Genomic DNA, 56,691 nt, shown 5'->3' on the forward strand with positions numbered 1-56,691 from the left:
TTGCCTAACTCGCTCCAGCTCAACAGGGGGACTGCCCGATGAACCCAGCCCAATTGCACGCCGACAGCATCGTTATCGACGGCCTGATCATTGCCAAATGGAACCGCGAACTGTTCGAGGACATGCGCAAAGGTGGCCTCACTGCTGCCAACTGCACGGTCTCGGTGTGGGAAGGTTTCCAGGCCACGGTGAATAACATAGTCGCCAGCCAGAAACTGATTCGCGACAACAGCGATCTGGTCAGCCTGGTGCGCACTACCGCCGACATCCATAAGGCCAAGGCCGAGGGCAAGACTGGCATCCTCTTTGGTTTCCAGAATGCCCATGCCTTTGAGGACCAGCTCGGCTATGTCGAGGTGTTCAAACAGCTCGGCGTCGGCGTGGTGCAGCTCTGCTACAACACCCAAAACCTGGTCGGCACCGGCTGTTACGAGCGCGACGGCGGCCTGTCCGGCTTCGGTCGCGAGATAGTCGCCGAGATGAACCGGGTCGGCATCATGTGCGACCTGTCCCACGTCGGTTCCAAGACCAGCGAAGAAGTCATTCTCGAATCGAACAAGCCAGTCTGCTATTCACACTGCCTGCCGTCCGGTTTGAAGGAACACCCGCGCAACAAGTCCGATGCCGAGCTGAAGTTTATCGCCGACCACGGCGGCTTCGTCGGCGTGACCATGTTCGCGCCGTTTCTGGCCAAGGGCATCGACTCGACCATCGACGACTACGCCGAGGCCATCGAGTACGTGATGAACCTGGTCGGCGAAGACGCCATCGGCATTGGCACCGACTTCACCCAGGGCCACGGCCAGGACTTTTTCGAGTGGCTGACCCACGACAAGGGCTACGCCCGCCGCCTGACCAGCTTCGGCAAGATCATCAACCCGCTGGGCATCCGCACCGTCGGCGAGTTCCCCAACCTCACCGAAACCCTGCTCAAACGCGGCCATCCAGAGCGGGTGGTGCGCAAGATCATGGGCGAGAACTGGGTGAATGTTTTGAAAGACGTCTGGGGCGAATAAGCCCGCCAGCCATACCCGATCAATGTAGGAGCGGATTTAGCGACCCACATGGATGTGGGAAATGCGGTGAGCCGTATGGAACGGCTGCCGCCCGCGACAGCTTCGCGGATAAATCCGCTCCTACGTTTTAAAACAAGTTTTTGGAGTCACAACACATGGCCACCCACGCACCCGAAATGCCTATTCAGGTCGACGACGAAACCGGCGTCTGGACCACCGATGCCTTGCCGATGCTCTATGTGCCGCGGCATTTCTTCGTCAACAACCACATCGGTATCGAAGAGGTGCTGGGGGCCGAGGCTTACGCGGAGATTCTCTATAAGGCCGGCTACAAGTCCGCCTGGCACTGGTGCGAGAAGGAAGCCGAGTGTCATGGCCTGCAAGGCGTGGCGGTGTTCGAGCACTATATGAAGCGCCTGTCGCAACGCGGCTGGGGGCTGTTCGAGATCGAGGCGATTGACCTGGATAAAGGCACCGCCAGCGTGCGCCTCAAGCACTCGGCCTTTGTCTATGTGTACGGCAAGTGCGGGCGCAAGGTCGATTACATGTTCACCGGCTGGTTCGCCGGCGCCATGGACCAGATTCTTAAGGCCCAAGGCAGCCCGCTGCGCACCGTGGCCGAGCAGGTCTATGGCGGTTCCGAAGCGGGACATGACGATGGCCTGTTTGTGGTCAAACCACTCTAAAAACAATTTCAACCGTGATCGAAAACGTAGCGAGCGAAGGGTAGGCCAGGCGGAGGCAGAAGCGAAAAGCGGAGTTTACTGGTGTAAATGAGCATTTTCGCTTCTGCCTCCAACGCCGCATAACCGAGCGCAGTAGTTTTCAGAGGATGCCACCATGGCTTTTGAAGCAATGTTCCAGCCGATCAAGCTCGGCAAAGTAACCATCCGCAATCGCGTGCTGAGCACCGCCCACGCCGAGGTGTATGCCACCGATGGCGGCATGACCACCGAGCGCTATATCCAGTATTACGAAGAGAAGGCCAAGGGCGGCATCGGTCTGGCGATTTGCGGCGGCTCCTCGGTGGTGGCCATCGACAGCCCGCAGCAGTGGTGGAGCTCGGTCAATTTATCGACCGACCGCATCATTCCGCACTTCCAGAACCTGGCCGACGCCATGCATAAGCACGGCGCCAAGATCATGATTCAGATTACCCACATGGGCCGCCGTTCGCGCTGGGATGGCTTTCACTGGCCAACCCTGATGTCGCCGTCCGGCATCCGCGAACCGGTGCACCGTGCCACCTGCAAAACCATCGAGCCGGAAGAAATCTGGCGGGTGATTGGCAACTACGCCAGCGCCGCGCTGCGGGCCAAACTCGGCGGCCTGGATGGCATCGAACTGTCGGCGGTGCACCAGCACATGATCGACCAGTTCTGGAGCCCGCGGGTCAATAAACGTACCGACGAGTGGGGCGGCAGCTTCGAGGGGCGGATGAAATTCGGCCTGGAAGTGCTGAAAGCCGTGCGCGAGAAAGTCGGCGCGGATTTTTGCGTTGGCATGCGCATTTGCGGCGACGAGTTCCACCCAGACGGCCTGTCCCATGACGACATGAAGCAGATCGCCAAGTATTACGACGACACCGGCATGCTCGATTTTATCGGCGTGGTGGGTTCGGGTTGCGACACCCACAACACCTTGGCCAACGTCATCCCGAACATGAGTTATCCGCCGGAGCCGTTTCTGCATCTGGCCGCCGGCATCAAGGAAGTGGTCAAGGTACCGGTGCTGCACGCGCAGAACATCAAGGACCCGAACCAGGCTACGCGGATTCTCGAAGGCGGTTACGTCGACATGGTCGGCATGACCCGCGCGCACATCGCCGACCCGCACCTGATCGCCAAAATCAAGATGGGCCAGCTCGACCAGATCAAGCAGTGCGTCGGCGCCAACTACTGCATCGACCGCCAGTACCAAGGTTTGGACGTGCTGTGCATCCAGAACGCCGCCACTTCCCGTGAATACATGGGCCTGCCGCATATCATTGAAAAAACCACCGGTGTGAAGCGCAAGGTGGTCATCGTTGGCGGTGGCCCGGCCGGCATGGAGGCGGCGCGAGTGGCCGCCGAACGTGGCCATGACGTGACCCTGTTTGAGAAAAAAGACCAGCTCGGCGGGCAGATCACCTTGGCTGCCAAGGCGCCGCAACGCGATCAAATGGCCGGCATCACCCGCTGGTTCCAGCTGGAGCTGGCGCGCCTGAATGTCGACCTGCGCCTGGGCACAGGTGCGGATGCGGCGAGCATTCTCGACCTGCGCCCGGACATAGTGGTGCTGGCCAACGGCGGCCATCCGTTTATCGAGCAGAACGAACATTGGGGCGCGGCCGAAGGCCTGGTGGTCAGCAGTTGGGACGTGCTCGACGGCACAGTTCTGCCTGGCAAAAACGTACTGGTCTACGACACCATTTGTGAATTCACCGGCATGTCGGTGGCCGACTTTATCGCCGATAAAGGCGCCAAGGTCGAGATCGTCACCGACGACATCAAGCCGGGCGTGGCCATCGGCGGCACCAGCTTCCCGACCTACTACCGGAGCATGTACCCGAAAGAAGTGATCATGACCGGCGACCTGATGCTGGAGAAGGTCTACCGCGAAGGCGACAACCTGGTGGCCGTGCTGGAGAACGAATACACCGGCGCCAAAGAGGAGCGGGTGGTCGATCAGGTGGTGATCGAGAACGGCGTGCGCCCCGACGAAACCCTCTACTACGGGCTTAAAGAAGGCTCGCGCAACAAGGGCCAGATCGACGTCGAGGCGCTGTTCGCGATCCAGCCGCAGCCCTGTTTGAGCGAAGCGGGCGACGGTTATCTGTTGTTCCGCATCGGCGACTGCGTGGCTCAGCGCAATACCCACGCGGCCATCTATGACGCCTTGCGCTTGTGCAAGGATTTTTGAGCCAGCCGCCAAACTGTGGACGGGGCGTAGGGTGGGTTAGCCGCGCAGCGGCGTAACCCACCAAGCGGACTTCCAGGCGGACATTGGTGTCCCCTATATCGATGGTGGGTTACGCCTACGGCTAACCCACCCTACGTGGTTATACGGTCCCTCCAAGGAGACCTGATGATGTTGAGCACCATCCTTCCCATCCTGCTGTTCACCGCACTCGGCCTGGCCGTGCTCGGTGCCGGCAAGCGCTTCTTGATGTGGCGTCGCGGCCGACCGGCTCAGGTCGATTGGGTCGGCGGTCTGCTGGCCATGCCGCGTCGTTATATGGTCGATTTGCACCATGTGGTGGCTCGCGATAAATACATCGCTAACACCCACGTCGCCACCGCTGGCGGCTTCGTCCTGGCCGCCGTGCTGGCGCTGCTGGTGCACGGTTTTGGTCTGCACAATCGCATCCTTGGTTTCGCCTTGCTGGCGGCCTGTGGGCTGATGTTTGGCGGGGCGCTGTTTGTCGCTAAACGCCGTCTCGACCCACCGTCTCGGTTGTCGAAAGGCCCATGGATGCGCCTGCCGAAAAGCCTGCTGCTGTTTTCGCTGAGCTTCTTTATCGCCACCTTGCCGGTGGCCGGGATTCTGCCGGAAGGCTTTGGTGGCTGGTTTTTCGCGCTGCTGCTTAGCGTTGGCGTGGCCTGGGGCGTGTCTGAGCTGTTCTTCGGCATGACCTGGGGCGGGCCGATGAAGCACGCCTTCGCCGGGGCTTTGCACCTGGCCTGGCACCGCCGTAGCGAGCGCTTCAATGGCGGCCGCTCCACCGGGCTAAAGGCCCTGAATCTGAATGATCCAAGCGTGCCACTAGGGGTGGAAAAACCCACGGATTTCACCTGGAACCAGTTGCTCGGTTTCGATGCCTGCGTGCAGTGCGGCAAGTGCGAAGCCGCTTGTCCGGCCTTCGCCGCCGGCCAACCGCTGAACCCGAAGAAGCTGATTCAAGACATGGTGGTCGGCTTGGCTGGCGGTACCGATGCGAATTTCGCCGGCAGCCCCTACCCATCCCTTGACGGCAGAGGTAAGCCAATCGGCGAACACGCCGGTGGCCCGCACCTGCCCATCGTCAATCTCAACGGCAAGGCCCTGGTGGATGCCGACACCCTCTGGTCGTGCACCACCTGCCGCGCCTGCGTCGAGGAGTGCCCGATGATGATCGAGCACGTCGATGCCATCGTCGACATGCGTCGCCATCTGACTCTGGAAAAAGGCGCCACGCCAAACAAAGGCGCGCAGGTGCTGGAAAACCTGATCGCCACCGACAACCCCGGCGGCTTCAATCCCGGCGGTCGGCTGAACTGGGCGGCGGATCTGAACTTGCCGCTAATGAGTGAGCAGAAGATTGTCGATGTGCTGTTCTGGGTCGGCGATGGCGCCTTCGATATGCGCAATCAGCGCACCTTGCGCGCCTTCGTCAAACTGCTGCGGGCGGCCAAGGTCGACTTCGCCGTGCTCGGGCTGGAGGAGCGCGACAGCGGTGACCTGGCCCGCCGCTTGGGCGATGAGGCGACCTTCCAGCTGCTGGCCGTTCGCAATATCGCCACGTTGGCCAAGTACCGTTTCAACAAGATCGTCAGCTGCGACCCGCACAGCTTTCATGTGCTGAAAAACGAATACGGCGAGCTGGGCGGCCACTATCAGGTGCAGCATCACAGCACCTACCTCGACGAGCTGATCAGCGCCAGACGACTCAATCTGGGTACGCACAAAGGCGGCTCGGTGACCTATCACGATCCCTGTTATCTGGGTCGCTACAACGGCGAATACGAGGCGCCGCGCGCGGTGCTCAAGGCCATCGGCATCGAGGTGAAAGAGATGGCGCGTTCCGGCTTCCGCTCTCGTTGCTGCGGCGGTGGTGGCGGGGCGCCGATAACCGACATTCCCGGCAAACAGCGGATTCCGGATATGCGCATGCTTGATATCAAAGAGACCGGCGCCGAGCTGGTAGCGGTCGGTTGCCCGCAGTGCACGGCGATGCTCGAAGGCGTGGTCGGTCCGCGGCCGGAGGTCAAGGATATTGCCGAGCTGGTGGTTGAGGCGCTGCTGGATACGCCCGCCGCCGCAAGCCCGCGCAAAGATCTGGAGGTGTCAGCATGAGCGACCTGATCCGCCGTGACCCGCGCGCCGAATGGATTGCCCGCAACCGCCTGCATCCACTGCACGCCAGTCTGCAACCGGTGCTGAATAGCTGGCTGGGCCCCAACGGCCTGCTGCGCAAGAATCCCCATGCCATCGGCTTTATTGGCCCCAACGGCATCAAACGTATCGACCGCAGCGGCGCCCAACAACTCGGCGCCGGCAAGCGGGCCAGCCAGGCGGTTGTCGAGCAGTTGCCGCTGCATGTGGTTGCTGATCCGGCGTTCTATATCTGCGTGGTGCCGGACCTGCCCGGCGGTCGCTTGAGCAGCCACGACCGCGATCTGTTCGGCCTGGCCCGGCAATTGGCTGGCAGCAGCGGTGCGGTACTGGCCGTGGTGTTTGCTGAGCACAAAGAAACCGCCTTTGATCTGGCTGGCGTCGATCGGCTGCTGCAGCTGACTGACGCGCAGTACCAGGGCTACGCCCCGCAGCAACAGCTCGCCGCCTTGGTAGCGCTGGAGCAGCAAGTGCAGCCGCGTCACTGGCTGCTGCCGGACAGTCGCAGTGGCGGTGGCGAGCTGGGTCGGCGCCTGGCCGCCAAGCTGGGCGAGCGTCCGGCGACCCGCGTCTGGCAGGTAACAGACAGCCAATGCATCGGCCGTGCCGGTGCCGGCCGCGAAGACCTGCTGCGGCCGTTGGCGCGGGTGATTCTGGCAGCCGTGGAGTGCGCCGAACCGGTCAGCGACACGCGCCATGCAGTGCTGCCGCTGCAGCTGGCGGTCAGCCTGTTGAATGCCCCAGCGCGGATTCAAGACCACGGCGCAGTGGCGGTCGATCCGGCGGCGATTCCCATGGCCGAGGCCGAATTTATTCTGTCCGGCGGTAACGGCGTGCAGGACTGGGACTTGTTCCACCGCGCCGCCCTGGCCATCGGCGCCACCGAAGGCGCCTCGCGGGTGGCGGTGGACGACGGCTTTATGCCGCGTGATCGGCAAGTCGGCGCCAGCGGCATCTGGGTCACGGCGCGGGTCTATCTGGCGGTCGGCATCTCCGGGGCCATCCAGCACCTGCAAGGTATTGGCGCCTGCGACAAGGTACTGGCGATCAACCTCGACCCGAGCTGCGACATGATCAAACGTGCCGACCTGGCGGTGATCGGCGACGGCGCGGCGATTTTACAAGCGCTGATCGAACGGATCGCGCAACACCGGGCGGGAGAACAACGCGATGCGGCCTGAAGCAATGAATGTCATAGCCCTGGTATCGGTCGGCGCCCATCCGACTTCCGGTCGCCCCCGGCGCGCCGAACAGGATGCCCGCGCGGTGGAGCTGGGCCTGCAACTGGCCGGCGAGCGCTTGCAGCTGCTGCACGCCGGCGATGCCCAGGCCGAAGCCTTGCGCGCCTACTTAGGCATGGGCCTGAGTGAATTAAAGGTGCTGCAGCAAGCGCCTGGCGCCGATGCCTTGCCGGCGCTGCTGGACTATTTGCGCGGCACCGACGCCCAGCTGGTGCTGACCGGCAGCCAGGCGGAAACCGGCGAAGGCTCCGGCATGCTGCCGTACCTGCTGGCCGAGCAACTGGGTTGGCCACTGGTGGTCGGCCTGGCGGCGGTGGAAAGCGTCGCGGGCGGTTATGCCCAGGTGCTGCAAGCCTTGCCGCGTGGCCAACGACGCCGTCTGCAAGTGCCGCTGCCGTTTCTCGCCTGCGTCGACAACGCCGCGCCAGCCGCCCGGCAAAGCGCCTTCGGCCCGGCCCGTCGCGGCCTGCTGAACGTCACCGAGGTCGAGCAAATAGATGATCAACTGCTGGCCGTCAGCCAACTGCAACCGGCCAAATCGCGGCCGAAACGGTTGAAGATCATCAAGGCCAAAACCGGGGCCGAACGCATGAAAGCCGCTACCGCCAAGGCTGTTGGTGGTGGCGGGCAAGTGTTGAGCGGGCTAAGCCCAGAGGAGAGCGCCGAGGCGATCTTTAAACTGTTGTTGGAGGAGGGGGTGGTGCGCTGATGCCTAGTAAGCATCGCGGATAAATCCGCTCCTACACGGCGCTGTTCAGCCCTTGCGGATAAATCCACCTACAGGCTGCGCTCGGCCTTTTGTAGGAGCGGATTTATCCGCGATAGGGCCTCGAAATCAACGCAGAGCTTAAAGCCAAATTGCATCCCATAACGGGTAATCGGCCAGTCGCTCAATCAAGCCAGCCCGCAATGGGTTGGCTAATACATAGCGTGCGATCTGTTGAATATCTTCTTCCTGACGTGCTGCTCGGTCGTGGAAACCTGCTTGCCACAGTGCCCCGCTAGTGCCTTGCGCACGGTTTATCGCCAAAGCGCTGCGTGCTTTAACGCGCTTCATCAGCTGCTCTAGGCTGGTATTGCCAAGTTGTATCAACCAGTGCAAATGATCCGGCATCACCACCCAGGCCAGAGAGGCAACCAGCTGTTGCTCATGGGCAGAACGCAGTTCATTAACGAGCAGGCGGCCTAGATGGAAGTCGTTAAACAATGGTTGTCGGTGGCGCGTCACTGTTGTTAGCAGGTAGATCCGTTCAGGTTCGCAGTAACGACCTTTGCGCAGGTTATGGCTATTAGAGGGCGAATTGGTGGGCATTCCATTGCTTCCACGGGTCTCAAGATGCTGAGGGTATAGCTGTGGTTTTGCGCAGGAGCGAGTTATTGGCGTTGTCGCTGGGAGATCGCGGATAAATCCGCTCCTACAGAGTTGCTCCGCAGATGAAATTGTTGCAGGTGCCGGGCTTGTGTAGGAGCGGATTCATCCGCGAAGCAGGCGAGGGTACGCTGACAATCCTGCAGGGCCGCTATCGTTGTTTTTCCCCATGTACATGGGGAAAAACCAGAGGCTATGGGGTCTACGCTTTGCAACGGCTAGCGGGTAGATAGCCTGAATTTAAGACTCTGATCCCCGGCCACGTCAGATGACCGGGGATCAGCAGCTAATCGCCGTCGCTTACTGACTCTTACTCAACCGCTCAGCCGCCGGCGTTTCGCCGAGGTTATCCAGCAGGGTTTGGCTGTACCAGTCGATAAAGTTGATTACGCCAAACTCGTAGGTCTTCGAGTATGGCCCCGGTTGGTAGGCGGTGGAGTTGATGCCGCGTTGGTTTTCCTCGCCCAGACGCAGGTCTTGGGCGTTGGTGGCGTCCCAGACTTGGCGCAGGCGGGCGATGTCGTAGTCAACGCCTTCGACGGCATCCTTGTGCACGATCCACTTGGTGGTGACCCTGGTTTCTTGCGCGCTGATTGGCCACACGGTGAAGACGATCACATGATCGCCCATGCAATGGTTCCACGAGTGCGGCAGGTGCAGGATGCGCATTGAGCCGAGGTCCGGGTTTTTAATTCGGCCCATCAGTTTGTTGCAACCTTGTTTGCCGTCCATGGTCATCGATACGGTGCCCTTGAGTAGCGGCATGCGCACGATGCGGTTGCGCAGGCCAAAGCCGGCGTGGGCGTAAGGGATATTCTCGGCGTCCCAGGCGGCGGCGGAAGCGGCCACGTGGTCTTTGAATGATTGGCTGGCGCGTGGGTCGGTGACGTCGTCCCATTCCAGCAAGGTGTTGAGCAACTCCGGGTGGGCACCGTTGCAGTGGTAGCACTCGCGGTTGTTTTCCAGCACCAGTTTCCAGTTGGCTTTTTCCACGAAGGTGGTTTGTACCGCCACCTTGGTGTTCTCCATGTCGTAGGGTTCCATGTAGTGCGCCAGGGTGGCGAGGAACTCATCGATGGCCGGCGGTTTTTCCGCCAGGGAGATGAAGATATAGCCGCCGGCGACTTTGACGTTGACCGGTTTTAGGCTGTAGTCGGCCAGATTGAAGTCGGCGCCCATTTCGCTGCCGGCAAACAATAGCCGACCGTCAATTTCGTAGGTCCACTGGTGATATGGACACACAAGCTTGGCCACCTTGCCCTTGTCGCTGGTACACAGACGCGAACCGCGATGGCGGCAGACGTTGTGGAAGGCGTGCACCACTCCTTCGGCGCCACGGATGACGATGATCGGGTTGTCGCCGATCTGCAGGGTCAGGTAGTTGCCCTTGGTCGGGATCTCGCAGGTCATGCCGGCGATCAACCATTCCTTGTGGAAGATCTCCTGCAGGTCGATCTGAAACAGCCGCTCGTCGTTGTAGAACGGCTGCGGCAGGGAGAAACTTGGATTGCGCTCGTGCAGCATGGTGGCGGTGGCCTTGCGGGCCGGTTCCAGCGGATCACCCAGGCTCAGGGTTACAGGCTTGTCCATCGGTAAGTCCTCATGGCTGGCAGCTTTGCTGGCAGCAAAAAAGTGGCGAATACGGTGTGCAGCGCAAGGCTTGTTTGGCGGCCTTTCAACTAACGGCGAAGGCTCTGGCGCCGATGCTGCTGGCCCCGAAGGACAGCATAAAAGTGTACGGCTCGGCTGATTTCGAGTGTGCGGTCGGGCGTGTTCGCGGCCTTATCCATGGGCGACATGGCCGCATCCATAGCCGACGCTGTAACACCGCCAGGCTGGGCGGGTCGCGATAAGCATGCCAATGTCGCTGGCAGATAAATGCACTCGGCAAAGCATGCGCAAAATCCATTCTAATAGGGCCGGTACATAGCTGTACGGAGAAAGCATTATGTCGACTAATTTCCTCAATCCGGTAAACACCCAAACCTGGGCCAATGGCCGACATTTGGTGCGCTGCGTCAAGGTGATCCAGGAAACCTGGGATGTGCGCACTTTCTGCTTCAATGCCGATCAGCCGATCATGTTTTTCTTCAAGCCTGGGCAGTTTGTCACCCTGGAGCTGGAGATCGACGGCGTGCCGATCATGCGTTCCTACACCATTTCCAGTTCACCTTCGGTGCCCTACAGTTTCTCGCTGACCATCAAGCGGGTGCCGGGCGGTAAGGTCTCCAACTGGCTGCACGACAATCTCAAGGAGGGCGACGAGCTGGCGGTGCATGGCCCGGCCGGGTTGTTCAACGCCATCGACTTCAGCAATGAAAAGGTCCTCTACCTCAGCGGTGGTGTGGGCATCACCCCGGTGATGTCGATGGCGCGCTGGTTCTTCGACACCAACGGTGCGGTGGACATGGTGTTTGTGCACAGCGCGCGCTCGCCCAAAGATGTGATCTACCATCGCGAGCTGGAGCACATGGCTTCGCGGATCAGCAATTTCAGCCTGCACATCATCTGCGAGAAGCATGGCTTGGGCGAGGCCTGGGCCGGCTATCGTGGCTATCTCAATCAGAAGATGCTTGAGCTGATCGCCCCGGATTTCCTCGAGCGGGAAATTTTCTGCTGCGGGCCGACGCCCTATATGCAGGCGGTCAAACGCCTGCTCGAAGCCAATGGCTTCGACATGCAGCGTTACCACGAAGAGTCCTTTGGTGCGACGCCCGCCGAAGACCGCGCCGATGCCATTGAACACGCCGAGCAGGCCGCCGATGCACCCGTGCTGGACGTCGCCGACCTGCACCAGGTGGAGTTCACCAGTACCGGTAAGAGCATTCGAGTGGCGCCTGGCGAGACAGTCCATGCGGCCGCCGCCAAGCTCGGTCTGCATATTCCCAAGGCCTGCGGCATGGGTATCTGCGGCACCTGCAAGGTGATGAAAACCGCCGGTGAGGTGAGCATGGAACACAACGGCGGGATCACCGACGAAGACGTCGCCGAGGGCTACATTCTGTCCTGCTGCAGCGTGCCCAAGGGCGACGTCAGTATCGATTACTGAGGCGCCTGGGCCTGCGTCGAGATCAGTTTTTCGGTGCTAGTGACGCCAGCCCAACCAAGGGCTGGCGATACCTTTACTGCTGTTGCGCGGCCGCCAGTTCGGCATCTTTTGCGGCGCTACGGACGAAGGCCGGACGGCTGGTGATGCGCTCGATATAGGCGTTGATCTCCGGCAGCGGCGGCACTAAACCGAATTGCGTTGTCCAGCTCAGCGCGTTGCCCCACAGCACATCGGCGGCGCTGAATGTCTCACCCAGCAGATAGGGACCTTTGCGCAGTTGCGCGACCAGGACTTCGAGCATGCTGTCAAAGTCGCCGTAGGGCGACATGGTCGCCGGCGCGGGCTCGCGCTTTTGCGCGCGATCAATCACCGCCGGCTCGAAGCTTGAGCCGTAATACACCAGCCAGCGCAGGTAAGGTCCACGCAGCGGATCGCCGATGGCCGGCGCCAGACCCGCCTGGGGAAACAGATCGGCCAGATAGATAAAAATCGCCCCCTGTTCGGTGATCAGCGCATCGCCGTGGGTGAGCGCCGGCACCTTGCCCAGTGGATTGATGGCCAGGTACGCGGCCTGACGCTGTTCGCCGGCCTGCATATTCATCACATGTAACTGGTAGGGCGCGCCAAGCTCGGTGAGCAAGGTCAGCGCCCCGCTGGAGCGGGTATTGGGGCAATGGTGCAGCGTTAGTAGTGGATTGCCAGGCATGTGGGTCACTCCTTGTGTGGTGTTTTGAGTCCAGCGTTTTGGCCTTAAGGCCAAAAACCTCAGGCCAAAACCATAGCAGAGTCACTCAGGCTTACTCACCGGCGCGGTCGTAGCCGGTGACTATTCGGCGCTACTCGACGAGCTTCATGCGCTTGTTGGTGAACACGCAGATGACCCCGGCTTTGTTGTACATAATCTGCTGGGTAAAGTCGCAATAGGCCGCGGCCACGCTGAGCGGTTCTTGCTCGTTGTTCCATTGTTCTGGCTTGAACCAGGCCAGTTGCCCGTCCTTGCAGCGTTCGGCTTGGGCATCGGTGTTGTAGGTGCACAGGTAGCTCTGGTCGAGTTCCGGCGCTTGGCCAAAGCAACCTGAGAGGGCCAGGGCGCTGGCGCCGATTAGCAGAAAACTGGCGACTTTTTGCATGCTTGCTCCGTGGCCTGAGGCAGGCCTGTGGTGATCAGATAGTGCGGTTATCGACCCTGTGCTGGTGTCGCAGTGCAGGCCAACTTAGCGGGTGTTGCCGGCAGAGTCGCAGACTGGATAAAGACCGCCGCAGCCGTGGCAAGTTCAGCCTTGCAGCACCAGACGAATATCCGCCGCCAGCTCGTGCACCCGTGCCACCTCGGTGTCCCAGGAGCACATAAAACGCGCACCACCGTCGCCGATAAAGGTGTAAAAGCGCCAGCCACGGGCGCGCAGGGCTTCGATGGCCGGTTCCGGCATTTGCAGGAACACGCCGTTGGCTTCCACCGGAAACATCAGGCTGAGCTGCGGGATGTCCGCGACCAACTCGGCCAATAGACGCGCACAGCTGTTGGCGTGATTGGCGTGCATGCGCCAGACGTCGTTTTGTAGCAGGCCGACCCAGGGGGCGGCGAGAAAGCGCATTTTCGAGGCCAGCTGGCCGGACTGCTTGCAGCGGTAGTCGAAGTCTTCGGCCAGTTTTTTGTTGAAGAACAAAATTGCCTCGCCGACCGCCATGCCGTTTTTGGTGCCGCCGAAACAGAGCACGTCGACACCGACCTTCCAAGTCAGTTCGGCCGGGCTGCAACCGAGAAAGGCGCAGGCATTGGCGAAACGTGCGCCGTCCATGTGCAGGTGCAGGCCCAATTCGCGGCAGGTGCTGCTAATCGCGCGCAGCTCTTCGGGGCGATACACGGTGCCGATTTCGCTGGCCTGGGTGAGGGTCACGACCCGCGGTTTGGGGTAGTGAATGTCCTGGCGCTTGCGGGCGATTTCACCGATGGCGGCGGGCGTTAGCTTGCCGTTTTCGGTGCGCGCGGTGAGCAGCTTGGAGCCGTTGGAGAAAAACTCCGGGGCGCCACATTCGTCGGTCTCGACGTGGGCCGTCTCCGAGCAAATCACGCTGTGGTAGCTCTGGCATAACGCCGACAGTGCTAGCGAGTTGGCGGCGGTGCCGTTGAAGACGAAGAATACTTCGCAGTCGGTCTCGAACAGCTGGCGGAAGTGATCGGCCGCGCGGGCGGTCCATTGATCGTCGCCATAGGCGCGCTCGTGGCCGTGATTGGCCTCGGCCATGGCGGCCCAGGCTTCTGGACAGATGCCGGAATAGTTGTCACTGGCGAATTGTTGGCTCTGATCGGTCATGCCGCGCTCCTGCTTATTTTTGGGGGCCTGGTGTATTGACTGCTGCCAACCAGGCGCGGACACCTACTCTACGACAGGATGGTTGCGTTGCGCGCGCTGTGCTGTACAAAAAACACTCAAGCGGCTGACGGCCCCGCAGGCGCTGGGCTGTGGCCTGGGCCGCACAGCTTATCCACAGCTCGCTGCACAGCTTCTGTGTTTAAGTGGTTGGCTATCTTATTGAAATTGCTCGAAAAGTGATCGCCACCCGGCAAGCTCCGGGGCTGCTGGGCTGTGGCCGATGCTGTACAGCTTATCCACAGAAGCATCCACGGGGTTTGGGGGTAAAGCGTGCGCCGCGCTGATTTTCTGTGGGTGGGACTTGGCCCATGTCGCAAACGCACTGCCCCGTGGCGCGCATAGGCATCTGACCCCGCGGCGCCAGTCTTACCATCGTTTGCAAAGGGCAACCCCCTGACCTACACGCTTGGCGCCACGGCGCCGCTGGGAGATTCGCGATGTTCAGCAAGCAAGACCAAATCCAGGGTTACGACGACGCGTTACTGGCGGCGATGAATGCCGAGGAAACCCGGCAAGAGCACCATATCGAGCTGATCGCTTCGGAAAACTATTGCAGCAAGCGGGTCATGCAGGCCCAGGGCAGCGGGCTGACCAACAAGTACGCCGAAGGTTATCCGGGCAAGCGTTACTACGGCGGTTGCGAGCATGTGGATGTGGTCGAGCAACTGGCCATCGACCGCGCCAAGCAACTGTTCGGCGCCGATTACGCCAACGTCCAGCCGCACTCAGGCAGCCAAGCCAACGCGGCGGTCTATCTGGCGCTGTTGCAAGCCGGCGATACTGTGCTGGGCATGAGCCTGGCCCACGGCGGCCATTTGACCCACGGCGCCAAAGTGAGTTTTTCCGGCAAGCTGTATAACGCCGTGCAGTACGGCATCGACAGCAAAACCGGTTTGATCGACTACGACGAAGTCGAGCGCCTGGCGGTTGAATGCCAGCCAAAGATGATCATTGCCGGCTTCTCGGCCTACTCCAAGACCTTGGATTTCCCACGTTTTCGCGCCATTGCCGACAAGGTCGGTGCCTATCTGTTTGTCGACATGGCCCACGTCGCCGGCCTAGTCGCGGCTGGCTTGTACCCCAACCCGCTGCCTTACGCCGACGTAGTCACCACCACCACCCACAAGACCCTGCGCGGTCCCCGTGGCGGCTTGATTCTGGCCAAGGCCAACCCAGATCTGGAGAAGAAGCTGCAATCGGCGGTGTTCCCCGGCGGTCAGGGCGGCCCGCTGATGCACGTGATCGCCGCCAAGGCGGTGTGCTTCAAGGAAGCTTTGGAGCCGGCCTTTAAGGTCTATCAGCAGCAGGTGATTGATAACGCCCAGGCGATGGCCAAGGTGTTTATCGAACGCGGCTACGACGTGGTGTCCGGCGGTACCGACAACCACCTGTTTCTGGTCAGCCTGATCCGCCAGGGCCTGACCGGCAAAGACGCCGACGCCGCCCTGGGGCGTGCCGGCATCACCGTCAACAAGAACGCCGTACCAAATGACCCGCAGTCGCCGTTCGTGACCTCCGGCCTGCGCATAGGCACCCCGGCGATTACCACGCGCGGCTTTAAAGTGGCGCAGAGCATCGAGCTGGCCGGCTGGATCTGCGACATCCTCGACCACCTCGGCGATGCCGATGTCGAGGCCATAGTCGCCCGCCAAGCGGCGGCGCTGTGCGCGGAATATCCGGTTTACCGCTGAGTTTCGATACGGTTCGTGGGGTGGGCCGAAGGCGCCACCAGCGTCCAGGCGCAGGGTGCCATCCGCCGCTGCGGTGGGTTACGCCGCTTCGCGGCTAACCCACCCTACGTTCTGCGCAAAGACAATTTTTACGTATCAGGAGTCCCACTGATGCAACATTATTCCGGCTTCGGCCTGTTCAAACACGCGCTTAGCCACAACGAAAACTGGCAGCGCATGTGGCGTAATCCCACGCCCAAGCCGGTGTATGACGTGGTGATTGTCGGCGGTGGCGGCCATGGTCTGGCCACCGCTTACTACCTGGCCAAGGTGCACGGCATCACCAATGTGGCGGTGGTCGAGAAGGGCTGGCTGGGCGGCGGGAATACCGCGCGCAACACCACCATCGTCCGTTCCAACTACCTGTGGGATGAGTCGGCGCAGATCTACGAGCACGCGATGAAGCTCTGGGAAGGGCTGTCGCAAGACATCAACTACAACGTCATGTACTCGCCGCGCGGGGTGTTCAACCTCGGCCACTCGCTGCAAGACATGCGCGACATCGAGCGGCGGGTCAGCGCCAACCGCCTGAACGGCATCGACGGCGAAGTGCTAAATGCCAAAGAAGTCGAGTCGATGATCCCCTACATGGATTGCTCGAAGAACACCCGTTACCCGGTGATGGGTGCGTCTTTGCAACGCCGTGGTGGGGTGGCCCGCCACGATGCGGTCGCCTGGGGCTATGCCCGCGCTGCCGATGCCCTGGGTGTGGACCTGATTCAACAAACCGAAGTGACCGGTTTCCGTAAGGAAAACGGCGTGGTGATTGGCGTCGAAACCAATCGCGGTTTTATCGGTGGCAAGCGCGTCGGCGTGGTCACCGCCGGTAACTCCGGACATATGGCGATGCTCGCCGGTTTCCGTCTGCCACTGGAATCCCATCCGTTGCAGGCACTGGTCTCCGAGCCGATCAAGCCGATCATCGACAGCGTGATTATGTCCAACGCCGTGCATGGCTATATCAGCCAGTCGGACAAAGGCGACCTGGTTATCGGTGCCGGTATCGACGGCTACAACGGTTACGGCCAGCGCGGTTCCTACCCGACTATCGAACACACCCTGCAAGCCATCGTCGAGTTGTTCCCGGTGCTGTCGCGGGTGCGGATGAACCGTCAGTGGGGCGGCATCGTCGACACCTCGCCGGACGCCTGCCCGATCATCAGCAAAACCCCGGTGCCGAATCTGTTCTTCAACTGCGGCTGGGGCACCGGTGGCTTCAAAGCCACGCCGGGTTCGGGGCATGTGTTTGCCGCCAGCCTCGCCACTGGCGAAATGCACGACCTGGCCAAGCCATTCTCCATGGACCGTTTCTATACCGGTGCCTTGATCGACGAGCACGGCGCCGCCGGCGTCGCCCACTAACAGAAGGAAAATTCAGCATGCTTAATATCTTCTGTCCCCATTGTGGCGAGTCGCGCTCCGAAGAGGAATTTCACGCCGCCGGCCAGGCGCATATCCCGCGCCCGCTCGACCCGAATGCCTGCACCGATCAGGAGTGGGGCGACTATCTGTTTTTTCGCGATAACCCACGGGGTTTGCACCACGAGCTGTGGATTCACGCCGCCGGTTGCCGCCAGTACTTCAATGCCACCCGCCATACGGTCAGTTACCAGATTCACGAGACCTACAAGATCGGCGAGCGGCCCAGCGTCACCGCCCCAGCCAAGAGCGCTGCCGTTAGCAATGCTGCCAGTGCAAGTCCAGTTGCAGGAGTTAAGGCATGAGCCAGATCAATCGTCTGTCCAGCGGTGGGCGGATCAACCGCAGCAAACCGCTGAGTTTTATCTTCAACGGCGAGCAGTATCAGGGCTTTGCCGGCGACTCGCTGGCGGCGGCCTTGCTGGCCAATGGCGTCGACATCATCGGCCGCAGCTTCAAGTACTCACGGCCCCGCGGCATAGTCGCGGCCGGCAGCGAAGAGCCGAACGCGGTGCTGCAGATCGGCTCCACTGAAGCCGCGCAGATCCCCAACGTGCGCGCCACCCAGCAGGCGCTGTACAGCGGCCTGGTGGCCACCAGCGTGAACGGTTGGCCCAGCGTCAATAACGACCTGATGGGCATTCTCGGCAAGGTCGGCGGCCAGATGATGGCGCCGGGGTTCTACTACAAGACCTTTATGTATCCACAGTCGATGTGGATGACTTACGAGAAATACATCCGCAAGGCCGCAGGTTTGGGTCGTGCGCCGAAAGAGCTGGACCCCGACAGCTACGACTACCTCAACCAGCACTGCGACGTGCTGGTGGTCGGCGGCGGTGCGGCCGGTTTGATCGCAGCGCTTGCTGCCGCCCGCAGCGGCGCCCGGGTGATTCTCGCCGATGAGCAGGAAGAGTTTGGCGGCACCTTGCTCGACAGCCGCGAAACCCTGGATGGCAAACCGGCCTCTGTATGGGTCGAGAAAGTCGTCGCCGAATTAGCCGCCATGGCTAACGTCACTCTGTTGCCACGGGCCACGGTGAACGGTTACCACGACCATAACTTCCTGACCATTCACGAACGGCGCACCGATCACCTGGCGGAACTGGCCCCGTCGCGGCATCTCGGTGAAGTGCGCCAGCGCATGCACCGCGTGCGCGCCAAGTATGTGGTGCTGGCCGCCGGCGCCCACGAGCGGCCGCTGGTGTACGGCAACAACGATGCGCCGGGCAATATGCTCGCCGGCGCGGTGTCGACCTACGTGCGCCGTTATGGCGTGGCACCGGGCAAACAGCTGGTGCTGTCGACCACCAACGATTACGCCTATCGGGTCGCATTGGACTGGCTCGAAGCCGGCCTGCAGGTGGTGGCCATCGCCGATGCCCGCAGCAATCCACGCGGCACCTGGGTCGAGTTGGCGCGGGCCAAAGGCATCCGTATTTTGACCTCCAGTGCAGTGATCGAAACCCGTGGCAGCAAGCGCGTCAGCGCGGCGCGGGTGGCGGCCATCGATCCGCTGGCGCATAAAGTGACCAGCCCCGGCGAATGGCTGGAGTGCGATCTGGTGGCGACTTCCGGTGGTTACAGCCCGGTGGTCCACCTGGCCTCGCATCTGGGCGGCAAGCCGACCTGGAACGCCGATATGCTCGGCTTCGTGCCCGGCGAAGGTTTCCAGCAGCGGGTCTGCACCGGCGCCATGAACGGCGTGCTGAGCCTCGACGCGGTGCTGGCCGATGGCTTGGCAGCCGGGATCAAGGCTGCCGCCGAGGCCGGCTTCAGCGCCTCGACATTGCCACTGCCACAAACCGAAGTGCTGGTCCAAGAAGCGAGCCTGGCGCTGTTTCAGGTGCCCCACGACAAGCCGACGGCGCGTGCGCCCAAGCAGTTTGTCGACCTGCAAAACGACGTTACCGCCGCCGGTATCGAGCTGGCCACCCGCGAGGGCTTCGAGTCGGTCGAGCACGTCAAACGCTACACCGCCCTGGGTTTTGGTACCGATCAAGGCAAGCTGGGCAATATCAACGGCCTGGCGATTGCCGCCCGCTCCTTAGGCATCAGCATCGCCGAGATGGGCACCACCATGTTCCGCCCCAACTACACGCCGGTGACCTTCGGCGCGGTGGGTGGGCGCAACTGCGGCGCGTTGTTTGAGCCGGTGCGTTACACCGCGCTGCACGCCTGGCACCTGAAAAATGCCGCCGAGTTTGAAGACGTCGGCCAATGGAAGCGCCCTTGGTACTTTCCGCAAAAGGGTGAAGACCTGCATGCCGCAGTAGGCCGCGAGTGCCAAGCAGTGCGCGACAGCGTCGGCCTGCTGGATGCTTCGACCCTGGGCAAAATCGACATTCAGGGCCCGGACGCCCGCGAGTTCCTCAACCGCATCTACAGCAATGCCTGGACCAAACTGGATGTGGGCAAGGCCCGCTACGGCCTGATGTGCAAAGAAGACGGCATGGTCTTCGACGACGGCGTGACCGCCTGTTTGGCCGACAACCACTTCCTGATGACCACCACCACCGGCGGCGCGGCGCGGGTCATGCAATGGCTGGAGATTTATCACCAGACCGAATGGCCAGACCTCAAGGTGTACTTCACCTCGGTCACCGACCATTGGGCGACCATGACCCTGTCCGGCCCCAACAGCCGCAAGCTGCTGGCGCAGGTGACGGATATCGATCTGGATAAGGAAGGCTTCCCCTTCATGACCTGGAAGGAAGGCCTGGTCGGCGGCGTGCCGGCGCGGGTGTTCCGCATCTCCTTTACCGGCGAGCTGAGCTACGAGGTCAACGTGCAGGCCGACTACGCCATGGGCGTGCTGGAGAAAATCGTCGAGGCCGGCAAACAGTACAACCTGACCCCCTACGGCACCGAGACCATGCACGTACTGCGGGCCGAGAAGGGCTTCATCATCGTCGGCCAAGACACTGACGGCTCCATGACCCCGGACGACCTGAACATGGGCTGGTGTGTCGGTCGCACCAAGCCGTTCTCCTGGATCGGCTGGCGCGGGATGAACCGGGAAGACTGCGTGCGCGACCAGCGCAAACAGTTGGTCGGGCTCAAGCCGGTCGACCCCAAGTTCGTGCTGCCGGAAGGCGCGCAACTGGTGTTCGACCGCCAGCAGCAGATCCCCATGGCCATGGTCGGCCACGTCACCTCCAGCTACTACAGCGCCAGTCTCGGTTACAGCTTCGCCTTGGCGCTGGTCAAAGGCGGCCTCAAGCGCATCGGTGAGAAGGTGTTCGCGCCGCTGGTGGACGGCCGAATGATGGAGGCGGAAATCGTCTCCTCGGTGTTCTTCGACCCCAAAGGCGAGCAGCAGAATATTTGAGTCACGCCGTCGCCGGCCTTGGGCTGGCGGACGGCGCAGAACCTTGACCGACTTAGAACAGGCACAACCATGAGCGCGATCAATCAGTACCTACAACGTCCCACCACCGCCCCCGCCGAGTCGCCGCTGCATCACGCCGGGCTCGATGAACTGGCCGGCAAAGGCAAGAAGAGCGCCGGCATCCGCTTGCGCGAGAAGAAACTGCTCGGCCATCTGACCCTGCGCGGCGATGGTCACGATGCGGCCTTTGCCGCCGGTGTAGAAAAAGCCACCGGGATGCCACTGCCTAGCGCGCTGCAACTGGTCAGTCAGGGCGACAGCTCACTGCAATGGCTAGGGCCGGATGAGTGGCTGCTGATAGTGCCGAGCGGTGAAGAGTTTGCCGCCGAACAACGGCTGCGGACTGCCCTCGAAGGCCAGCATATCCAGGTGGTCAACGTCAGCGGTGGCCAGACCATTCTTGAACTGAGCGGTGCCAAGGTTCGCGAGCTGCTGATGAAGTCCACCAGCTACGACGTGCACCCGAATAACTTCCCGGTCGGCAAAGCGGTCGGCACCGTGTTTGCCAAGTCGCAACTGGTGATCCGCCACACCGGCGAAGAGACCTGGGAGCTGTTGGTGCGCCGCAGCTTTAGCGACTACTTCTGGCTGTGGCTGCAAGACGCCAGCCGCGAGTACGGGCTGGCGGTGGAGGCTTAACAGCGGCCGGATGGCGATGCTTGTGTAGGAGCGGATTTATCCGCGAAAAGTCTCGAGAGCGAGATTAATCCTTGAGTCTTGCGCTGCTTCTTAGCTCGCATCGCGGATAAATCCGCTCCTACAGGTTTGCATGCGGTTTCGAGTTTTAGGTTTTTTTGTAGGAGCGGATTTATCCGCGAAAAGTCTCGAGGGCGAGATCAGGCCTTGAGTTTTGCGCTGCTTCTTCAATCGCATCGCGGATAAATCCGCTCCTACAAGGGTTGTATGCGGTTTCGAGTTTTAGGTTATTTGTAGGAGCGGATTTATCCGCGATAGGGCTGTGAGCCGCGCCGCAAGGCTCGGATGCGGAGAGCGCATCGCGGGCGGCAGCCGTTCCATACGGCTTGCCGCATTTCCCACCTCCATGTGGGTCGCTAAAGCCCCTCCTACAAGGTTGTGCATAGATTCGGTTTTCTGCGTTTGGCCAAGCCTGCGCGAGAAGCCACTTCAGGAGTCAACGCGATGAGTCGTACCCCCGATACCTGGATTCTCACCGCCGCGTGCCCCAGCGTGCTCGGCACCGTGGATGCGGTCACCCGTTACCTGTTCGAGCAGGGTTGCTACGTCACCGAACACCATTCGTTTGATGATCGCTTGTCGGGACTGTTCTTTATTCGGGTCGAATTTCGCCAGCCAGCGGATTTTGCCGAGCGCCAGTTCCGTGATGGCCTGGCCGAGCGGGTCGCAGGCTTTGCCATGGAGTTTGAACTGACTCCGCCGAACTACCGCAGCAAGGTGGTGATCATGGTCTCCAAGGCCGATCACTGCCTGAATGACTTGCTCTATCGCCAGCGCATCGGCCAGTTGCCGATGGACATAGTGGCGGTGGTGTCCAATCACCCCGATCTCGAACCGCTGGCCCGCTGGCACGATATTCCCTATCACCACTTCGCCCTCGACCCGAATGACAAGGCCGGGCAAGAGCGCAAGGTGCTGCAGGTGATCGAAGACAGCGGCGCCGAACTGGTGATCCTCGCCCGCTATATGCAAGTGCTGTCGCCGGAGCTGTGCCGCAAGCTGGATGGCCGCGCGATCAATATCCACCACTCGCTGCTGCCTGGCTTCAAGGGCGCCAAGCCTTACCACCAGGCCTATCAGAAGGGCGTCAAGCTGGTCGGCGCCACCGCCCACTACATCAATAACGACCTGGACGAAGGGCCGATCATCGCCCAGGCGGTGGAGACCGTGGACCACACCGACTACCCCGAAGACCTGATCGCCAAGGGCCGCGATATCGAGTGCCTGACCCTGGCCAAAGCCATCGGCTACCACCTCGAACGGCGGGTGTTTCTTAACGCCAACCGCACCGTGGTGCTTTAAGAGTCGCGGTTAATTGTAGGAGCGGATTTAGCGACCCACATGGATGTGGGAAATGCGGTGAGCCGTATGGAACGGCTGCTGCCCGCGATGGGTCTTGCGGGTGACGTTAAACCTTGAACGTTGCACGGCCGCTTAGGTTGCATCGCGGATAAATCCGCTCCTACAGGTTGCGCAATAACCTCCGGCGCGCGCTGCGCCGGTCACCAAAAAGAACACAGCTCCAGTGCAAATCCGCGTGGCCGTTGGCTGCGCCTTTGTCTTCACAACAAGAAAGGAGAGTTCGTTATGACTGGTAATCGTGGTGTGGTGTATCTCGGCGGTGGCAAGGTCGAAGTACAAAATATTCCCTTCCCGAAAATGCAGGACCCGCGCGGCAAACGTATCGAGCACGGGGTGATTCTGCGGGTGGTCTCCACCAATATCTGCGGCTCCGACCAGCACATGGTCCGTGGTCGCACCACCGCCCAGGCCGGCCTGGTGCTGGGCCATGAAATCACCGGTGAGGTGCTGGAAGCCGGGCGTGACGTGGAAAACTTGAAAGTCGGCGACCTGGTGTCGGTGCCGTTCAACGTCGCCTGCGGTCGCTGCCGTTCGTGCAAAGAGCAGAACACCGGCGTCTGCCTGACAGTTAACCCGGCGCGTGCCGGCGGTGCCTACGGTTATGTGGATATGGGCGACTGGATCGGCGGCCAGGCCGAATACGTGCTGGTGCCCTATGCCGATTTCAACCTGTTGAAGCTGCCAAACCGCGACGCGGCGATGGAGAAGATTCGCGACCTGACCTGCCTGTCGGACATTCTGCCCACCGGCTATCACGGCGCGGTAACCGCCGGGGTGGGGCCGGGCAGCACGGTGTATATCGCCGGAGCCGGTCCGGTTGGGCTGGCCGCCGCCGCGTCGGCGCGTTTGCTGGGAGCTGCGGTGGTGATCATCGGTGACGTCAATCCGCTGCGCCTGGTGCATGCCAAGGCCCAGGGTTTTGAGATTGCCGATTTGTCCTTGGACATCCCGCTGCACGAGCAGATTGCCGCGCTGCTGGGCGAGCCGGAAGTGGATTGCGCGGTCGATGCGGTGGGCTTCGAAGCCCGTGGTCATGGCCATGAAGGCGCGCAACATGAAGCCCCGGCGACCGTGCTCAACTCCTTGATGGGCGTGGTGCGGGTAGCCGGCAAGATCGGCATTCCGGGTCTCTATGTCACCGAAGATCCGGGCGCAGTGGACAAGGCGGCCAAGCAGGGCGCCTTGAACATTCGTTTCGGCCTGGGCTGGGCCAAGTCCCACAGCTTCCACACCGGGCAAACGCCGACCATGAAATACAACCGCCAGCTGATGCAGGCGATCATGTGGGACCGGATCAAGATTGCCGACATCGTCGGCGTGGAAGTCATCAGCCTCGACGACGCACCGCGTGGCTACGGCGAGTTCGATGCCGGCGCGCCGAAGAAGTTTGTCATCGACCCGCACAAGATGTTCAGCGCGGCCTGATGGTCGGCGGTTGAACGCCTGATTCAACTGCAACAGCCTAAACAACCAAGCCCCGATATCGGGGCTTGGTTGTTTAGGCTGGCAAGTACCCTGCGCAGCGTCGCGGCCTCTGTAGCTTTGCACGGGGTATGCGTCACCCCGGTGATGTCTGTTTTTGCATGGCGCCGGCACGATTTAACGCGCAAGCCAGCCGCCGCAAATCAGCCAAACCTGCGCTAAAAGCTGAATAAAGTCGGCCATCAAAGATTTTCACGCCCCCTCGGTACGCTAGCGAACAGATCCCCGCGGGCTGATCTGCAACGCTGCAGTCTGCGCTGTGCAGTGTGTATTGCGCACGGCATAACCACTCGAGGACAGCACCATGAGCCTAGGCACGATACTGCTGGTCATATTGATCCTGATGCTGGTCGGCGCACTGCCGAGCTGGCCGCACAGTAGAAGTTGGGGTTACGCCCCGAGCGGCGGGCTGGGCCTGATCGTGATCATCCTGATTGTATTGCTCTTGTTGGGGCGTATTTGATCAGGCAATTCTCGCCTGCACAGCCCAACCACAGGGAGACAACATGAATAGCAAAGCTGAATTTACCGATGTAGAAACGCTGCGCAAACAAGCGCGCAAACATATCGAGCAGGGTGCGGTGACTCCTGGTTACTCAGCAGACCGCTTCGAGGTGCTGCAACAACTCAATCAGGCCCTGGCCACCGAGATCGTCTGCGTACTGCGCTATCGACGCCATCACTTTATGGCCCGCGGGATTCACTCCAAGGGAGTTGCCGACGAGTTTCTGGCGCACTCCAACGAAGAGCAGGGGCATGCCGATGAGCTTGCCGCGCGCATTGTGCAGCTGGGCGGTGAGCCGGACTTTGCGCCAGACAGCCTGACCGAACGCAGTCATGCCGAATATGTAGCTGGCAGCTCTCTGGCGGACATGATCAAGGAAGATCTGGTGGCCGAACGTATCGCCATCGACAGTTACCGCGAGTTGATCGTGTACCTGGGCGATCAGGACCCGACCACCAGCCAGATGCTCAAGGGGATTCTGGCCGTGGAAGAGCAGCATGCCGATGAGTTGGCTGACTTGCTGGTAGATCTGCCTGCCTGATTGAACGTGAGAGTGCTTTAGCCCGCGCGTCCCGAGCGTTATTCAGCCGTCTCGGGGCGGCGCCACCAACAACGCCAGCACGAAGGCCAGCAGTGCGACGCCAGTCATGCTTTTCCAAGGGTGTGCGTGGACGTACTCATTGGTCTGGGCAGCGCCCTTGGCCAGTGATTCTTTGGCCGCGCTAAGCCGGCGATTGCCGCGCGCCAGGCCCTCGTCGCGGTGCTTGATCAGGTCTTCCAGATCGACGATGAAGGCGCGCAGCTCGCGGGACATGCCCGCGGTAATAACGGCGGCTTGGGGTTTGCTGGTGGCAATGGGTTTCACGTCGGAACGGCGCACGGCGAACTCCGCTTGAGTGGATGGGCAAGCGCATCACGCGCCAATCCATAGCCAGCCTCTGCGCCAAGCGTTGGGGTGTCTGTTCGTCAGCGAACAAAGCGCACGTCACGCCCAGAACCGATTGACCTGAACCGATTGTTAAGTGCGCCAGCGTACCGACAGCGTGCGACTACCGGCTCATTGTCCACAACACAGCGACGTGCCAAGCAGGATGCCGCCGCCGTGACAGCTGCCCAATCGGGCAAACACTCTACCGATAAGGAGCACAACGCATGAGCTTACCCAGTGCAGACGAACTTAAAGGCAAATGGAAGCAGCAGGTTGGTGAGGCCAAACTGGCTTGGGGCAAGTTGACTGAAGACGAGTTGCTGCAGTCGGAAGGCCGCTCAGAAAAACTCGCCGGGCTGGTTCAGGAGCGCTACGCCGTTAGCCGCGATGAAGCGGACAAACAGATCAAAAGTTTTTTCTCCAAACTCAAGTGATGCACTAAGAGCAGCGGCGGGTGGCACGGGTCATCAGGCCGCTGTTTAGTGGGTAACAGTTGTTTTCCCCGGATGGAGAGCCGCCATGTATACGCAACCACGCAAACTATTTATCGCCACGGGCATTGCCCTGTCGATCGCCGCACTCAGCACCTCAGCTGTGGCTAGCACGGCCGAGGATATTACCGCCGCGCGCCAGGAAGCACAGATCTGGACCACCTATACCTTGAGTCCCTACCTGAGTGCCAGCGACCTGACCGTCTCGGTGCGGGCCGGCAAGGCGACCCTGACCGGCAAGGTCGATGAAGAGGTCAACAAAGACCTGGCCAAGCAGATTGCCTTGGGCGTCAGCGGCATCAAGGCCGTCGATAACCAGATCGTCGTGCAGTCTGATTACCGCCCCAAGCCCAGTGCCGAGGGTGGTTATGCCGACACGGTAGGGGATGCCGGCATCACCACGGCGATCAAGTCGAAACTGCTCTGGAGCAAGTTCACCGACGGCCAGACCACTGAGGTGCAAACCAACGCCGGCAAGGTCACCCTCAGCGGTACTGCCCAGAGCGAGCAGGCCAAGGCGCTGGCGGGGCGCATGGCGCTCAATACCCGCGGGGTAACTGCGGTAAATAACAAATTGCTAGCCACTGCCGCCAAGTCGGGCATTACCGAGCAAGCCAAAAGCACCACCGCCAAAGGTGGCAGTGAGATTGCCGATAGCTGGATTACCACCAAGGTTAAATCTACCTACCTGTATTCCAGCAATGTCAGTGGTGCCGATATCGAGGTCACGACCAAGGCAGGCGTGGTTACCCTCGGTGGCAAACTCAGCAATGGTGCCGAACGCGCCCTGGTCGTCGAGTTGGCCGACAACGTCCGTGGCGTGAAAAGCGTGAATGCCAAAGCCCTGACGTTCTAGCCCCGCGCACCCTGAGCGCTGCGCGCGCGGCATGACCTTCTCTCACTGTGTTTTTACGCGTCCTGCGGCTGTTCGCGGGTCGCTCGGCGCTTGATCGGCGCCTGTTATGCAGCCCTTGCAGCGACCTCGACATGTGTCAGGCATCGCTCTGCAATGCTGCCATCAAGGAGTATCAACATGCTGAAGATTCAGCCCAGTAAATCGGCATCCTGGCCCAATCCATCCTCCTGGCGCCTTGCTGGCCTCGGCGCCGCAGTGCTGCTGTTGGCGGCCTGCGCTGCTGCACCGCAACCGCCCACGGCCGAACTGCAAGCGGCCGAGCAGGCGATTGCGAGTGCCGAGCAGGCCCGGGTTGCCGATTACGCCTCACCGGAACTGACCGCTGCGCGCGACAAACTGACCGCCGCTAACTCAGCCGTGCAGATTAAAGAAATGGACATGGGCCGGCGCCTGGCTGAGCAGTCCCTGGTCGACGCCGAGTTGGCCCTGGCCGTGTCTCAGGCCACCAAGGCCAAGTTGGTCAACGACGATATGCAAAAAAGCACCAACAGCCTGCAGCAGGAAATGCAACGCAACACAGGAGCACCACAATGAAAACTGCCCATCACGCCAGTAATGCGCTTGCCGTGGCCGGTGTTTGTTTGTTGCTGAGCGCTTGTGCGAGCGCCCCTACCGAACCTGCTGGCGCCGCTCAGGCGCGCAGCAAGTTGAGTCAACTACAAGCTGACCCGCAGTTGGCCACTCGTGCGCCGGTCGCCATCAAGGCTGCCGAGGCTGCCGTCAGCGCCGCGGAACAGCCGCGCAGCGAGCAAAACATGCCGCAGGGCGATCATCTGGCGTATCTCGCCGACCGCAAGGTCGACATCGCCTACGCCCAAGCCCAGACCCGCCTATGGGAAGACCAGCGCAAACAACTCAGTGAACAGCGAGAAAGCGCCCGCCTTGACTCGCGAACTCAGGAAGCCGATCAGGCCCACGCGCAGAGCGACGACCTGCGGCGGCAGATTGCCGAGTTGAATGCCAAGGAAACTGAGCGCGGTTTGATCGTCACCCTCGGTGATCTGCTGTTTGAAACCGGCAGGTCCGAACTCAAGGGCAATACGGCCAACAACCTTGGCAAACTGGCGGCGTTTCTCAACCGTTATCCGGATCGCAGCGTGACTATCGAGGGTTACACCGACAACGTCGGCAGTGATGACGCCAACTTCAATCTGTCGCAACGGCGTGCCGAGTCGGTCAGAAGCTACTTGATTAGCCAGGGCATCGCCCCCACTCGCCTGGACGCCTCCGGTAAAGGCGAAGACCTGCCAGTGGCCAGCAATAACAGCGCTTCCGGTCGCCAGTTGAACCGGCGGGTCGAGGTGATCATTACCAACAGCATGACTTCGCTGAAATAGCCTGCTGGCTTCGGCAGCCGCATTGGGCGGTTGCCCTTGATAACTACGCATCGGATTCGCCGCGTACCGTTCTACGGTTCTGTCGTCACCGGTAACTGGTTCATCGTCAAGGAAAAAGGGGTTAGGCGCATTGCGCCTAACCCCTTTGGTTTTTCAGCGGCTGTGCCGCCGACTCAACTCACCGGCAGTTTGTGCTTGGCGGCGTACAGACAAACCATTTCCATGGCGATGGTCGCCCCGGCCAGGGCGGTTATTTCGGCGTTGTCATAGGGCGGTGAGACTTCCACCACGTCCATGCCGACCAGATTGATGCCACGCAGGCCGCGCAGAATCTCCAGCGCCTGATGGGTGCTGAGGCCGCCACACACCGGGGTGCCGGTGCCGGGGGCGAAGGCCGGGTCGAGGCAGTCGATGTCGAAGGTCAGGTACACCGGGTTATCACCGACGCGGGCGCGGATCAGTTCGGCGATCTGCTCCGGGCTGCTGCGGTGCACCTGGCGGGCGTCCAGCACCTGAAAGCCCATGACATCATCATTGGTGGTGCGCAGGCCGATCTGCACCGAGCGCGCCGGATCGACCAGGCCCTGCTTGGCCGCGTGATAGAACATGGTGCCGTGGTTGATGCCTTCTTCACTGGCATCGGCATCCGGCCAGGTGTCGCTGTGGGCGTCAAAATGCACCAGCGACAGCGGCCCGTGCAGCTTGGCGTGGGCCTTGAGCAGCGGGTAGCTGATGAAGTGATCGCCGCCCAGGGTGAGCATGCCGCAGCCCGCAGCAAGGATGTGATCGGCATGCGCCTCGATGACGCCGGGGGTGCGCTGTGGCTGGCTATGGTCGAAGTTGCAATCGCCATAGTCGATCACGGCCAGGTGGTCGAAGGGGTCGAACTCCCACGGGAAATGCCGCTCCCAGGCGCTCTGGATCGAGGCCGCGCGAATCGCCCGTGGGCCGAAGCGAGTGCCGGGCCTGTTGGTGGTGGCGGTGTCGAATGGCACGCCGCTGACCACCAGGTCGACGCCGCGCAGGTCGCGGCTGTAGCGCCGGCGCATAAAGCTGGTAATGCCGGCATAGGTCGGCTCGGAGCTGGTGCCATACAGGCTGTCACGGGTGATGGCCTGGTCGTTACCCTGAAACTCTTCCACGGTTAAATCCTCAATATTGAGTGCGAAAGGTGGTCCAGACGCGGGTGCGATCACGTTGCGCGCGCATCGGCAGCAACTCCTCGCCGAACAACTTGGCGCGGACCTCTTGCGATGGATAGATGTCCGGGTCGCCGCTCACGGCGGGGTCGACCAGGGCCGTGGCTTTGCTGTTGGCATTGGCGAAGAACACGCTGTTGGTCAGCTCGGCGATGGATTCGGGCCGCAGCATATGGTCGATAAAGGCCCGCGCTTGTTGTGGGTGCGGCGCATCGACGGGGATCGCCATGGTGTCGAACCACAGCAAGGTGCCTTCACGGGGGATGCGGTAGATCACCTCAAACGCCTGCTGGGTTTCCACAGCGCGGGCGGCGGCCTGGGCGGCGTCGCCGTTATAGGTCAGCGCCAGACAGACTTCGCCCTTGGCCAGGTCGTTAATGTGCCGGCCGCTGGCGACATAACGGATGTTCGGCTGCAGGGTAGCGAGTAGTTGCTGCACCTGCTTCAGCTCAGCTGCGACGGTGCTGTAAGGCTTATGGCCGAGGTAGTTGAGGGCGACGCTGATCACCTCCTGGGGCGAATCGAGCATGGCGATGCCGCAGTCTTTGAGCTGGCTGGCGTACTCGGGCTTAAACAGCAGGTCGAGGCTGTTTAGCGGCGCATTAGGAATGCGTTTTTCCACCGCCTGGCGGTTGATCCCCAGGCCGACTGTGCCCCAGGTGTAGGGCACGCCGTATTGATTGCCCGGATCGGCGCTGGCCAGCTTGGCCAGCATTTCGGGGTCGAGATTGGCGAAGTTGTGCAACTGCCCATGCTCAATCGGCTGCACAGCGCGGGCCTTGATCGCCCGCGCCAAGCCGCTGGCGGCCGGGAACACCACGTCGTAACCACTGGCGCCAGTCAGCAACTTGCTGTCCAGAGCCTCGGCGCTGTCGAAGATGTCGTATTTGACTGCAATGCCTGTCTCATCTTTAAAGCGCTGTAGCGCCTGCTCCGGCAGGTAGGCCGACCAGGTGTAGATATTCACTTGTTGCTCGGCGGCCTGGGCGGTCAAGCCCAGTCCAAAACACAGGACTCCAATTGCGACACGCATGGCATGACTCCTCGACTAATGACTCAACGGTTGCAGCCATACTGCGGGTTGGCATGCTTCGGATAAATATGAAGCATGCTACTTTGGCATTTATAGCCATCAATGTTTGGGGCCCTATGCTCAGCCAAGTACGCGACCTCGATCTGCAACTGTTGCGCCTGTTCGTCTGCGTGGTGGAGTGCGGCGGTTTCAGTGCCGCGCAAGGTGAGCTGGGCATCGGCCAGTCGACCATCAGCACGCAGATGGCCAAGCTGGAAACCCGCCTCGGCTATCGCCTCTGTGAGCGCGGCAAGGCCGGGTTTCGGCTGACGCCCAAGGGCCAGCAGCTGTTGGCCGCGACCCGCAAGCTGTTCACCGCGCTTGAGATGTTCAAGGGTGAGGCCCAGGGCATGGCCGACAAACTGCTGGGCGAGCTGCGCATCGGTCTGTCCGAAGCCCTCGATGCGCAGGTGCGCGAATGCGTTGCCGAGGCCCTCGGGCAGTTTCGTCAGCGCAACCAGGCGGTGCAGATTGAGCTGCTCAGTGCCACACCTGCCGAGCTGGAGCGGCGCCTGTTGCAGGACCAGCTGCACCTGGCAATCGGCTATTTCTCGGGGCAACAAAATGCGCTGGATTACCAGCCGCTGTTCAGCGAAGAACAACGGCTTTACTGCGGCAAAACCCACCCGCTGTTCGGCCAGGCACAGCCCAGCCAGGCGCAGCTGGATGGCTGTGACGGTGTGGTGCATCCCTATCGCTGTATCAACGCCGCCGAACCTTTTCAGCCGGTTAACAGCAGCGCCAGCACCGAACATGTGGAGGGCAGCCTGACCTTTATTCTGTCCGGGGCGCACATTGGTTATCTGCCCCGTCACATAGCAGCACCTTGGCAGGCCCAAGGCTTGCTGCAACCGCTCGGCCCCGAAGCCTTGAGCTTCAGCGTGCAGTTTCACCTGGCCCATCACCGCGCGCGCCAACCGAGTGAGGCGCAGTTGGCGCTGGTTGCAGACCTGCACGGGGCCTTCGCTAGCCATAGTCACGACTAAGAGTACAGTGCTGCCTGGTTCGAAACGATAGGCTTTGGATGGTTGGTGCTGAATTTTGCGGGGCAATAAAAAACCCCACAAGGCTTGGCCATTGTGGGGTTTGGGTGTCCGTCACGAGTTGACGGGGTGGCGCATCAAACGTTGAAGCGGAAATGCATCACGTCGCCGTCTTTAACGATGTAGTCCTTGCCTTCCAGGCGCCATTTGCCGGCTTCTTTGGCACCGGCTTCACCCTTGAACTGGATAAAGTCGCTGTAGGCGATCACTTCGGCGCGGATAAAGCCTTTTTCGAAATCGGTGTGGATCACCCCGGCCGCTTGCGGGCCGGTGGCGCCAACGCGGACGGTCCAGGCGCGGACTTCTTCGACGCCGGCGGTGAAGTAGGTTTGCAGATGGAGCATTTCGTAGCCGGCGCGAATCACCCGGTTCAGACCTGGCTCTTCGAGGCCGAGGGCTTCGAGGAACATGTCTTTCTCTTCGCCATCGTCCAGCTCGGCGATTTCCGCTTCGATCTTGTTGCATACCGGCACCACAATCGCGCCTTCTGCGTCGGCGATGGCTTGCACCACATCCAGCAGCGGATTGTTTTCGAAGCCGTCTTCCGCAACGTTGGCGATGTACATGACCGGCTTGCTAGTCAGCAGGTGAAAGCCACGGATCAGGGCTTTTTCATCGGCGTTCATGTCCTTCATCAGGCTACGTGCTGGCTTGCCTTCGCTGAAGTGATTGATCAATTGCTCCAGCAGAACTTTCTGCGCGCCGGCGTCTTTGTCGCCACCTTTAGCGTTGCGGGTGACTTTTTGCAGTTGTTTCTCGCAGCTGTCGAGGTCGGCGAAGATCAGTTCGAGATCGATGATCTCGATGTCGCGCTTGGGGTCGACGCTATTGGAAACGTGAATCACGTTTTCGTCTTCGAAGCAGCGCACTACGTGGGCGATGGCGTCGGTCTCGCGGATGTTGGCGAGGAACTTGTTGCCCAGGCCTTCACCCTTGGAGGCGCCGGCCACTAAGCCGGCGATATCGACGAACTCCATGGTGGTCGGCAGGATGCGCTTAGGGTTAACGATGGCGGCCAGGGCGTCGAGGCGCGGGTCGGGCATTGGTACTATGCCGCTGTTCGGCTCGATGGTGCAGAACGGGAAGTTCTCTGCCGCGATACCGGATTTGGTCAGGGCGTTGAACAGAGTGGACTTGCCGACGTTGGGCAGGCCGACGATGCCGCAATTGAAACCCATGGTGTAATCCTCGCGCAGATGAATTCGGGCAAATAAAGAGGTTTAAGCCTTTTGGCTGTGCAACTTGTGCATCGCCTTACTCCAGTCGCCGGCGAGCATCTCGGGCAGCGCGGCGAGGGCATTGTCGATGCTGGCATCCAGTAAGTCTTGTTCGCTGCGCGGGGCGCGGCCGAGGACGAAGTTGGAAACCATGCTGCTGTGTCCGGGATGGCCGATGCCAAGCCGCAGCCGGTAAAAACTATTCTGATTGGCCAGCTGGGCGATGATGTCGCGCAAGCCGTTGTGGCCGCCGTGGCCGCCGCCCAGTTTGAGCTTGGCGACCCCGGGTAGCATGTCGAGTTCGTCGTGGGCCACCAAGATGGCCTCTGGCGGGATACGAAAGAAATTCGCCAGGGCGGCAACGGCTTGGCCGCTGCGATTCATAAAGGTGGTGGGGATCAGTAGACGAACATCGCGGCCTTGGTGGCTGAACTTACCCACCAGACCAAAATACTTACGGTCGCTGCTCAGGCTGACGCCTTGTTTGGCGGCGAGGCGCTCAACAAAAAGGGCTCCTGCGTTATGCCGAGTCTGTTCGTATTCAGCGCCCGGATTACCCAGGCCGACGATCAGTTGCACGGCGGTCACGACAGAAGCCCTTTTATGGAACGGCGAAAGAACGTTATTGGCTGGCTCAGTTGTGCAGGGAAAACCGGTGAAAAGTGCTGATTTACCATGTGTAAAATCCGCGTTCTACCCGTTTTCTCTGCGACTATCGATTGCCGGCAGATGGTTCTTTCGCCGCTCAAACGACGCTGCTATTACTCAGCGTCTTTAACTACGCGCGAAGCGTGGATGTTGGCAACTGGCAAGTCATTGCCGTGAGCCAAGGCAACCAGTTGCACGCCAGCTGGCAGAACCAGGTCAGACAAGTGCAGGATGGTGCCGATTTCAACTTTAGCCATGTCGACTTCGATGAACTCTGGCAAGTCGGTTGGCAGGCAAGAAACTTCAACTTCCACGGCAGTGTGGGAAACTTCGCCGCCTTGGGTCTTAACGCCAACCGAAGTCTCTTGGTTGGTGAAGTGCAACGGCACGTGGGCAGTCAGTTTCTGGCCAGCAACGACGCGAACGAAGTCAGCGTGCATGACGAACATTTTTACTGGGTGACGTTGCAGTGCTTTGATCAGCACGGTTTCAACGGCGCCATCAACGTTCAACGCGATAACGTGGCTGAAAGCGGCTTCGTTTTCGAGCAGCTTGGCAACGTCTTTAGCAACCAGGCTGATCGATTGAGCGCCTTTGTCGCCACCGTAGATTACGGCTGGAACTAGGCTGGCGAGACGACGTAGGCGGCGGCTCGCACCTTTCCCCAGGTCGGAACGCACTTGAGCATTCAGGGTAAATTCAGCAGTCATGGTGTTTCTCCAGTACAACAACAGCCCAAACAACAGTATCGCCTTGCAGAACCTGCGACCGGTGCTGAAGGCGATTGGGCAAAAAACCCCGCACTAGGCGGGGCGCATTTCGTTCGGCGCAGATTGAGCTAAGACGCTAGGTCTTAGCGGAACATCGCGCTGATCGATTCTTCATTGCTGATGCGGCGTACCGCCTCGGCAACGATTGGAGCGATATCCAGTTGACGGATACGGCTACAGGCTTGTGCAGCGGCTGAGAGTGGAATGGTGTTAGTCACCACCAACTCATCGAGCACGGAATTTTCAATGTTTTCGATCGCCCGACCCGACAGCACCGGGTGGGTGCAGTAGGCGATAACCTTGGAGGCACCATGGGCTTTTAGCGCTTTGGCGGCATGCCCGAGGGTGCCGGCGGTATCCACCATGTCGTCGACCAGTACACAGGTACGGCCTTCAACGTCGCCGATGATGTGCATGACTTCAACTTGGTTGGCCTTCGGCCGACGTTTGTCGATGATCGCCAGGTCAACGCCGAGAGTCTTGGCCACGGCACGGGCGCGCACTACGCCGCCAATGTCGGGGGAGACAATCATCAGGTTTTCGAAGCGTTGATCGACGATATCGTCCACCAGAATCGGCGAGCCGTAGATGTTATCTACCGGAATATCGAAGAACCCTTGGATCTGGTCAGCGTGCAGATCGACCGTGAGCACACGGTCGATGCCTACCACTGTCAGCATGTCAGCCACTACTTTTGCGGTAATAGCCACCCGGGCCGAACGCGGACGGCGATCTTGGCGGGCGTAACCGAAGTAGGGGATCACGGCAGTGATACGCGAGGCTGACGAGCGGCGGAAGGCATCAGCCATCACTACCAGTTCCATCAGGTTGTCGTTGGTTGGCGCACACGTCGGTTGAATAATGAAAACATCTTTACCGCGAACGTTTTCATTGATTTCGGCGCTGATCTCACCATCGGAAAATTTGCCTACTGAGGCATCACCGAGGGGGATATGCAGCTGACGTACGACACGCCGAGCGAGATCGGGGTTGGCATTCCCCGTAAAGACCATCATCTTGGACACGCACACTACCTGTCGGCTTAGGGTAACCGGGATGGGTACAAAATATGGCAGGGGCGGCTGGATTCGAACCAACGCATGGCAGGATCAAAACCTGCTGCCTTACCGCTTGGCGACGCCCCTATAACGCACAGCTTTTACCGCTACTTCTTGAGCAGTTCTTTGAGCTTGCGATGCAACATCGAAATGTTACGACCCTGGGCGACAAAGCACGGCAAAGTTGCTGGAAGTTGGCGGGCGACTTTATCAGCATCGTCCTGTTTTGGGAAGCTCCCAAACACACAAGCTCCAGTGCCGGTTAATCGAGTTGGAACAAATTTGTTCAACAAGATCAAAGCGTTATGTACTTCTGGATAACGCTTCTGGACCACCGGCTGACAGTCATTACGACTGCCCCCCTCAAGAAGGCTGCGAAGTTTATTGGCCGGGGTGTCGCGTGTCAACTGCGGGTCGGCGAAAACTTCCGCTGTGCTGACGCTAACCTGCGGAATTGCAACCAAAAACCACGGCTCGCTGAGTTCTACGGGGGTGAGAATCTCGCCAACCCCTTCGGCAAATGCCGCGTGACCACGGACGAATACCGGCACGTCGGCGCCCAGGCTTAAACCCAGGGTGGCGAGCTGGCCTTCGCTCCAGCCCAGTTGCCAGAGGTGGTTGAGGCCGAGCAAGGTGGTGGCCGCATCGGAACTGCCGCCACCCAAGCCGCCACCCATAGGCAGGCGCTTGCTCAGCCAAATATCGGCGCCTTGGCTGCAGTGGCTGGCCTGCTGCAATTGGCGGGCGGCGCGCACTATCAGGTTGCTGTCGTGGGCAACCTCGCTCAGCTCGCTGTGCAGCTGGATAACGCCGTCGGTGCGGGTGGCGAAAGTTAGCTCGTCGGCGTAGTCGAGAAACTGAAACAGGGTTTGCAGCTGGTGATAACCGTCGCTGCGCCGGCCAATAATGTGCAGCAGCAGATTCAGTTTGGCCGGGGCGGGCAGCGTCAGGCCGTGCGCCGGTGGCGTCAGTGGGCTGGCCTGCATATCACTGGCCGAACTGGCGTGGCTGCCAGTCCTTGATCACCAGGGTGATGTCGAGCTTGGCGCCGTGCAGTTTGATCCGCTCGGGCAGCCAGTAGCCGTTTTGTTCGACGTAGCTCAGGTATTCGACTTTCCAGTCATCTTGCTCAAGCATCGCCAGTCGGCTTTCGCTGCCCAGGGTCAGACGGCTCTTGCTATCGCTGGCGGGCACGCCGCGCACCCACCAAAACAGGTGGGAGATGGGCAGGTTCCAACCCAGCTGTTGCTGTAATAAGGCTTCGGCGGATTCGGCTTGAAAGCTGCCTTGGTTGGCGGCCTCCAGGCTGACTTTGCCGGGGCGGCCGGTCAGCCGTGCGGCGCCGCCACCCATGGGGCCGGCGAGACGAATATCGAAGTAGTCTTGGCGTTGCAGCCAGAACAAGGTGGCGCTGGCGCTTTCGATTTTGCCGTCGCGCTTTTCCGCGCGCAGACCCATTTTGCCGCTGATCTCCCAGCCATTGAGTTGGCTGACCTGGTCTTTATGCTTCTGCCAGAGGGCGGAGTCGCCCTGGCCGCTGAGGGTTTCGTGGGAGGTCAGGCCGGCGCAACCGCTCAGCAGGGCCAGGCAGCAGGCGGCAAGTAAAAGGCGAAAGGACATAATTTAAAGCGTCTCTGAGCCCGTTAAGCGCAGCACTGTGCTGCGGATGGCGGGGCTGTCGGGGGTGTTTTCCAGTGCTTGCGCCCACACTTCGCGGGCCTCGCGTTGTTTGCCATTGGCCCACAGCACCTCGCCCAGGTGGGCGGCCACTTCGGCGTCGGGAAAACGCTCCAGGGCTTGGCGCAATAAGGCTTCGGCCGCATCCAGCTGGCCTTGGCGATAATTGACCCAGCCTAGGCTGTCGAGCACGGCGGCATCTTCAGGATTGATCTGATGGGCTTGCTCAATCAGCTCGCGGGCTTCGGCGAAGCGGGTGGTGCGGTCGGCCAGGGTGTAGCCGAGGGCATTCAGGGCCATGGCGTTATTCGGTTCGCGCTTGAGGATAAAGCGCAGATCGGTTTCCAGCTGGCTCAGGTCGTTGCGTTTTTCCGCCAGCATGGCGCGGGTGTAGAGCAGGTTCAGATCATCTGGAAACAGCAGCAAGGCTTGCTGGATGGTCTGCCAGGCACGGGGGCTCTGGTCGTGATTGGTCAGTGCTTCGGTTTCGATCAGGTACAGCTGAATGGCGTAATCGGGCTGGCGCTCGCGGGCCTTGGCCAGGCGATTGCTCGCCTCTTCAACGCGCTTGCCGCTAAGCAGGATCTCGGTTTGTCGCAGCTGGGCGCCGAGGAAATCATTGCCTGGGCCGACCAGGTCGTATTCGATCAAGGCGCTTTCTGGGTCGTGGCGCTCTTCATAGACGCGGCCTAGATTAAAGTGTGCCGCTTCAAGGTGGCTGCCGCGGGCGATCAGTTCTTCCAGATAAACCTGTGCTTCTTGCCAGTCTTTACCCTCAAGGCAGACTAGGGCCAGGGAGAGGCGCAAATCGTCGTCATCGGGGAACTGTTGCACCAGGCTGGCAAACTCAACCCGCGCATCGTCCAGGCGCTCTTGCTCGACCAGCAGTCGTGCATAAGTCAGGCGCAGGCGCTTGTCGTCGGGGTGCAACTTTATGCCGTCTTCCAGTAATGGCAGGGCTTCGTCGCTGCGCTGTAACACTTGCAGGAAACGTACGCGCAGCAGCAGGGGCGGCACGTCTTCGCTGCTGGCGGGGTGCTCTTCCAGCAGCGCCAGGGCCGCCTCGGTTTTGCCGTCTTGTTGCAGTAACAGGGCTTTGCCGAACAGTAATTGACTGTTCTCTGGGTGTTTGAGCAATAAACGATCGAAGCTTTGCAGTAAGCCGGTGCGGGTTTGCTGATCGGTTTCCGCCGCCGACAGGGCGAGGAAGTCGAAATTGGTATCGCCCTGGGCCTGCAGGACTTTTTCCATGTGCTGCATCGACTGTTCATAGCGCCCGGCATGGGCCAGTTGAATGGCCGCAGCGCGTTGAGCGTCGAGATTGTTCGGGGCGTTTTTGGCCCAGATCAGCGAGCTCTCTTGCGCGGCTTGATCGGCACCGAGGTATTCGGCAATCCGAAAGGCGCGCTCGGCAACGCCGGCGTCTTGGGTGAGCTTGGCTTGTGCCAGGTAGCCGTCCAGCGCCAGGTCATAGCGATTGCGCTGCCCGGCCAGCTCGGCGGTCAGCAAGGCAAGCAGACTCTGCTCGCTGAACGAGCCGTACACCAGGGGTGTGCTCGGCGGCGCTGGAGTCTCGGCGACAGGCGGATTGCTTGGGCTGTTTTGCGGCTTAAGTGTTTGGCAACCGCTAATAAAGGCCAGAGCGATTAACCAGGTAAAAGTTTTTTTCATGTGCGCAAGGTTCGACTTGTCGGCTGTCTGGGCATCATGACACAAGCCGCCGGGCAAGCCCAAGGGCCCGGCCGCTATCTATAGCAGGGCGCGCTTAACTCGCGGGGGAGGTTGTTCTATAGCGGGTGCTTGAGGTGACAACGGGCGAGGCAGCTGAGATCTATCGCTATCTGTAGTTGTGTGCGTGGAGGTTGTTCTATGACTGATGAAGTAGGACAATCGGCCGTTTTCCGACACTGTCAGCGACTCTGCATGGCCTTCCTTGCTCTGGGTATCAACCATAAAACCGCCTCGGTGGCTGTCCGCGAGCGCGTGGCATTTAGCCCTGAGCGCTTGGTTGGGGCGCTGCAACAACTCTGTCAGCACACCTGCAGTCGTGAGGCGGCGATTCTCTCGACCTGCAACCGCAGTGAGCTGTACCTCGAACAAGACGACCTGGATGCCGAGCAGATCCTGCTCTGGTTGGCCGATTACCACGGTTTAGAGATAGCCGAGCTGCGCGCCTGCGCCTATGTGCATGCCGATGAGCAAGCCGTGCGGCACATGATGCGAGTGGCCAGCGGGCTGGACTCGATGGTGCTCGGCGAGCCGCAAATCTTCGGCCAGTTAAAATCCGCCTACGCCGTGGCGCGTGAGGCCGGCACCGTCGGCCCCTTGCTCGGACGCTTGTTTCAAGCCACCTTCAGCACCGCCAAGCAAGTGCGCACCGATACCGCGATTGGCGAAAACCCTGTGTCGGTGGCCTTTGCCGCCGTTAGCCTGGCCAAACAGATTTTCAGCGACTTGAACCGCAGTCAGGCCTTGTTGATTGGCGCCGGCGAGACCATCAGCCTGGTCGCCCGCCATCTGCACGACCAAGGCATCAAGCGCATCGTGGTCGCCAATCGCACCCTGGAACGTGCCAGCCAGCTGGCCGAGCAGTTCGGCGCCCATGCGGTGCTGCTCTCGGAAATTCCCAATGAGCTGGTCAATAGCGACATCGTCATCAGCTCCACCGCCAGCCAGTTGCCGATTCTTGGTAAAGGTGCGGTCGAGCGCGCGCTCAAATTGCGCAAGCACAAACCGATCTTTATGGTCGATATCGCCGTGCCGCGCGATATCGAACCCGAGGTGGGCGAACTCGACGACATCTACCTGTACAGCGTCGATGACCTGCACGAGGTAATCGCCGAAAACTTGAAAAGCCGCCAGGGCGCAGCGCAAGCCGCCGAAGAACTGGTGGCGCTCGGCGCCGAAGACTTTATGCAGCGCCTGCGCGCACTGGCCGCCGTCGATGTGCTCAAGGCTTATCGCCAGCAAGCCGAACGTCTGCGCGACGAGGAATTGACCAAGGCCCTGCGCCTGCTCGCCAACGGTTGCGCCGCCGATGAAGCCTTGGCGCAACTGGCCCGTGGCCTGACCAACAAATTGCTGCATGCGCCCAGCGTGCAACTGAAAAAACTCTCCGCCGCCGGCCGCTTCGATGCCCTGGCCATGGCTCAAGAACTTTTTGCTCTCGATGAGAGTCCGGACAAGCAAAGCCAATGAAAGCTTCACTGCTAAACAAACTCGACGCCCTGCAGGATCGCTTCGAGGAACTTACTGCCCAGCTTGGCGATGCCGAGGTAATCAGCAATCAGCCGCAGTTTCGCGCCTATTCCAAGGAGTACGCCGAGGTAGAGCCGGTCATTCAGGCCTACCGTCAGGTGCTTAAGGTGCAGGGCGATCTGGAAGGCGCCCAGGCGCTGCTCAAAGACAGCGACCCGGACATGCGCGAGATGGCCGTCGAAGAAGTCGCCTCGGCCAAAGAGCAGTTGGTCGAGCTGGAAGCCAACTTGCAGCGCATGTTGCTGCCGCGCGACCCGAATGACGGCCGCAACGTGTTTCTCGAAGTGCGCGCCGGCACCGGCGGCGACGAGGCGGCGATTTTTTCCGGCGATTTGTTTCGCATGTACTCGCGCTATGCCGAGAAGCAGGGCTGGCGGGTCGAGATCCTGTCCGAGAGCCTCGGCGAACATGGCGGCTATAAAGAGGTGATCGCCCGGGTCGAGGGCGACAACGTCTACGGCAAGCTCAAGTTTGAATCCGGCGCGCACCGCGTGCAGCGGGTGCCCGAGACCGAATCCCAGGGCCGCATTCACACCTCCGCCTGCACCGTGGCGGTGCTGCCCGAGCCCGATGAACAGCTGGCGATCGAGATCAATCCGGCTGATTTACGCGTCGACACCTACCGCTCCTCCGGCGCCGGTGGTCAGCACGTGAACACCACGGATTCGGCGATTCGCATCACCCACATTCCCACCGGCACCGTGGTTGAGTGTCAGGAAGAGCGCTCGCAACACAAGAACCGCGCCCGCGCCATGTCCTGGCTGTCGGCCAAGTTGCAAGACCAGCAAGACGCCGCCGCCCACAAGGAAATCTCCGACAGCCGCAAATTGCTGGTGGGCTCAGGCGACCGTTCCGAGCGCATTCGCACCTATAACTTCGCCCAAGGGCGGGTCACCGATCACCGTATCAACCTGACGCTGTATTGCCTGGCCGATGTGTTGGGCGGCGGTGTCGAGGCGGTGATCACCCCGTTGCTGGCCGAATACCAGGCCGATCAATTAGCCGCCTTGGGTGACTAAACTAATAACATGCCAAGCATCGCCGAGCTGCTGCAGCACGCCGAGCTGGTCGATTCGCCGCCGTGGGTAACTAAGATGGCCAGCATCGCCGAGCTGCTGCAACACGCCGAACTGGCCGACTCGCCCAGCGCCCAGCTGGACGCCGAGCTGCTATTGGCCGCGGCGCTGGGCAAGCCCCGCAGCTACCTGCGCACCTGGCCCGAGCGTGAGGTGGCGGCGGATTGCGCCGCCGTCTTTGCCGCCCATCTCGCGCGGCGCCGTAATGGCGAGCCTATCGCCTATATCCTCGGCCGTCAGGGCTTTTGGAGCCTGGACTTGGACGTCGCCAGCCACACATTGATTCCGCGCCCCGACACCGAGTTACTGGTGGAGACGGCGCTGGCTTTGTTGCCGGCCAACCCCGTCGCCGTGCTCGATCTGGGCACCGGCACCGGTGCCATCGCCCTGGCGCTGGCCTGCGAGCGCCCGGCCTGGCAAGTCACCGGCGTTGACCGGGTGGTTGAGGCGGTGGCGCTGGCCGAAGTCAATCGTGCGCGCCTGCAACTGGGCAATGCCCGCTTTCTGGCCAGCCACTGGTTTGCGGCCTTGGCCGGCCAGCGCTTTCAGCTGATTGTCAGTAACCCGCCCTATATCGCCGCCGGCGATCCGCACCTGAGTCAGGGCGACCTGCGTTTCGAGCCGAGCAGCGCGCTGGTGGCCGGCGTCGATGGGCTGGACGATATTCGCCTGATCATCCAGCACGCCCCGCAGCACCTGAATGCCGGGGGCTGGCTGCTGCTGGAGCACGGTTTCGAGCAAGCCGAGGCGGTGCGCGAATTACTCAGCACCCAAGGTTTTATGGCAGTGGAAAGCCGTCTCGATCTGGGCGGTCATCAACGAATTTCCCTCGGGCAGTGGTCACTATGAGTCTGCAACTCAACGATGAAGAACTGCTGCGTTACAGCCGGCAGATTCTGCTGGCTCAGGTGGATATCGCCGGCCAGCTCAAGCTGAAAAACAGCCGCGTGCTAATCGTCGGTCTCGGTGGTCTCGGCTCGCCGGTGGCCCTGTATCTGGCCGCCGCCGGCGTGGGTGAGCTGCATCTGGCGGATTTCGATAAGGTCGATCTGACCAACCTGCAACGGCAAATCGCCCACGACAGCCAGAGCATCGGCAAGCTCAAGGTCGAGTCGGCGGCCGCGCGTTTGCGGGCGATCAATCCGGCCATCGGCCTCAAGCTATATCCCGCCGGTCTGGACGCCGACTCGCTGGATGCTGCCGTGGCTGGCGTCGATCTGGTGCTCGACTGCTCGGACAACTTCAGTACCCGCGAGGCGGTTAATGCCGCCTGCGTGGCGGCAGTTAAACCCCTGGTCAGCGGCGCGGCGATTCGCCTGGAAGGCCAGCTCGCGGTGTTCGACCCGCGCCGGGCGGATAGCCCCTGCTACCACTGCCTGTACGGCCATGGCAGCGAGGCCGAGCTGACCTGCAGCGAAGCCGGCGTACTTGGCCCCTTGGTGGGTTTGGTCGGCAGCCTGCAAGCCTTGGAAGCGCTGAAGTTGCTGGCTGAGTTTGGCGAGCCGCTGGTGGGCCGTTTGCTGCTGATCGACGGTTTCGGCAGTCGTTTTCGCGAGCTTAAGGTCAAGCGTGATCCGGCTTGCAGCGTTTGTGGCGTGACTGATGGCCAGTGATGGGCCGATTGCAAAGCTGAGCCGCGAAGCGCCAATCGGTGTTTTCGATTCGGGTGTCGGCGGTCTGTCGGTGCTGGGGGAAATTCGCGCCCTGTTGCCCCAGGAGTCCTTGCTCTATGTGGCCGACAGCGGTCATGTGCCCTACGGCGAGAAAAGTCCGGAATTTATCCGTGAGCGCAGCCAGCGGATTGCCGAATTCCTGCTCGGGCAGGGCGCAAAGGCCTTGGTGCTGGCCTGTAATACCGCCACCGCGGCGGCCATCAGCGAACTGCGCGGACGCTACCCGCAACTGCCGCTCATCGGCATGGAGCCTGCGGTCAAACCCGCCGCCGCCGCCACCCAGAGCGGCGTGGTCGGCGTGCTGGCCACCACCGGCACGCTGAAAAGCGCCAAGTTCGCCGCCTTGCTTGATCGCTTCGCCAGTGATGTGCGGGTTATCACCCAGCCCTGTCCGGGCTTGGTCGAGCAGATCGAAGCCGGTGAGCTGGACGCTGAGGCCACCCGCGCGCTGCTCTGGGGTTTTGTCCAGCCACTGCTGGCCGAGGGCTGCGACACGCTGATTCTCGGCTGCACCCATTACCCTTTTATCAAGCCACTGCTGCGGCAACTGCTGCCGGCGTCGGTCAGTCTGATCGACACCGGCGCCGCCGTGGCGCGGCAGTTACAGCGGGTCTTGGCCGAGCAGCAGTTGCTCGCGCCAGGCCCGGCGCGACCCACGCAGTTTTGGTCGAGTGCCAACTGCCAGCAACTGGAGCAGGTATTGCCGCTGCTCTGGGGGCCGGCAACAGTGGTTAAGCCGCTGAATGACTGAGTCGAGATTTGCAGAGACGGCTTTCGCATGGCGAATACATTTCTATACTTCAGGCATCTGCCAATCGTTGAATCTAAAAAACCAAAAAAGGACGTTGCCATGCACAAAGTCTTCACCTTGCTCGCAATTGCGGGCTTTTCGTTGGGCGTGACTACAGGCGCGCAAGCGGCTGATGTGGCGTTCTCGGTGGGTTCCACCAATGATTCGACCATGACCTATCGCCTGGGACTGCAGTGCGATTTTGGCCGTAACTTCACCGAAAGCAGCAGCGGTCGCCTGACCGGTTATTGGGACACGGCCTACACCTATTGGCAGGGCGATAAAACCGCCAGCAACCACAGCCTGTCGCTGACCCCGGTATTCGTTTATGAGTTCGCCGGCGAGACGGTCAAGCCCTATGTCGAAGCCGGGATTGGCGTGGCGCTGTTCTCGGACACCGAACTGGAAGACCAAGACCTCGGCTCTTCCTTTCAGTTTGAAGACCGCCTGGGCGTTGGCCTGCGCTTCAACGGCCAGGAGATCGGCCTGCGCGCCATTCACTATTCCAATGCCGGCCTGAGCAGCCCCAATGACGGCGTCGAAAGCTACAACCTGCACTACGCCATGGCCTTTTGAGGTCGTAGTCGCAACAGCAAAAAGCCGGGTTTCGTTCCCGGCTTTTTGTTGTCTGTATAGCTGTTAGCTGTTGCAGGGGCGTAGCCTTTATAGCCCTGATTGTTGTACTGCCTGCACTGGCCAATCGCGGATAAATCCGCTCCTACAGGGGGCGTCTATAGAGTCAGTGCAGGTGCAGGGCTTGTTGTAGGAGCGGTTTTTTGTAACAAAGGCTCCCGCGAAGAAAACTCGTAGGATGGGTTAGCCGCGCAGCGGCGTAACCCATCAGTAACACCGAAGCATCTAAAAACGCCTGCATGGGTATCGCTACGCTCAACCCATCCTACCTGCTGCGATTTAACCGATGCGACTCAATCCAGCAGTCTTAACTGCTCGACCCAGATCAATTCGCAGGCCCCGGCGCCGGTGTCGTCGCGGCTCAGGGAGCTGCTCCAGCTATAACCATCTTTGCCATCGACGCGCACCAACTGGCCGCTGAGCTGAATGCGCTGGCCACTGGTTACCCGCGCCAGGGTGTCCGCCACCAGCGAGTTGGCCGGGATCATATGCATATTGGCGCTGTGGGTTTCGATCTCGCGGCGCGGGATCGGGAACTCATCGACCTGCCAGCGATACCAGCGGTTGCTTTGGCTGATGCGGATTTTATCCAGCACCTGTGGTTCTGCCATTGGCCCCCAGCCTAGGGCCAAGTCGGTTGGCGAAATCGCGGCGCCACGGTCGAAGTGATAATCCTCGCGGCCTAGCACCCGCGCCTCCAGGCTAAATGCCTCAAGCGGGGTGATGCGGTAGTCGGCCAGTTGCAGGCTGCCGTCGGTGCTGGTCAGCGGCAGCGGCGCGGGGCCCTGCAATATGGCGCGGCCGAGCCACAGCACGGCAATCAGCGCTAGGGCGTAAATCAGGCGTTGCAAGGTCATACGAGGTCACTCAGCGATAAATAGTCGCCAGCCCTTGGCGTTCTTCCAGGCACTCGGGGGAGGCCATCTCGAACTCGCGACACACCCAGGGGCGGTTTTCGTAGATGGTGCAGAGCATGCTGTCGCGGTCCAGGGCTACGCACCAGCCGTCGTCGAGGCGCAGCATGACTTCGCCGCCCCATTCGTCGATATCGATATAGCGCTTGGGCACGCCGGTGTCGCTCAGTAGTATCACTTCCAGCTGGCAGCAGCAGGCCGCACAGTTGGAGCAGGTGACCGCGGGTTGCGGCTCGACGCTGGCGAGGGGAATAAGCTCGGGGTCATTTTTCATCGGCGCAGTTTAAGCCAGCCGAACGCTTTGGTGTTGCTCTGCCGACCAGCGCTGGCCGGCCGGACGTTACGGCCGAAGTGCGTCAGTCTGCTGTTGCAGACCTTGGCAAACCCTTGAACGCCGCCAGGGCGCGCAGGCGGCTCTGGCTCAGATCAACCATGGGCGGTGGATAATCGATGCTGCCGAACAAATCGCCAGCTGCATGACGTGAGGCCGTCGGATTGTGGATGTCTTTGTTGTTCAGCCCGGCCAGCTCCGGCAGCCAGTGACGGATAAAGCGCCCATGGGGGTCGAATTTTGCCGACTGGCTGATGGGGTTGAAAATCCGAAAGTACGGCGCCGAATCGGTGCCGGTCGATGCACTCCATTGCCAGCCACCGTTGTTGGCGGCCAGGTCGCCGTCGATCAAATGGCGCATAAAAAAGCGCTCGCCCTCGCGCCAGTCGATCAGCAGATTCTTGGTTAAGAACATCGCCACTATCATCCGCAAACGGTTGTGCATCCAGCCGGTGGCTAAGAGTTGGCGCATGGCCGCGTCGATAATCGGGATGCCGCTGCGGCCCTGTTGCCAGGCCGCCAGTTCGGCGGGCGCATCGCGCCAGGGCAGGGCTTCGGTGCCTTGGCGAAAGGCGCGGCCCATGGACACCCGTGGGTAGCCGACCAGAATGTGCTTATAGAACTCGCGCCAGAGCAGTTCGTTGATCCAGCACACGACGCCTGGGTTGCCGCTATCGAACTCACCCTGATTGCTCGCCAGCGCCGCGTGCAGGCACTGGCGCGGCGACAACACTCCGGCCGCGAGGTAAGCCGATAATTGGCTGGTGCCGGGGACGGCGGGCAAGTCGCGTTGTTGTTCGTAGCGCTGCATTTGTTCGTCGGCAAAGGCCGTCAGCCGCCGCGCGGCCTCGACCTCGCCGGCGGGCCAGAGATGCTGCAGGCTGGTGCTTGGGTTCGCAAATCCCGCCACTTGATTGGGTATGGGATCACTCGAAATAGGCAGCGACACTTGCGCCACAGGCAGCGGCCAGCAGCGGGGCAGGGCGATTTGCAGGCGCCGGTAGCAGACTTTGCGAAACTGGCTGAACACCTGAAAGTAGCTGCCCGACTGTGTCAGCAGGCTGCCGGGCTGGAACAGCAGCTGATCCAGATGCCGGGTAAAGGCGATGCCCTGTGGCTCCAGCAGGCGCGCGCAGGCGGCGTCGCGACGGCTTTCGTGCTCTCCGTATTCATCGTTGATTTGCACCTGGCCAATTTCATGCTGGCGACAGAGTTGCAGCAGTGCCTCGGGCGCCTCGCGCCAGTCATCGACCTGACGAATCAGCAGCGGCACATTCAGCTTGGCCAGTTCGCCTTGCAGCTCCCGCAGGTTGCGCAGCCAGAAGTCGACCTTGGCCGGCGCGTCGTTGTGTTCCAGCCATTGCCCGGGGCTGAGCAGGTACACCGCCAGCGTCGGGCCGGCGGCCATGGCCGCGCTCAGGGCGCTGTTGTCGCGCACGCGCAGATCGCTGCGAAACCAGATCAGTTGGCGCATACAGGTTCCCTTGCCAGGTGCCGCGCGCTCACAGGGCGTTACGCAAACTGAGGTTTTCCGGATGCGGCTGCAGGTAAACCTGGCGGGCAATGTAGGCATCCGGGTGATGACGCAAGTGATGCTTGAGCAGGGTCAGTGGCACCACCAGCGGCACTATGCCGTTGCGGTATTGCTCAATCAGTTGGCTGACTTCTTGTTTGTCGGCACCGCTCAGGGCTTTTTTCAGGTAGCCACACAGGTGCTGCAGCACATTGCTGTGGGTGCGCCGGGTGGCGCATTTTTTCAGCGCTTGCATCAGCTGGCTGAAATAGCGCGGCGCCAACTCGGCCAAGTCGTACTGGCTTAAATTGCCCAGCAGCTGCCCGAGGGCCTGGTACTGCACCGGGTCGGTGGCCATCAGCTGGTATTTATAGCGCGAGTGAAAATCCAGAATGCTCTGCCGGGTCAGGCCGCTGTGTAGCAATTGCTGCCAGCGCGCATAGGCATACACGCGGGTGAGAAAATTCTCGCGCAGCACGGCATCGTTGAGGCGGCCGTCTTCTTCCACGGGCAAATCCGGATGGCGGGCGCAAAAGGCCTGGGCAAAAATCCCGCGTCCGCCGCCCGTGGTGGGCATGCCGTTGGCCTGGTAAACCTTGACCCGCTCAAGCCCACAAGAGGGTGATTGCTGCATAAAAATGTAGCCGCAGATGCCCTGCAATTCAGTGGCCATACGCTCGCCATAAGCGGCCAGAGCGTCGGTGACATCCATCTCGCGCTTAACCGTGCCGATAGCCCGTGGCGCTTGCGGCTCGCCAACCAAACGAATCGGCGCACGGGGCGTGCTCAAGCCAATGCCGACTTCCGGACACACCGGCACAAACTGAAAGTGCTCACTCAACACCCGACTGCACAGCTGCGACTGCTTATGCCCACCGTTAAAACGCACCTGCGCGCCCAGCAGGCAGGCACTGATGCCGAGTTTGAGCGGTTCGGTTGCTGAGCTGGAAACAGTCATGGCGCACCTCTGCACGGGATGGCGAGCGAAGGGATATCCGCTGCGACCTTGAGCGGATAGTAGGCATAAAATTGTACGTTAACAACTTATTTGTATAAGTATTGTATGGTTTGTTGAGGTTGGTAGCGGTGTTGCTGGGCAGTGCTGGCGCCGTTGTGAGCAAGGGTGGCGCTGTTGTGGCGCAGTTGATTAAACCGCGCCACAACTGCGCCATGAATTGGCGCAGTATCAGACAACTGCGCCAATCACCGCTGGATGCTTGGCGGGTGATCTGCCCGTGCGCCTGCTTTAACCTTGATGAAAGGTTGCCAAGGCGGCATGGTGAAACCTCGTGGATGAGTCTGGAGTGCCTTATGAGGACCGCCATCAAACTGGACAGTGCGCTGGTTGAAATTGCGCATATTTATGCGCAGGCCACGCATCGCGCCACTCCGAAACAGATTGAACACTGGGCCACGCTGGGGCGGATTGCCGAACAAAACCCGGATTTGCCCTATGACTTTATCCTTGGCTTATTGCAGGCCCGCGCCCAAGTGAAGGTGGGCGACGCCAGCGAGTACAGCTTTGGGTAAGGGTATTCAGGCCAACGAATTTGCCTGCGTGGTGAAAAAACTGCCCAAGCAGCAGAAGTTAGAGCTGTACGAGGCGGTCAAGGCCAGCATGGCTGACCCCTTGCTGGGCGAGGCCAAGGTGGCTGATTTGGCCGGTGTGCGTGTGTACAAATTCAAGCTGAATAAACAACTCGCACTGCTGGGCTGCGAGTACGACGGCGAGGCCGTGACCCTGTACCTGTTGAAGCCCGGCAGCCATGAAAACTTCTATCGCGATCTGAAAAACGGACCGTAGGGTGGAAAACCGCGAAGCGTTTTCCACCGGTTAGTCTGTTCGGTATGGTCATTGACCGGCTCAAGCGACTGAGATGATGGGCGGTTGTCGGCCAAAAGCGGCCATCCGGTGCTTATGAAACTAGGGGCGATTCAATGCTTTGACGATAGAGCCAGGCCTGAGCCTGAAATAGCTAATTCGATATTTCCTTATCGCACGCCGTTCTATGCGCAGGGCTGCTCTTGATGCCGAATTTGCATGAAGGAAAGGAATGGTCTATAGCCTTATGGCTATTTGCCATGAAAGGCATAACCAAGGAGGTGGTATGAAAAAATATTTACCAGTCTGTTTTAGCCTGATGCTTCTCATAATAACCCAGCCCGCGTTTGCTTGGGGGAAGGAGCCGATCAATATAAGTTTTGATCTTTCGGCCCCGGTGCCGGCAGGGGAAGACAAGTATCAGGTAATAGCCATAAACACATATGCCATGCAAGCATTCTGCGTGGATAGTTTTAAGAACTCGGTAGCGCGCAGCTTGATTGGTCAAAACAAGAAAGCTTCACTTTTAGTCACTTTGGATAAAATTCCAGTTCTAAATATGAGCTATGACGACAAAACCAGTAAGTGCACACTTCATGAGTTTCGTGAAAAAAGTTTAAACGGCCAATTGCTGGCTGGAGCAGCTAAGCCGGCTCATCAACTAAGCCTTATTTATGTGTCAGAAGAAAAAATTGATGGGGTTAATAACTTAATCAGCGTTGCAAAGACAATCCTCGGGAGCGAAGCAAATCTTCTCAGCGCACCTGTCACGGATGCTGTGCTGCCGTTCTTAGTTAATGCATACGAGCAAGCAGCTAGGTCAGGCCTTGATTATGTAGTCGATTTTGATATCCCAGGTGTTCAAAATCACGAAAGCAAGGCAATCCTGAAAGGGACGATTGGTGATAAAGCTCCTTGGACATTACTTTCCTTTCAGAGTCTCACAAAAGATTCTGTCCTAGATGGCTTAGGATATAGCCTCATAATGGGCAAGACTATTAGTGGGGGCAAGACCCCTAATAAGGTGCTTGGCGAGCGGAGAGCTTCTGAAGGTGGGGCTTACAAGGCGGGTAGCTTGCCTACGATTTCAAGAGAGTGTGAGCTTCTGGGTGACACATATGGAGAGAACCTTAACCAGCATGACTTACAGAGGCTTCTTGAATCGTATCTCTTAACAAATCACAGGAAGTATTTAACTTTAGGGATGGTTGAGGGCTGCTTAGAACAGCCCATACCATCTCCTACCAAGCAGTTGACATTTAAAATTTTAGCCGACGAGGTCGTTGATCAGTTAAGTGAGTACGACACCTTCTTCCTGAGAAGTCTTTTTAACGGGCGTGCAGATAAGGTTCTCATGGCTAATACGAAGTTTACTGATAAGAGTCGTGAGCTTGGCGTGTCTACTGTGTCTGAATACATTGCACTGAGTTCGTCAATGCCGCTTTGTCATACATTCATGACGTACAACGAGGCTGCTTTTGTTCAGGTTATAAATTCAAAGCCTTATTATGTTTATGTTGCTGTTGATCGACTTTATAAACCTGGCGAGTTGACAGGGGATGAAGGCTCAAGAATTGAAAGCATAACTATTTCAAAAGATCAAGATAGTCTCTACGATGAGAGGGATGGTGTGAGTCGATGTTTGAATTCTGAATTACAAAAGACTCGACTCGCGAACATGTAAATTAGTGACGGATGTGCTGGGCCTGTGATTTTAAAAGCGCAGGCTCAGGTTGCTAGTTCTTGTGGGGCTGACTACATACAAGGAGGCTACTGTGCGCGTATTTATTTAGGCATTATTTATTTCCCCCATTAGTTCGGGCGCAATGGCTAGTAACGAGTAAGACGATTTTGATCTGGAGCCACCATCGACAGCTGTTAAGTTGTTGCGCTCCCATCTGGAGTGGAAATAAAACATGATGACTACTTCTTTTCTGGCGATACAGGCGGAGCCATAAAGGGGAGTCACATAGATGTGTTTTGCGAAACCAAATCTAAGAATTGCCTACCAGGAATTATTCGTGGAGATGGAGGAAAAAATGAATTTGAAGCCCGCGTGGTATCAGATCCTAACGTCGTGGAATTCTTGCTTAACAAACACAGACCATCTGCTCAGCATTAAGGCCGGCCTCTCTAGGTAAAGTTAGCTTTTGGCCGGTTCCGGCCTTTCGTGACCGGCAGCTATGGGTCGGTAGCTGCCCTTCAGTGAAATAGGCCAAATAACAACCGGTAGGAAATGCTTCGCGGTTTTTCACCCTCCGCCATCACCCCGCCCGCCAGCGTTAACACCAATCCGTCTTTATTCCGCGCCCAGCGGGGCAAGCAGCGCCCGCAGTTCATCTTCGCCGAGTTGTAGTTGGCCGAGTCCGCCGCTGTCGAGCAGGCCGCTGGCGAGGCGGGCTTTGCTGTGTTGCAGTTGCTGGGTTTTCTCTTCCAGGCTGCCATGGGCGATGAGTTTTTAGACGAACACCGGTTTGTCCTGGCCGATGCGGTAGGCGCGGTCGCTGGTTTGGGCTTCGGTGGCGGCGAGTTAATGGGGTGAGTCTGGAGTGCCTTATGAGTCCCCCCATTACCTCAACTAGCAGCTCGCTGATAACGCAGCAGGTGCAGCTCCCGCAGCTTCTCTAGGTAGCTTGATGGTCAGCGCAATCAGGACCATAGCTACCATGCCAATGGCGGCATAAATGCCGGAGAAGCTTGCGCTCTGGCTGGCCAAGAGTCCTGCGCCGTAGTTGCCGAGCATTCCGCCGGTGCCTTGCATCACGTTGGCAATGCCAAAGATGGCCACGGCCGTGGCGGTTGAGGATGCCAGCTTGGAAACGTACGCAGGAATCAGCCCGAAGATGGGATAGAAGGCGCTAGAGAACAGCACGGCGGCTATCACCGGCCAATATCCCGATGGCTGCACCACGAGGATCAGGGCGGCTAGCGCCACACAGGCATACACCAGCAGCATCGCGGGGCGCAGCCCGATCCGGTCCGACAGCCAGCCGACAGCGAGCCCGGCGAACATTCCCACGAAGCCGATGGTCGCCCAGATTTGCGCGGTGTAAGCCACCCCCAAACCGAGTTCGATACGCAGGTAGGCTGAGAGGTAGTTTTGAAACGGGAAGGTTGCGAAGCCGATCAAGAAGTTCATGGACCAGACCATGAACACCCAGGGTTTCATCAGCTCAGTCTTCAGGTTTGCTGGTTGCAACTGCGCTGTGCAGCCCTCGACTGTCGTGGGCTCTGCGGCTGCAGACGGCGCCTTGCTGAGCAAGCCGCCACGCTTGAATACCCACAAGACTACGACGGCTATACCTAGCGCGATAATCCCCACCAGCCACCATACGGTCCGCCACTCCCCCTGGGGCGCGTAGATGGGAACCAGCAGGCTGTTGATGAACACCCCATAGCTTGTCCCACTCGATACGAGCCCCATCGCCATCCCACGGTAGCGGTACGCGACCACCCTCGATATGACCTCGACCATAGGCACAAAGACAGTCGCGGCGGTGCCTGCCAGCACGGTCAATAACGCCCCTATCACGAGGATATTGTTCGACAGTGGCATGAGCAGCAGTGCTATTGCGCAGACAATTCCCGAAGCCAATATCACCCAGCCGCCGCCCACCTTCGGGGTCAGCCAGGCCGCCAGGAGCGCGCATAGCAGAAAGCCCAGTTGCCCCGCAGCGGTGATGGCGCCCACATAAGCAAAGCTGAAGCCAAGGGAGGCCTGCATATCGGGTACGAGCTGAGCGAAGAGGTAAATCCCGAAGCCGTAAGTCGCCGCGACAAGACTGGTTAACAACACTACAACAGCAGCGTTCAAGCGCATGGCAGGCACTCTATTGAAGGTTGAAATTCGCCGCCTCTGGCCAGGATGGAGACCCAGCACGGCCTCGATTCGGCTGGCACTGCGCGGATCAAGCTACGCGTCGAACGGTTGATCTTTTGCGATAAAATCCGCGTATCGGCTCAACTTAAAAACACCGCCTGCAGCCGTTAATGGCTATCCCCGTGGGATTGATCAATCGCGCTGGCGCTGCGTTTAACCACGGCGCAAACCTGGCGTGCATAAGCTCAGCTGCGCGCTAACTATACGGACCGACAAACCTAGCCCATCAATAAAAACATCCCCTACATGCCTGAATACGACATGGGCTGCGCCAATTCACTCTTCAGGGTGGGGCAGTGAGCCGCCCCTGGTTTTGTCGGTGCTAATGGCTGTCTGCCGTGGGGTTGCTGCCCTTTCGCGAGATAGCCTGGACGAGCAGCGGTTGGCCCTGGCCGATGCGCTAGGCGCGGTCGCTGGCCTGGGCTTGGGTGGCGGGTTCTTCCCCCGATGCGCCCAGCATCAGCCGAACAGTACGTATAAATAGTGCTAACGATTCTCATTTTAAATATAATCCCGGCCCTTTGACGGAGGTCGACCGTGGGTGTTTTCTCGTTTATCTATGCCCTCCTTATCGAGCCGGTCGCCCACCAATTTGCTGGTACTTTCGATTTTAACGGCCGTTTCGGTGTGTTGTTTCTCGGCGTGTCGTGCACCGTCGCCTATGGCCTATTTCGCTTGCGTAAGCAGCGCGGGCTGACCGATGCCTGCTCGTTCTGGCAGTTTATCGGTGGCAGCCGGGTCAATTTCCATCCCTCTGCGCTGCTGGATTACCGCTACTACTTCGTGCGAGCCATCCTCAAGGTTGCTCTGGTGTTGCCCCTGGCCGGTTTGCTGGCCCCCTATATCTTCAAGTCCGCCGATTACATCGCCTTGTTCACCGAGCTGTGGGGCGCACGTCCGCAGCTGGATGAGAGCCTCTGGCTCGCTCTGCTGTACGGGCTGGGGCTGTTTCTGGTGCGTGACTTTAGCCATTACTGGATCCACCGAGCCTTTCATTGCCGTTGGCTGTGGGAGTTCCACAAGGTTCATCACTCGGCGCCTGTGCTGGTGCCGGCGACCGCCAGCCGCATTCATTTTGTCGAGCATATGGCCGACAAGCTGGCGGCCAGCATCTGCGTCGGTGCCTACGCCGGGACCTTCTGGTACGCCTGTGGCGGGCAGATCGGTGCTTACACGCTGTTTGGCGTGACCTATCTGGTGTTTATCTTCAACGCGCTGGCGGCGAACCTGCGCCACAGCCATGTCTGGCTGTCGTTTGGCGCGGTCATCGAGCATGTGCTGAACAGCCCGGCCCAGCACCAGATCCACCACAGTGACGCGCACCGACACTTCAACAAAAACTTCGCCACCAACCTGTCATTGTGGGACTGGATGTTCGGCACGCTCTACGTCACCAGCGCGACACCGGAACCGCTGCGCTTCGGCACTGGGGAGCGCGATCAGGAGCGTTATCTGACGCTCTATAGCCTGATCGTCACGCCTTTTGTGCGCATCGCCCGCAAGCTCTATCTGGCGCGACGCCGGCAGAACAATAGGGCGCAGGCCAGGGTTAATTAGGGCTGTGTAGGCTGGGTGGCGCCACGCAGGCTCAAAACCTCCGCTCGCAGTCGGTGCGCCGCGTAACCCACCGAGCGGTTTCAGAGCCTTTGCTGAGTTAGCGCGGCATAAGCCCTGTGTTGGGTTACGCGGCGGCTTAAACCGTTGCGCTGCTTATCACACCAGCTGCCGCTAACCCAACCTACGAAAAGCTGTCTGCAGCACATAACGGCTGCATAGCCTTTACTCCGCACCCAGCGGGGCAAACAGCGCGCGCAGTTCATCTTCGCCGAGTTGCAGTTGGCCGAGTCCGCCGCTGTCGAGCAGGCCGCTGGCGAGGCGGGCTTTGCTCTGTTGCAGTTGCTGGATTTTCTCTTCCAGGCTGCCGCGGGCGATGAGTTTGTAGACGAACACCGGTTTGTCCTGGCCGATGCGATAGGCGCGGTCGCTGGCTTGGGCTTCGGTGGCGGGGTTCCACCAGGGGTCGAAGTGGATCACGGTGTCGGCGGCGGTGAGGTTTAACCCGGAGCCGCCGGCTTTCAGGCTGATCAAGAATACCGAGGCGGCGCCTGCCTGAAACTGCGCCACTGGGGTGCGGCGGTCGGTGGTGCTGCCGGTGAGTTTTAGATAACTGATTTGTCGGGCCTTGAGTTCGTCTTCAATCAAACTGAGCATCGAGGTGAACTGTGAAAACAGCAGCACTTTGCGGCCTTCGGCGACCAGCTCGTCGAGCATTTCCAGCAGGGCGTTGAGCTTGCCAGAGTCGTGGCTGCCAAAGCTGGCGGCGTCATCACCCAGTAGGCGCAAGTCGCAGCAACATTGGCGCAGCCGTAACAGCGCTTCGAGTATCACGATCTGGCTGCGGGCCAGGCCTTGGCGGGCGATTTCGGCGCGCACTTTTTGGTCCATCGCTAGGCGCAGGGTTTCATAGCGATCGCGCTGCGCCGGGGTCAGTTCGACCCAGTGGGTGATCTCGGTTTTTGGCGGTAACTCTGGGGCGACTTGCTCCTTGGTGCGGCGCAGCAGGAAGGGTTTGATCCGCCCCTGCAAATGCACCAGCCGTTGTTCATTGCCGAGTTTCTCGATCGGTGTGCGGTAGTTACGGCTGAAGCTTTTACTGTCGCCCAACCAGCCGGGCATCAACAGGTTAAACAGCGACCAGAGTTCGCCCAGGTGATTCTCCAGTGGCGTGCCGCTCAGGCACAGGCGTTGCCCAGCCTGCAGTTGGCCGGCGGCAAGCGCCGCCTTGCTGCGCGGGTTTTTGATGTTTTGCGCCTCATCCAACACCAGCAGGCTAAAGGCTTGCGGGGCCAGCAGTGGCAGGTCGCGGGGCAGCAGCGCGTAAGTGCTGAGGATGATGTCGTGCTCGGCCATGCGCGCAAACAGCGTCCGGCGTTTGCTGCCGTACAGGGCCAAGACTTTGAGCTGCGGGGTGAAGCGGGCGGCTTCGTCCTGCCAGTTGGGGATCAGGCTGGTCGGCATGATGATCAGCGCCGGCTGGGTCAGGCGCCCGGCGTTTTTCTCGGCGAGGATATGGGCCAGGGTTTGCAAGGTTTTGCCCAGGCCCATGTCGTCGGCCAGCACGCCACCGACCTGCAATTCGCGCAGGCTTTGCATCCAGGCCAGGCCTTGCAACTGGTAGGGGCGCAGCTGGGCGAGCAAGCCCTCGGGAGCTTGCTGGTCATGGCTGGGCAGCTGTTGCAGGCGCTGGGCAAAACCGCGCAGGCGTTCGCCGCCTTGCCAGCTGAGTGCCGGGCCCTGGGCCAGGTCATGCAAGCGGGCGGCGTCGGCGCGGGCCAGGCGCAGGTGTTTGTGGTCTTCGCCGGGCACGCTGGCGTGCTCCAGAAACAGCTCGCCGAGGTTGGCCAGCAACGGTTTCAAGCGGGCCAGTGGCAGCGCCACCCGTTGCTGGCGGTGGGGCAGTTTGACCAGCAGCAGTTCTTCATCCTGACGCTGGGCCAGGGCGCTGCCATTGAGCAGCCAGGGTGTATGGCGGATCGCCTGCAAGAGTATCGGCAGCAGGCTGATGCGCTGGCCTTCGACCTCGATGCCCAGCTCCAGGTCGAACCAGTCCAGGCTCGGTGCTTCCTCGACCTCGGCGTACCAGTCGTCAATGGTCAGCAGGTTGAACTGGAACTCGGGCTGCATCTCGACCTGCCAGCCCTCGCTGCGCAGTTGCGGCAATTGCTGCTCGACAAAGCGCA

53 protein-coding genes, 1 tRNA gene and 1 pseudogene (1 of these 55 cut by a window edge) are annotated in these 56,691 nt (G+C 60.3%); 32 read left to right on the forward strand and 23 right to left on the reverse strand.

Annotated features, from left to right (window positions below; all coding sequences use genetic code 11):
* The first annotated feature begins 38 nt into the window (after positions 1-38).
* From Q8R10_RS10160 to Q8R10_RS10185, 6 genes are all read left to right on the forward strand, one after another.
* Positions 39-1,016: a dipeptidase gene (locus Q8R10_RS10160; RefSeq protein ID WP_305653411.1), complete on the forward strand. Its 978-nt coding sequence runs from the start codon at positions 39-41 to the stop codon at positions 1,014-1,016.
* Between the two features lie 155 nt (positions 1,017-1,171).
* Positions 1,172-1,702, forward strand: coding sequence for a 4-vinyl reductase (locus Q8R10_RS10165; protein WP_305653412.1), 531 nt, complete (start codon positions 1,172-1,174; stop codon positions 1,700-1,702).
* A 154-nt stretch (positions 1,703-1,856) separates the two neighbouring features.
* Positions 1,857-3,917: a dimethylglycine demethylation protein DgcA gene (gene dgcA / locus Q8R10_RS10170; RefSeq protein ID WP_305653414.1), complete on the forward strand. Its 2,061-nt coding sequence runs from the start codon at positions 1,857-1,859 to the stop codon at positions 3,915-3,917.
* Between the two features lie 168 nt (positions 3,918-4,085).
* A complete protein-coding gene (gene dgcB / locus Q8R10_RS10175) occupies positions 4,086-6,050 on the forward strand; it encodes a dimethylglycine demethylation protein DgcB (RefSeq protein ID WP_305653629.1) in 1,965 nt (654 codons plus the stop codon).
* A complete protein-coding gene (locus tag Q8R10_RS10180) occupies positions 6,047-7,270 on the forward strand; it encodes an electron transfer flavoprotein subunit alpha/FixB family protein (RefSeq protein ID WP_305653416.1) in 1,224 nt (407 codons plus the stop codon). The genes dgcB and Q8R10_RS10180 overlap by 4 nt, the downstream gene beginning before the upstream one ends.
* A gap of 4 nt (positions 7,271-7,274) precedes the next feature.
* Positions 7,275-8,039, forward strand: a complete 765-nt coding sequence (locus Q8R10_RS10185; protein ID WP_305653631.1) for an electron transfer flavoprotein subunit beta — start codon at positions 7,275-7,277, stop codon at positions 8,037-8,039.
* 138 nt (positions 8,040-8,177) lie between these two features.
* On the opposite strand, the gene Q8R10_RS10190 is transcribed toward Q8R10_RS10185, so the two are convergent.
* Positions 8,178-8,642: a transposase gene (locus Q8R10_RS10190; protein ID WP_305653418.1), complete on the reverse strand. Its 465-nt coding sequence runs from the start codon at positions 8,640-8,642 to the stop codon at positions 8,178-8,180.
* Positions 8,643-8,999: 357 nt separating this feature from the next.
* Positions 9,000-10,289, reverse strand: a complete 1,290-nt coding sequence (gene gbcA / locus Q8R10_RS10195; protein ID WP_305653420.1) for a glycine-betaine demethylase subunit GbcA — start codon at positions 10,287-10,289, stop codon at positions 9,000-9,002.
* A 358-nt stretch (positions 10,290-10,647) separates the two neighbouring features.
* Between gbcA and gbcB the strand changes: the two genes are divergently transcribed.
* The gene (gbcB, locus tag Q8R10_RS10200) at positions 10,648-11,748 is read left to right on the forward strand and encodes a glycine-betaine demethylase subunit GbcB (protein ID WP_305653422.1); all 1,101 of its coding nucleotides are present in this window, start codon (positions 10,648-10,650) and stop codon (positions 11,746-11,748) included.
* Positions 11,749-11,821: 73 nt separating this feature from the next.
* Here the strand turns inward: gbcB and Q8R10_RS10205 are convergent, their stop codons facing one another.
* From Q8R10_RS10205 to Q8R10_RS10215, 3 genes are all read right to left on the reverse strand, one after another.
* Entirely contained in the window at positions 11,822-12,454 is a 633-nt protein-coding gene (locus Q8R10_RS10205; protein ID WP_305653424.1) for a glutathione S-transferase family protein, read from the reverse strand.
* A 130-nt stretch (positions 12,455-12,584) separates the two neighbouring features.
* On the reverse strand, positions 12,585-12,878 hold the full coding sequence (locus tag Q8R10_RS10210; RefSeq protein WP_305653426.1) for a hypothetical protein: 294 nt from the start codon (positions 12,876-12,878) through the stop codon (positions 12,585-12,587).
* Between the two features lie 144 nt (positions 12,879-13,022).
* Positions 13,023-14,063 (reverse strand): low specificity L-threonine aldolase, encoded by a 1,041-nt coding sequence (locus Q8R10_RS10215; protein ID WP_305653428.1) that lies wholly within the window; start codon positions 14,061-14,063, stop codon positions 13,023-13,025.
* A gap of 497 nt (positions 14,064-14,560) precedes the next feature.
* Here Q8R10_RS10215 and glyA point away from each other — a divergent pair, with 497 nt between their 5' ends.
* The 9 genes from glyA (at position 14,561) to Q8R10_RS10260 (ending at position 25,246) form a co-directional block, all read left to right on the forward strand.
* Entirely contained in the window at positions 14,561-15,814 is a 1,254-nt protein-coding gene (gene glyA, locus Q8R10_RS10220) for a serine hydroxymethyltransferase (RefSeq protein WP_305653430.1), read from the forward strand.
* A 150-nt stretch (positions 15,815-15,964) separates the two neighbouring features.
* Positions 15,965-17,215 (forward strand): sarcosine oxidase subunit beta family protein, encoded by a 1,251-nt coding sequence (locus Q8R10_RS10225; RefSeq protein ID WP_305653431.1) that lies wholly within the window; start codon positions 15,965-15,967, stop codon positions 17,213-17,215.
* A gap of 17 nt (positions 17,216-17,232) precedes the next feature.
* Positions 17,233-17,577 (forward strand): sarcosine oxidase subunit delta, encoded by a 345-nt coding sequence (locus Q8R10_RS10230; RefSeq protein WP_305653432.1) that lies wholly within the window; start codon positions 17,233-17,235, stop codon positions 17,575-17,577.
* The gene (locus tag Q8R10_RS10235) at positions 17,574-20,600 is read left to right on the forward strand and encodes a sarcosine oxidase subunit alpha (RefSeq protein ID WP_305653434.1); all 3,027 of its coding nucleotides are present in this window, start codon (positions 17,574-17,576) and stop codon (positions 20,598-20,600) included. Before Q8R10_RS10230 ends, Q8R10_RS10235 begins: the two co-directional genes overlap by 4 nt.
* Before the next feature lie 69 nt (positions 20,601-20,669).
* Entirely contained in the window at positions 20,670-21,299 is a 630-nt protein-coding gene (locus tag Q8R10_RS10240; RefSeq protein ID WP_305653435.1) for a sarcosine oxidase subunit gamma, read from the forward strand.
* 501 nt (positions 21,300-21,800) lie between these two features.
* Entirely contained in the window at positions 21,801-22,658 is an 858-nt protein-coding gene (purU, locus tag Q8R10_RS10245) for a formyltetrahydrofolate deformylase (protein ID WP_305653437.1), read from the forward strand.
* A gap of 285 nt (positions 22,659-22,943) precedes the next feature.
* Positions 22,944-24,143, forward strand: coding sequence for a formaldehyde dehydrogenase, glutathione-independent (gene fdhA, locus Q8R10_RS10250; protein WP_305653439.1), 1,200 nt, complete (start codon positions 22,944-22,946; stop codon positions 24,141-24,143).
* 361 nt (positions 24,144-24,504) lie between these two features.
* Positions 24,505-24,663 (forward strand): DUF3309 family protein, encoded by a 159-nt coding sequence (locus Q8R10_RS10255; RefSeq protein WP_305653441.1) that lies wholly within the window; start codon positions 24,505-24,507, stop codon positions 24,661-24,663.
* 43 nt (positions 24,664-24,706) lie between these two features.
* Positions 24,707-25,246, forward strand: a complete 540-nt coding sequence (locus Q8R10_RS10260; protein ID WP_305653443.1) for a bacterioferritin — start codon at positions 24,707-24,709, stop codon at positions 25,244-25,246.
* A 42-nt stretch (positions 25,247-25,288) separates the two neighbouring features.
* On the opposite strand, the gene Q8R10_RS10265 is transcribed toward Q8R10_RS10260, so the two are convergent.
* Positions 25,289-25,585: a hypothetical protein gene (locus Q8R10_RS10265; RefSeq protein WP_305653445.1), complete on the reverse strand. Its 297-nt coding sequence runs from the start codon at positions 25,583-25,585 to the stop codon at positions 25,289-25,291.
* Positions 25,586-25,857: 272 nt separating this feature from the next.
* Between Q8R10_RS10265 and Q8R10_RS10270 the strand changes: the two genes are divergently transcribed.
* From Q8R10_RS10270 to Q8R10_RS10285, 4 genes are all read left to right on the forward strand, one after another.
* Positions 25,858-26,067 carry a CsbD family protein gene (locus Q8R10_RS10270; RefSeq protein WP_305653447.1) on the forward strand — a complete coding sequence of 70 codons (210 nt, stop codon included), beginning with the start codon at positions 25,858-25,860 and terminating at the stop codon, positions 26,065-26,067.
* 85 nt (positions 26,068-26,152) lie between these two features.
* Complete coding sequence (locus Q8R10_RS10275) at positions 26,153-26,980, forward strand: BON domain-containing protein (protein ID WP_305653449.1); 828 nt, start codon at positions 26,153-26,155, stop codon at positions 26,978-26,980.
* Positions 26,981-27,157: 177 nt separating this feature from the next.
* The gene (locus Q8R10_RS10280) at positions 27,158-27,574 is read left to right on the forward strand and encodes a DUF4398 domain-containing protein (RefSeq protein WP_305653451.1); all 417 of its coding nucleotides are present in this window, start codon (positions 27,158-27,160) and stop codon (positions 27,572-27,574) included.
* Positions 27,571-28,377 (forward strand): OmpA family protein, encoded by an 807-nt coding sequence (locus tag Q8R10_RS10285; RefSeq protein WP_305653453.1) that lies wholly within the window; start codon positions 27,571-27,573, stop codon positions 28,375-28,377. The genes Q8R10_RS10280 and Q8R10_RS10285 overlap by 4 nt, the downstream gene beginning before the upstream one ends.
* A gap of 173 nt (positions 28,378-28,550) precedes the next feature.
* On the opposite strand, the gene speB is transcribed toward Q8R10_RS10285, so the two are convergent.
* Positions 28,551-29,519: an agmatinase gene (speB, locus tag Q8R10_RS10290; protein ID WP_305653455.1), complete on the reverse strand. Its 969-nt coding sequence runs from the start codon at positions 29,517-29,519 to the stop codon at positions 28,551-28,553.
* Between the two features lie 10 nt (positions 29,520-29,529).
* The gene (locus Q8R10_RS10295) at positions 29,530-30,609 is read right to left on the reverse strand and encodes an extracellular solute-binding protein (RefSeq protein WP_305653456.1); all 1,080 of its coding nucleotides are present in this window, start codon (positions 30,607-30,609) and stop codon (positions 29,530-29,532) included.
* A gap of 116 nt (positions 30,610-30,725) precedes the next feature.
* On the opposite strand from Q8R10_RS10295, the gene Q8R10_RS10300 reads away from it, so the two are divergent.
* Positions 30,726-31,634, forward strand: a complete 909-nt coding sequence (locus tag Q8R10_RS10300; RefSeq protein ID WP_305653458.1) for a LysR family transcriptional regulator — start codon at positions 30,726-30,728, stop codon at positions 31,632-31,634.
* 134 nt (positions 31,635-31,768) lie between these two features.
* Here Q8R10_RS10300 and ychF read toward each other — a convergent pair whose 3' ends face one another.
* From ychF to Q8R10_RS10340, 8 genes are all read right to left on the reverse strand, one after another.
* Positions 31,769-32,869, reverse strand: a complete 1,101-nt coding sequence (ychF, locus tag Q8R10_RS10305) for a redox-regulated ATPase YchF (protein WP_305653460.1) — start codon at positions 32,867-32,869, stop codon at positions 31,769-31,771.
* A gap of 42 nt (positions 32,870-32,911) precedes the next feature.
* Positions 32,912-33,496 (reverse strand): aminoacyl-tRNA hydrolase, encoded by a 585-nt coding sequence (gene pth, locus Q8R10_RS10310; protein WP_305653462.1) that lies wholly within the window; start codon positions 33,494-33,496, stop codon positions 32,912-32,914.
* A 173-nt stretch (positions 33,497-33,669) separates the two neighbouring features.
* Positions 33,670-34,266: a 50S ribosomal protein L25/general stress protein Ctc gene (locus Q8R10_RS10315; RefSeq protein ID WP_305653464.1), complete on the reverse strand. Its 597-nt coding sequence runs from the start codon at positions 34,264-34,266 to the stop codon at positions 33,670-33,672.
* 143 nt (positions 34,267-34,409) lie between these two features.
* Positions 34,410-35,351: a ribose-phosphate pyrophosphokinase gene (locus Q8R10_RS10320; RefSeq protein WP_305653466.1), complete on the reverse strand. Its 942-nt coding sequence runs from the start codon at positions 35,349-35,351 to the stop codon at positions 34,410-34,412.
* A 45-nt stretch (positions 35,352-35,396) separates the two neighbouring features.
* A tRNA-Gln gene (locus Q8R10_RS10325) sits at positions 35,397-35,471 on the reverse strand.
* A gap of 20 nt (positions 35,472-35,491) precedes the next feature.
* A complete protein-coding gene (ispE, locus tag Q8R10_RS10330; protein ID WP_305653467.1) occupies positions 35,492-36,370 on the reverse strand; it encodes a 4-(cytidine 5'-diphospho)-2-C-methyl-D-erythritol kinase in 879 nt (292 codons plus the stop codon).
* Between the two features lies 1 nt (position 36,371).
* Positions 36,372-37,004: a lipoprotein insertase outer membrane protein LolB gene (gene lolB / locus Q8R10_RS10335; RefSeq protein WP_305653469.1), complete on the reverse strand. Its 633-nt coding sequence runs from the start codon at positions 37,002-37,004 to the stop codon at positions 36,372-36,374.
* 3 nt (positions 37,005-37,007) lie between these two features.
* Complete coding sequence (locus tag Q8R10_RS10340) at positions 37,008-38,732, reverse strand: tetratricopeptide repeat protein (RefSeq protein ID WP_305653471.1); 1,725 nt, start codon at positions 38,730-38,732, stop codon at positions 37,008-37,010.
* A 252-nt stretch (positions 38,733-38,984) separates the two neighbouring features.
* Between Q8R10_RS10340 and hemA the strand changes: the two genes are divergently transcribed.
* The 6 genes from hemA to Q8R10_RS10370 all read left to right on the forward strand — a co-directional run bounded on the left by hemA (position 38,985) and on the right by Q8R10_RS10370 (position 44,434).
* Positions 38,985-40,259, forward strand: a complete 1,275-nt coding sequence (gene hemA / locus Q8R10_RS10345) for a glutamyl-tRNA reductase (RefSeq protein ID WP_305653633.1) — start codon at positions 38,985-38,987, stop codon at positions 40,257-40,259.
* Positions 40,256-41,338, forward strand: a complete 1,083-nt coding sequence (prfA, locus tag Q8R10_RS10350) for a peptide chain release factor 1 (RefSeq protein ID WP_305653473.1) — start codon at positions 40,256-40,258, stop codon at positions 41,336-41,338. The genes hemA and prfA overlap by 4 nt, the downstream gene beginning before the upstream one ends.
* A 75-nt stretch (positions 41,339-41,413) precedes the next feature.
* The gene (gene prmC / locus Q8R10_RS10355) at positions 41,414-42,244 is read left to right on the forward strand and encodes a peptide chain release factor N(5)-glutamine methyltransferase (protein WP_305653635.1); all 831 of its coding nucleotides are present in this window, start codon (positions 41,414-41,416) and stop codon (positions 42,242-42,244) included.
* Complete coding sequence (locus tag Q8R10_RS10360; RefSeq protein ID WP_305653475.1) at positions 42,241-43,008, forward strand: molybdopterin-synthase adenylyltransferase MoeB; 768 nt, start codon at positions 42,241-42,243, stop codon at positions 43,006-43,008. Before prmC ends, Q8R10_RS10360 begins: the two co-directional genes overlap by 4 nt.
* Positions 42,998-43,819 carry a glutamate racemase gene (gene murI / locus Q8R10_RS10365; RefSeq protein ID WP_305653477.1) on the forward strand — a complete coding sequence of 274 codons (822 nt, stop codon included), beginning with the start codon at positions 42,998-43,000 and terminating at the stop codon, positions 43,817-43,819. Before Q8R10_RS10360 ends, murI begins: the two co-directional genes overlap by 11 nt.
* Before the next feature lie 99 nt (positions 43,820-43,918).
* Positions 43,919-44,434 (forward strand): acyloxyacyl hydrolase, encoded by a 516-nt coding sequence (locus tag Q8R10_RS10370; RefSeq protein WP_305653479.1) that lies wholly within the window; start codon positions 43,919-43,921, stop codon positions 44,432-44,434.
* A 350-nt stretch (positions 44,435-44,784) separates the two neighbouring features.
* Here the strand turns inward: Q8R10_RS10370 and Q8R10_RS10375 are convergent, their stop codons facing one another.
* The 4 genes from Q8R10_RS10375 to Q8R10_RS10390 form a co-directional block, all read right to left on the reverse strand.
* The gene (locus Q8R10_RS10375) at positions 44,785-45,348 is read right to left on the reverse strand and encodes a hypothetical protein (RefSeq protein WP_305653481.1); all 564 of its coding nucleotides are present in this window, start codon (positions 45,346-45,348) and stop codon (positions 44,785-44,787) included.
* 10 nt (positions 45,349-45,358) lie between these two features.
* Entirely contained in the window at positions 45,359-45,679 is a 321-nt protein-coding gene (locus Q8R10_RS10380) for a YkgJ family cysteine cluster protein (protein ID WP_305653483.1), read from the reverse strand.
* An 82-nt stretch (positions 45,680-45,761) separates the two neighbouring features.
* Positions 45,762-47,210 carry a deoxyribodipyrimidine photo-lyase gene (gene phrB / locus Q8R10_RS10385; protein WP_305653485.1) on the reverse strand — a complete coding sequence of 483 codons (1,449 nt, stop codon included), beginning with the start codon at positions 47,208-47,210 and terminating at the stop codon, positions 45,762-45,764.
* A 28-nt stretch (positions 47,211-47,238) separates the two neighbouring features.
* Positions 47,239-48,207, reverse strand: coding sequence for a DUF523 and DUF1722 domain-containing protein (locus Q8R10_RS10390; RefSeq protein ID WP_305653487.1), 969 nt, complete (start codon positions 48,205-48,207; stop codon positions 47,239-47,241).
* Positions 48,208-48,560: 353 nt separating this feature from the next.
* On the opposite strand from Q8R10_RS10390, the gene Q8R10_RS10395 reads away from it, so the two are divergent.
* The 4 genes from Q8R10_RS10395 (at position 48,561) to Q8R10_RS20845 (ending at position 51,193) form a co-directional block, all read left to right on the forward strand.
* The gene (locus Q8R10_RS10395; RefSeq protein ID WP_305653489.1) at positions 48,561-48,779 is read left to right on the forward strand and encodes a hypothetical protein; all 219 of its coding nucleotides are present in this window, start codon (positions 48,561-48,563) and stop codon (positions 48,777-48,779) included.
* Positions 48,772-49,053: a type II toxin-antitoxin system RelE/ParE family toxin gene (locus Q8R10_RS10400; RefSeq protein WP_305653491.1), complete on the forward strand. Its 282-nt coding sequence runs from the start codon at positions 48,772-48,774 to the stop codon at positions 49,051-49,053. Before Q8R10_RS10395 ends, Q8R10_RS10400 begins: the two co-directional genes overlap by 8 nt.
* 304 nt (positions 49,054-49,357) lie before the next feature.
* Positions 49,358-50,755 (forward strand): hypothetical protein, encoded by a 1,398-nt coding sequence (locus tag Q8R10_RS10405; protein ID WP_305653493.1) that lies wholly within the window; start codon positions 49,358-49,360, stop codon positions 50,753-50,755.
* 219 nt (positions 50,756-50,974) lie between these two features.
* Complete coding sequence (locus Q8R10_RS20845; protein WP_371133316.1) at positions 50,975-51,193, forward strand: 3D domain-containing protein; 219 nt, start codon at positions 50,975-50,977, stop codon at positions 51,191-51,193.
* 177 nt (positions 51,194-51,370) lie between these two features.
* On the opposite strand, the pseudogene Q8R10_RS10410 reads toward Q8R10_RS20845, so the two are convergent.
* Both Q8R10_RS10410 and Q8R10_RS10415 read right to left on the reverse strand, forming a co-directional pair.
* Positions 51,371-51,595: pseudogene (locus Q8R10_RS10410) on the reverse strand (helicase); the annotation flags it as partial.
* A 54-nt stretch (positions 51,596-51,649) separates the two neighbouring features.
* Entirely contained in the window at positions 51,650-52,891 is a 1,242-nt protein-coding gene (locus tag Q8R10_RS10415) for a nitrate/nitrite transporter (RefSeq protein ID WP_305653494.1), read from the reverse strand.
* Between the two features lie 597 nt (positions 52,892-53,488).
* Here Q8R10_RS10415 and Q8R10_RS10420 point away from each other — a divergent pair.
* Positions 53,489-54,508, forward strand: coding sequence for a sterol desaturase family protein (locus tag Q8R10_RS10420; RefSeq protein ID WP_305653495.1), 1,020 nt, complete (start codon positions 53,489-53,491; stop codon positions 54,506-54,508).
* Between the two features lie 222 nt (positions 54,509-54,730).
* Here the strand turns inward: Q8R10_RS10420 and Q8R10_RS10425 are convergent, their stop codons facing one another.
* On the reverse strand, positions 54,731-56,691 hold the 3' portion of the coding sequence (locus Q8R10_RS10425; RefSeq protein ID WP_305653497.1) for a DEAD/DEAH box helicase. Its footprint extends 727 nt past the window's final position; the window shows 1,961 of its 2,688 coding nt (coding positions 728-2,688); the start codon falls outside the window, past its right edge; its stop codon occupies positions 54,731-54,733.

Source organism: Pseudomonas sp. (assembly GCF_030698175.1).
In the GTDB taxonomy this organism is placed as follows: Bacteria; Pseudomonadota; Gammaproteobacteria; order Pseudomonadales; family Pseudomonadaceae; genus Aquipseudomonas.

Coding starts and splice junctions, on each gene's coding strand:
- Q8R10_RS10160 (WP_305653411.1), top strand. CDS start 39: ATGAACCCAGCCCAATTGCACGCCGACAGCATCGTTATCGACGGCCTG.
- Q8R10_RS10165 (WP_305653412.1), top strand. CDS start 1,172: ATGGCCACCCACGCACCCGAAATGCCTATTCAGGTCGACGACGAAACC.
- dgcA (WP_305653414.1), top strand. CDS start 1,857: ATGGCTTTTGAAGCAATGTTCCAGCCGATCAAGCTCGGCAAAGTAACC.
- dgcB (WP_305653629.1), top strand. CDS start 4,086: ATGTTGAGCACCATCCTTCCCATCCTGCTGTTCACCGCACTCGGCCTG.
- Q8R10_RS10180 (WP_305653416.1), top strand. CDS start 6,047: ATGAGCGACCTGATCCGCCGTGACCCGCGCGCCGAATGGATTGCCCGC.
- Q8R10_RS10185 (WP_305653631.1), top strand. CDS start 7,275: ATGAATGTCATAGCCCTGGTATCGGTCGGCGCCCATCCGACTTCCGGT.
- Q8R10_RS10190 (WP_305653418.1), bottom strand. CDS start 8,642: ATGCCCACCAATTCGCCCTCTAATAGCCATAACCTGCGCAAAGGTCGT.
- gbcA (WP_305653420.1), bottom strand. CDS start 10,289: ATGGACAAGCCTGTAACCCTGAGCCTGGGTGATCCGCTGGAACCGGCC.
- gbcB (WP_305653422.1), top strand. CDS start 10,648: ATGTCGACTAATTTCCTCAATCCGGTAAACACCCAAACCTGGGCCAAT.
- Q8R10_RS10205 (WP_305653424.1), bottom strand. CDS start 12,454: ATGCCTGGCAATCCACTACTAACGCTGCACCATTGCCCCAATACCCGC.
- Q8R10_RS10210 (WP_305653426.1), bottom strand. CDS start 12,878: ATGCAAAAAGTCGCCAGTTTTCTGCTAATCGGCGCCAGCGCCCTGGCC.
- Q8R10_RS10215 (WP_305653428.1), bottom strand. CDS start 14,063: ATGACCGATCAGAGCCAACAATTCGCCAGTGACAACTATTCCGGCATC.
- glyA (WP_305653430.1), top strand. CDS start 14,561: ATGTTCAGCAAGCAAGACCAAATCCAGGGTTACGACGACGCGTTACTG.
- Q8R10_RS10225 (WP_305653431.1), top strand. CDS start 15,965: ATGCAACATTATTCCGGCTTCGGCCTGTTCAAACACGCGCTTAGCCAC.
- Q8R10_RS10230 (WP_305653432.1), top strand. CDS start 17,233: ATGCTTAATATCTTCTGTCCCCATTGTGGCGAGTCGCGCTCCGAAGAG.
- Q8R10_RS10235 (WP_305653434.1), top strand. CDS start 17,574: ATGAGCCAGATCAATCGTCTGTCCAGCGGTGGGCGGATCAACCGCAGC.
- Q8R10_RS10240 (WP_305653435.1), top strand. CDS start 20,670: ATGAGCGCGATCAATCAGTACCTACAACGTCCCACCACCGCCCCCGCC.
- purU (WP_305653437.1), top strand. CDS start 21,801: ATGAGTCGTACCCCCGATACCTGGATTCTCACCGCCGCGTGCCCCAGC.
- fdhA (WP_305653439.1), top strand. CDS start 22,944: ATGACTGGTAATCGTGGTGTGGTGTATCTCGGCGGTGGCAAGGTCGAA.
- Q8R10_RS10255 (WP_305653441.1), top strand. CDS start 24,505: ATGAGCCTAGGCACGATACTGCTGGTCATATTGATCCTGATGCTGGTC.
- Q8R10_RS10260 (WP_305653443.1), top strand. CDS start 24,707: ATGAATAGCAAAGCTGAATTTACCGATGTAGAAACGCTGCGCAAACAA.
- Q8R10_RS10270 (WP_305653447.1), top strand. CDS start 25,858: ATGAGCTTACCCAGTGCAGACGAACTTAAAGGCAAATGGAAGCAGCAG.
- Q8R10_RS10275 (WP_305653449.1), top strand. CDS start 26,153: ATGTATACGCAACCACGCAAACTATTTATCGCCACGGGCATTGCCCTG.
- Q8R10_RS10280 (WP_305653451.1), top strand. CDS start 27,158: ATGCTGAAGATTCAGCCCAGTAAATCGGCATCCTGGCCCAATCCATCC.
- Q8R10_RS10285 (WP_305653453.1), top strand. CDS start 27,571: ATGAAAACTGCCCATCACGCCAGTAATGCGCTTGCCGTGGCCGGTGTT.
- Q8R10_RS10295 (WP_305653456.1), bottom strand. CDS start 30,609: ATGCGTGTCGCAATTGGAGTCCTGTGTTTTGGACTGGGCTTGACCGCC.
- Q8R10_RS10300 (WP_305653458.1), top strand. CDS start 30,726: ATGCTCAGCCAAGTACGCGACCTCGATCTGCAACTGTTGCGCCTGTTC.
- ychF (WP_305653460.1), bottom strand. CDS start 32,869: ATGGGTTTCAATTGCGGCATCGTCGGCCTGCCCAACGTCGGCAAGTCC.
- Q8R10_RS10315 (WP_305653464.1), bottom strand. CDS start 34,266: ATGACTGCTGAATTTACCCTGAATGCTCAAGTGCGTTCCGACCTGGGG.
- ispE (WP_305653467.1), bottom strand. CDS start 36,370: ATGCAGGCCAGCCCACTGACGCCACCGGCGCACGGCCTGACGCTGCCC.
- lolB (WP_305653469.1), bottom strand. CDS start 37,004: ATGTCCTTTCGCCTTTTACTTGCCGCCTGCTGCCTGGCCCTGCTGAGC.
- Q8R10_RS10340 (WP_305653471.1), bottom strand. CDS start 38,732: ATGAAAAAAACTTTTACCTGGTTAATCGCTCTGGCCTTTATTAGCGGT.
- hemA (WP_305653633.1), top strand. CDS start 38,985: ATGGCCTTCCTTGCTCTGGGTATCAACCATAAAACCGCCTCGGTGGCT.
- prfA (WP_305653473.1), top strand. CDS start 40,256: ATGAAAGCTTCACTGCTAAACAAACTCGACGCCCTGCAGGATCGCTTC.
- prmC (WP_305653635.1), top strand. CDS start 41,414: ATGGCCAGCATCGCCGAGCTGCTGCAACACGCCGAACTGGCCGACTCG.
- Q8R10_RS10360 (WP_305653475.1), top strand. CDS start 42,241: ATGAGTCTGCAACTCAACGATGAAGAACTGCTGCGTTACAGCCGGCAG.
- murI (WP_305653477.1), top strand. CDS start 42,998: ATGGCCAGTGATGGGCCGATTGCAAAGCTGAGCCGCGAAGCGCCAATC.
- Q8R10_RS10370 (WP_305653479.1), top strand. CDS start 43,919: ATGCACAAAGTCTTCACCTTGCTCGCAATTGCGGGCTTTTCGTTGGGC.
- Q8R10_RS10375 (WP_305653481.1), bottom strand. CDS start 45,348: ATGACCTTGCAACGCCTGATTTACGCCCTAGCGCTGATTGCCGTGCTG.
- Q8R10_RS10380 (WP_305653483.1), bottom strand. CDS start 45,679: ATGAAAAATGACCCCGAGCTTATTCCCCTCGCCAGCGTCGAGCCGCAA.
- phrB (WP_305653485.1), bottom strand. CDS start 47,210: ATGCGCCAACTGATCTGGTTTCGCAGCGATCTGCGCGTGCGCGACAAC.
- Q8R10_RS10390 (WP_305653487.1), bottom strand. CDS start 48,207: ATGACTGTTTCCAGCTCAGCAACCGAACCGCTCAAACTCGGCATCAGT.
- Q8R10_RS10395 (WP_305653489.1), top strand. CDS start 48,561: ATGAGGACCGCCATCAAACTGGACAGTGCGCTGGTTGAAATTGCGCAT.
- Q8R10_RS10405 (WP_305653493.1), top strand. CDS start 49,358: ATGAAAAAATATTTACCAGTCTGTTTTAGCCTGATGCTTCTCATAATA.
- Q8R10_RS10415 (WP_305653494.1), bottom strand. CDS start 52,891: ATGCGCTTGAACGCTGCTGTTGTAGTGTTGTTAACCAGTCTTGTCGCG.